The organism is Vibrio profundi (genome assembly GCF_005281835.1).
GTDB classification, from domain to species: Bacteria; Pseudomonadota; Gammaproteobacteria; order Enterobacterales; family Vibrionaceae; genus Vibrio; species Vibrio profundi.
Genome location: NZ_RZIS01000001.1, coordinates 288357 through 346027 on the forward strand (window position 1 = coordinate 288357; position 57671 = coordinate 346027).

Consider the following 57671-nt stretch of genomic DNA (forward strand, 5'->3'; position numbering starts at 1 on the left):
AATAGACATAACTTTCCAATATTTAAGGGGCTTATCGTTAAGCCCCTTATAGTAACGTACTCGCCTGTGAGTTGAAATAAAGTGACGGTTAGGAATTATCTAACCGACATTTTCTCACTCGATTATTTGGCGATTTTGTAGCAAGGTACGTAATCCGTTCCACCCGGTAACTTCATACGCTGCTGATCGACAAAATCATTGAGTAGCTTATCCATTTTTTTCATTAGCTCGGCGTCGCCATCAATTAAGAATGGGCCGTGACGTTCGATTTCTAGGATACCCTCTGCTTTCACATTACCTGCCACAATGCCGGAGAAAGCTTGGCGTAAGCTTGCTGCTAAGTTTTCAGGTTGCTGGTTCATGTGTAAATCCAAATTCGCCATGCTCTCGTGCGTTGGATCAAATGGAAGCTGGAACTCAGGCGCAATCTTCAATGACCAGTTATAGCTGTATGCATCGCCAGTTTCCTTACGGTGAGCACGAACTTCTGGCATCGCTTGGCTCATGATCTGCGCAGCCTTCGCAGGATCATCAATCACGATCTGATAATGCTTCTGAGCTTCAGGGCCTAACGTGTCGGCAATGAATTTATCAATTGAACGGAAGTAGGCTTCACTTTCTTTAGGGCCAGTTAACACAATCGGTAAAGGCTGAGATGCGTTATCTGGGTGCATCATGATACCAAGAATGTAGAGTAGTTCTTCTGCAGTACCAGGGCCGCCAGGGAAGATGATAATGCCGTGAGCCATTCGCACGAATGCTTCCAGGCGTTTTTCAATATCCGGCATGATGACCAGTTCATTAACGATAGGGTTAGGCGGCTCAGCTGCGATAATCGATGGTTCTGTTAAGCCTAAGTAGCGATGGTCTGTGTAACGCTGTTTAGCGTGACCAATTGCAGCCCCTTTCATTGGTCCTTCCATTGCACCTGGCCCACAACCAGTACAAATGTTGAGTTCGCGAAGTCCCATCTCATGGCCCACTTCACGAGTGTATTGGTATTCAATTGGGTTGATGGAGTGTCCACCCCAACAGACGACTAAATTTGGCTCAATCCCGGGCGTTAGTGCCCCTGCATTACGCAGAATACCGAAAACGAGGTTGGTGATATGGGTAGCGTTAGTCAGGTTAAGGCGTTGGTTATCTGCTAGGTGCATGTTGACGTAAACAATGTCACGCAACACTGAGAATAAGTGTTCTTGAATCCCTTTAATTATTTCACCGTCGACAAATGCGTGTTCAGGTGGGTTGCTCAGTTCAAGTTTGATACCACGTTCACGACGGACAACATTGACATCAAAAGATTGATAACGGTCGAGCAGCTCTTTGGAGTTGTCGGTATGGCTGCCAGAGTTGAGCACCGCAAGCGTACAGTTGCGGTAGAGTTGGTAGAGTTCACTTGAAGCAGTTTTTTTAAGGCGCTCAACTTCGAGTTGAGAGAGCAAATCCATGCTGCCAGCTGGGCTAATATGAGTGATCATAGTGCCTCCTTTTACTGTGGTAAGGAAAGCTAATTATCGATTGACGAAATTTTCCACTTTATAGATATAAACAGAGAATTTAGGAAATGGACGATAATTTAGCAAACTGTTAACAGTTAGCTTAGCAAAGATTGGAGGTTTTGCGATGTGATAAGTATTTGAAAAAGTGAAGTAAATTAATAAATAGCAGGCAGTTTAGTGCCAAACAAGCTGGTTAGAGCCCATCTTTTTCGCTTTATTTAGTGTCTTATTCAAACGCTCTAGCACAACTTCAGGTGTATCAGACTCATGGAATTGAGTGCTGGCTGCACATAGTGTTATGGTGATTTGTTGATCGCGGAACTTGAAAGGTAAGCGACTGACTTGCGCCTGGATATTTTTAATCACTTGGTGGCAGTAGTCATCATTTTGTTCTGGAAGAAGTAATACGAACTCTTCACCAGAGAAACGAGCAACGGTGTCGGTGCTGCTTAGTTCTTTCGAAATAGTGCGTGCAATGATCTTCAGCGCTTTATCACCGGCGGTATAACCAAAGCTATCATTGATCGCTTTGAAATTATCGATATCTAACAGTACTACTCGCAGTGAATGTTGAGAGCGAATCCAGCGACGGTATTCTAGCTCTAGCCTGTCAGTTAATGCAGTACGGTTATACACTTTCGTCAGTGGGTCGAGCAACATACGATGCGCTTGATCTTCTAGACGGCGGCGGTAATCCTGAGTGACTTCGAATAAGGCATCGAGTTGCCCTTTTCCGTAATTCATTCGTTCGATCAGCGCTTGCTCTTTTTCTTCTGCGTGGCTTAAACGCTCAGATAAAGAAGCAATTTGAGTCAACAAAGGGTTGATGGACTCTTTTAGCGAATCAATTTCTTTGGCTTCTCTTACTGATATTTGGCTTTTATTAACTAACTCGCTCAGTTCACTGTTCAAACCGTGGCGGTGCTCGAAATAGCTTTGGCTTTGATCGGTATTTTGATCGGCGGTCTTTATCGTAGAAGAGAGAGATGCGTTAAGCTGTTGGATAAATTGCTCTGAGGTTTTGCGTTCTAAATTGGTGCCTTCAATGACGAGCTTAAGCACCTGCAAAGTTAATTCGAACAAGGTTTGAGTAGACACACCGAGTAGCAGTTTTGCACGAATATCAATTAAGATTTCGCCAGATTCACCTTCAAAGTCGAGTTCTGTGATTAGGTGCTGCAGTTCATCGGCAAGGCTTGAAAGAAGTTCTTGTTCTGGGGAGTAGTCGCTATCAGAAAAGTTTGCTCGTGAGTTGGTGGCCATGATCTTGATGGCACGTTCGTAGATGCTCAGAAGCTTCATCGCATGATCAACCTTTTGGCTGCCATTGCTTTCAGAGAAGCTTAGCAAATTACGCAAATCACGTTTTAGCTGCGCTGGAAGGCCAGTGATTCTCTGTAGAGTTTCACCACTGTGCTTAATGCTTTCGTCCAGATATCCGTTCTGTTTTTCCATAGCCAATGATTTTTGCTTGAGCATCCTTTCTAATACAGCAAGTCGAGGAATAAGCGAGCTAATGTCTTTTTGTTTTTCTAACTCTTCCTTTAATGCAATAAGGCTCTCATCTAGGCGTTGGTTGCTGCCAACACATGCACCACTGAGCGATGCAACTATACGCTTAAGAACCTTTTGCTCTCGTTTAAATTTGAATGAAGTATCTCGTTGTGTCAAACGCACTTGTTCCAACTGAGACTTCAGTTGATGCAGCTGAGCTTGAATATCTTGTTCGAGAATACCCATAGAAAAATAAACTTATACCACTGAGAGCTAAAGAGAGCGTATTTAATGAAACGCGAATCTATCGATAATAACAAAACTGAAAATAACGTCACTCGATTCGCGTATCAACTGCGGGATAATTACTCATCTTTTAGCATTTTTTTGAGGCTGTCCTCATTCTGGTAGGAAGATTGTATCTTTATTAATCCCTGACTAATGGCGTGTTTACAGGCTTCGCGGATGTTTCCTGTTGCAAGGCTCGCCGCTGGTGCGTTTTCGATAGCTTTCAAATATACCCATTGGCTATTACGTTCTTTGAGACTGATCTCACGGGCGAGGTTAGTCGACATTAATAGAAGGTCGAGCAATTCTTGATCATTGATGGCGGTATAAGCACGAGGTAAGAACGGGTAATCGGCAATGCCCATGCGTATGTTGCGGTTCATTTTACGCTCAGGCTCAAAATCTGAAATCCAAGATTGGATCTTGTTAAATACAGTTTCAGGCGACTGATTGCGATCTGTGCTTGGTTCGATATACAGCAAATTCGCGTCTGAGAAGTGGTAAATACGTGCTGGGTCATCCAATTTAGATTTAAGGAAGACACCAAATGCTTCTTCTAATTCAAGCCCAGCTTTGTAACCGTTTTGGATGTACATGTTGCGTAAGAACGGCAAATCGATCATGACAAAACGTAAGCGGTCGTTAAGCGGTTCATGGATCAGTTCCCCCATTTGCCACTGTTCGAACGTTTCGTTTGTGCGCTGTAAAGAGGTTGATAGCTTAGCATTGAGCATACGCAAGTTACGCAACTTAGACCGCGAGTGGGTGTAAAGATCTTTGCTTAAACCATCAATTTTCTTTGCTTGGCTTTGAATAATGTAGCCACGACGTAATACAAAGAAGAACAGAATGATGCTGAATAGGAATAGAGCAAAAGCGATCTTTTGGAATTTGCGGTGTTCCAATTTGTACTCTTCTAACTCGGCTTCTTGACCCGAGTAATGCAGAGAGCGCTCAGCAAATTCTTTTTGTTGGCGGAAAGCATCTTCACTCACTCGGTTTAAATTCTGCTGCTCTAAAGCGACAAGCGAGTTGTAGTGTTTGATGTTATCTAATGCGAGCTTAAATTCACCCGATTGTTCATAGCCTAAAGAGAGTAGGTAATAAGCTTGCTGCGTAACACGTGAGTTATTTAGGGTGTTGGCGATATCCAAGCCTCGCTGCGCATCTTCGATAACTTGGTCACTTTTTTGTAGGTGCAGCGCAAGGCCAGCAGACATGAGTGACGCCTTTGCTTCTAGCTCTGGAATATCCGCATACTCAAGCAGTTCTAACGCTCGAGATAAATACTGTTCAGACAAAGGATAGTTGTATAAACGCAAGTAGGTCGCTGCTAAGCTTAAGCGAATTTCAATCACTTGCGCGATGTTGCGGTCAGTACTTTCGTGATCCAACACGTTAAAGAAGTGCACCAAGGCTAAGTTGTATTTGCCTTGGAAGAAGTACACGTCACCCATTTTCTTCAGCACATTGGCTAAGATTGGCGAATCTTCATAGTTGTCGTAGAAATCGGCCGCTTGCGATAAATGATCGAGCGCTTTATCAAGCACCTGTCGCTCGAAGAAAAGTTGCGCCAGTAAGCGGTTTACTTTAGCGAGTCGCGCACTTAGGTTTTCTTCAACCGATTTCCAGTAGCCAAAAAGTAATTCCGTTAATGCACTGTTGTACTTCTTGTGAGTGAGGTAGAACTCACCAATGGCAATGTGGTAGTCAATTAGCGTTTTTTCGGAGTGACGGCGTTCTAGGTACTTTTTGGCTTGCTTGAATAACTGCTCAGCCTCGACAACTTGGTTATCGTAAGAAGCGATTTGCGCTTTGAGCATAGTCAGGCGATAAGCTACGCCTTCGGTCAGCTTTAGAGTTTGGCTGATAGACTGCATATCTTGCTCAATGTTAGTCAGTGACTGCTTAGCGATGAGCGATTTTCTATCGTTTAGCCACAGAAGTTCTGTTTTTAGGATTTGGATATCTAACGAGAGGTATGGCAGTTGATACTTTTTCGCCAGTTTCTCGGCCGCTGCTAATGTTTGAATTGCCGTTCGTGTATTGCCTAAATTGTATTCCGCCTGTGCAAGTATCTTGTAGGCGTCAATGCTGCCACTCGGAGTTCGAATAGAGTTGTCGGTTTCTTCACGGGAGATTGCAGTTGGGCTTTTCTCTCTCTGGTCGGAAAGCGTGCGTTGGTTTAAATAATTCGCAGCTATATGCTTCGAGCGATTTGGATCTATTTCGATCAACTTATTTGCTTCATTCAGCAAAGTCGATGAATAGACCGTTGCATTAACTGCTGCACTTAATGTGAGGTAAATTAAGCCAATCAGATGAAACCAACGCATTCTCATATCCCTTTAGTATTGTGTTTTCAAACAGAGCTTATTGACGAGCCATACGCATGTTGTGGCTTGGCTTATCTTGTTCTGTTGAGCGGTATGGGTTGATGTCTAACCCACCGCGACGTGTATAACGTGCATACACCGTCAGTGTACTCGGCTTACAGAAGGTCATGATGTCAGTGAAAATTCGTTCCACACACTGTTCGTGGAATTCATTGTGTTCGCGGAACGAAACTAGGTAACGCAGCAAGGCTTCACGGTTGATTTTCGGACCTTGGTAGTCTATTTCAACACTGCCCCAATCGGGTTGATTGGTAATCAAGCAGTTCGATTTAAGCAAGTGGCTGTGCAAAGACTCAGTGACGATCTTTTCGCTCGAAGCACCTTTAAGTAAAGCTGCATCAAACTCATAGCTATCGATGGTAATGTCTTGTTCGTCAATGCAATCGCCTTTCATGGTGACGATAGGTTGATTGGTGTAATCCGTTACTCGGTTGACGTTCACCAATACGGTTTCCCCTGCACATTGAGAGAGATCTTGAATCAGTCGTTCAGTTACATCATCCCAACTATTGAATTGCGTTTGGTTATAGCTATTGAGGTAAAGCTTGAAAGATTTTGATTCAATTAAATTTGGGCTAGTGGCTGGGATAAAGACTTCACCTACAGCGACTTGTGGCAAGCCGTTGCTGTTCAACCAAGAAAGCTCGTACATGGTCCAAATATCGTGACCAACAAAAGGTAGATCGCCGCTTAATGCAAGATCATCGCGGTTTAGACTACGTGGAACCGGCTGCAATAAACTTGCATCGTATTGGTTTGAGTACTCAGTTTTTTGGCCAAGAGTTAACCCTGCCAGTTCTTTGGCATCAGAATATTTGCTCATACTTTCGCTTCAAATTCGATTAGAATGGGGCCAATTTTACTGAATCCCTTTTACTGTGTCATTAAGTCATCGCTCGGTAGATGCAGAAAGGTGAAAGATTCCATTTAATATTATTGCGTTAGGAGATTTTCATGACTCAATGTGCCCAAGATGCACTGTTTTCTTTTAGTCAGCGTTACGTTGATATGTGGCAGGAACAGCACCAAACCCTACCGCGTAACGAGGAGTTGGTGGACGTTGTGTCACCATGCGTAGAAGAAAAAAGTGGTGATGCGGTGCTATGGAAGAGCTTCCCTCGTGAACAACACGCTGATTTTAGTAATGTTGAAACAGGCATTGAATTGACACTGCATGACGATATTAAAACGTTTTATGGTGTGCAATACAGCGCCGATATGAATGCAACTTATCAAGGCAATGAGCTGACTTTGCTTCAGATTTGGAGTGATGAAGACTTCGAATGCCTACAAGAAAACATTCTAGGCCACCTTGTGACGCAACGTCGCTTAAAGTTAAAGCCTACCGTTTTTATTGCAGCAACTGATGCTGAACTGGACGTGATCTCAATTTGTAATCTTACTGGTAACGTCATTTTAGAGCGCTTGGGTACTAGCAACCGCGATGTTCTGGCACCAACTTTGGCAGAGTTTCTTGAACAGTTAGAGCCAGCGGTATAAGCAAATGTACGTAGTAGAATTACAATTTGAATGTTTCGATAACACGACCGTTAGTGCGGTTGATAAAGCCGTTAATGGTTTGATGGATGCTTTACGTTACAACGGGCAAGTACTTGGTCGCGAGTTTCCGATTGTGATGGGAGAGGGCGAGTTTTTTGTTCGAGTCGTATGCCCTGAACAAGACAGCTTGCACCCAAGAAATCACTCGGATTTTGTTAACGTTTGTTTTGAGCGTTTGTCTGAAGCGAGCTTACTTGCGCCGAAAATGCGCATGCTTGGCAGAGATTTGAACTCAGAAGAAGTCGCGGAAGAGGAAACGCCAAGTTGGCAAGTTCTGTACACCACCTATGTTCATACGTGCTCTCCACTGCGAAGCGGAGAGACCTTGTTGCCGATCCCATTATACCGAAATGAGCCGACATCTAATGGCGATCATAAAGCGGTAGTGAAGTGGCAAACCGAGTGGCAAGCATGTGATGAAATTCAGATGGCTGGTGGCTGTCGTGCTGAACATGCAGCTCTGCATGAGATTTGCGATGCTGACAGTGTGCTTTTCAAACGCGGGTGGGATTTACGAGGTCGTATCGAATTTTTGTCTAAAGTGCCCACCTACTACTATCAGTATCGAGTAGGTGGTAAAAGCCTAGCTGATGAGCAGGCGCGTAAGTGCCCTAAATGCGGCGGTGAATGGCTTCTAGAAGAGCCTCTACACGATATCTTCCACTTTAAGTGTGATGATTGCCGAATCGTATCGAACATGTCTTGGGATCATATTAAGTAATTTAATATGGATTCTTATATCAGAGAGCACACTTTTCGGTGCTCTCTTTCACTGCACTATTTTTCAGTACTATCCCATTCAGAAACCTTTATCTTCGCTATAACTATTCAGCTAATTAATCCTACCTGCATCAAATTTAACCAGTACTAATAGTTATCCAGCTCACACTAATTTACTTACATTCTTCCAATTTATAATATTCACAATATAAATGGGATCGTTCCCATGGGAAGGTTCCCATCTTGGGGTGGATATGAATATTAGTCTGAAAGGAATGGATTATGAAATTGTTACCTACTGCTGCAGCTCTATCGACGGTGTTACTTTCATCTGGTGTATATGCCGAGACCGCACCTCTAGAATTTAATGGTTACATGCGTGGAGGCGTGGGGCTGAGCAATTATGGGGGTTCAAACAGTAAATGGGAGGTAAACAAAGTTGGCCGCCTAGGGAACGAGAACGATCTTTACGGAGAATTCGGATTCAAGAAAGAATTGTATGCAGATGAAGAAGCAACGTTTTTGATTGATTCCATGCTGGCATATTGGGAAGGTCAAGATGAACTTTCTAAAGACCGCAATGTGGACGTTGTGCAATTGAACATTCAGGCTACAGGGCTGTTTGATGATAAAGATGCGACGATATGGGCGGGGGAGCGTTACTATCAGCGTCACGATGTGCATATCATCGATAACTATTACTGGGATGTGAGTGGTATCGGTGGTGGCGTGGAGCATATCAATATGGGACCTGGAAAGTTATCAGTCGCATTGATTCAGGATACCGTCGCTGGTGATATTGACGATGGCCAAGAGACCACGGCAATGATTGCAGATATTCGATATGCAGGAATTGAACTTTGGAATAAAGCCGATTTGGAAGTGGGGATTGACGTAAACTTTGGCAAAGAAAAACAAGGTCAATCCATTGATGCTGACGATAGCGTATTGATGACAGCGAGTTTAAATCAAGGGCTTTCCAATGGTTTCAATAAAACGATTCTTCAACTCGCGAACTCTGGATACGCAGAACAAATGACCACGTATGGTACGGGTAAAGGGTTAGTGCGTAATGCGGATAACAATAATGCTGAAGGTTTCCGAGTGATAAACTGGGGTGTTGTATCGATTGGCGAAGATGTCGAGTTCGGCCACACAATTCGTTATGCCGTTGCCTCTGACGTGGGCTCAAATAATAGTAGCGACGAATCTTTTAGTGCCGTCATTCGCCCACTATATAAGTGGGATGAAAAAATGCGTACTGTAGTTGAAATCGGTGGCTTTGTTGAAAGCATCGATAATCAAGATGGCGCGGGTAGCAAATTCACGCTCGCTCAGGCTTGGGTACCAAAAGTTGGTTTTTGGGCACGTCCAGAGTTCAGAATATTTGCTTCTTATCTCAATGATGCCAAGAATAATGATGCGTTTGGCGAAGGCAAAGATAGCGAAGTAAGTGTTGGTATGCAGGTAGAAGCTTGGTGGTAATGTTCGGCTAATATAAATGAAAAAGGGCTGACACATTGTCAGCCCTTAATGGTTTGGTTAGAAAAGAGTTGGAATTACCAACCTTTTACTACGCCACCTTGGAAGATTTCTGAAGCAGCGTTGTACACTTCTTCAGTTTGGTATGCTTTAACGAAGTTTTGTACGTTTTCAGCATCTTTGTTGTCTTCACGTGCAACGATTAGGTTTACGTATGGAGACTCTTTGTCTTCAACGAAAATACCGTCTTTTTGTGGAGTAAGGTTAATTGAGCTTGCGTAAGTTGTGTTGATGATTGACAGAGCAACATCATCTAGAGAGCGAGGAAGTTGAGCCGCATCCAGTTCAACAATCGTGATGTTCTTAGGGTTACCAACGATGTCACGAACTGTTGCTAGAAGGTCAGCACCGTCACGAAGTTCAATGAGACCTTGTTGCTCAAGAAGAAGAAGTGAACGACCTAGGTTTGTTGGGTCATTTGGTACTGCAATGCGAGCGCCATCTTGGATTTCGTCAATAGATTTAACTTGCTTTGAGTAACCCGCGATAGGGTAAACAAACGTGTTGCCCGCGATCGTTAGCTTGTAGCCACGGTCTGCAACTTGTTGGTCTAAGTACGGCGCGTGTTGGAAAGCATTGATGTCGATAGAGCCATCGTCTAGTGCTGCGTTTGGCGTAACGTAGTCAGTGAAAGTCACTAGCTCAACGTCTAGGCCGTATTGTTCTTTCGCTACTTTTGCTGCAACTTCAGCAACTTGAGCTTCTGCGCCAGCCATAACGCCAACTTTAACTTTTGAAGTGTCTGCTTCTTTCTCACCGCAGCCAGCTAGAACTAGAGCAGATGCAGCCGCTGCGATAGTCAGTAAACCTTTAAGGTTAAATTTCATAACAATCTCCTTTTTATAAACTTATGTATTTGTTCAGATGCAATACGTTCGTAAGCGAATGGCTATCTGTGGTCTACTCGGCGCACGATTGCGTCACCGATAGACTGAATAATTTGTACAAGCACAATCAGCATCACTACAGTGACTGCCATGATTGTGACATCGTAGCGGTGGAAGCCGTAACGAATGGCTACATCACCTAAACCGCCGCCGCCAACAGTGCCTGCCATTGCTGAGTAACTTACTAAAGTCACAAGCGTGATCGTCACTGAGTTAACGATGGTAGGTAGTGCTTCAGGAAGCAGTACCTTATTGATAATTTGCGTTGGCGTTGCCCCCATTGATTGAGCTGCTTCTACAAGCCCGGTAGGTACTTCTAGCAATGCACTTTCAATTAAGCGAGCAACGAATGGGATAGCTCCAATTGTGAGTGGCACGATAGCCGCAGTTGTACCGATAAATGTGCCAATTAGCATTTTAGTTAATGGGATAATCGCCACCATTAACACTAGGAAGGGAACGGAACGACCCACGTTCACAACTGCACCTAGTATGCTGTTTACTTTGGTGTTTTCTAGCAGGCCACCCTTTTTAGTCGTGTGTAAAATCACGCCAAGTGGAATACCTACAGCAAAGCCAACGATGCCTGCTACCGCAACCATGTAAAGTGTTTCCCAAGTTGCACCTAGCAGTAGGTTACCGTTAAGGCTTAGCCACTCAGTGACTTCTTTGAAACTAAAGGACATAACCTAGTACCTCTACTTTTACATTGTGCTCGCGTAAGAATTCGATGGCTGCATTGTCGTCTTGCTCATTACCAAATAGCTCGGCCACCATCATGCCGAATTTCACGCCGCCGGCGTAATCAAGATCTGAGCTTAAGATGCTTACGTCGATATTGAATTTACGCGCAATTTGCGTCATCAGAGGTGCATCAACCGTCGCGCCTGTGAACTCTAGGCGGACGAGTGGATAACTGCCTTCAACTCGGGTTTCTTGCAAGCGAACTTGGTAATCTTCTGGAATCGATAGGTCTAATGTTGAACGAATGAATTCGTGCGCCAGTTCCGTTTTCGGGTGAGCAAAGATCTCGCCAACCGTTCCTTTTTCTACCAATTCACCACCACCAATGATCGCTACTTCATGACAGATGCTTTTTACGACATCCATTTCGTGAGTGATAAGCAACATAGTGATGTTTAGCTTGCGGTTGATTTCGCGTAGCAGTTCTAGGATTGATTGAGTGGTTGCTGGATCAAGAGCACTGGTTGCTTCATCACATAGTAGCACTTTCGGATCTGAAGCTAGTGCTCGCGCAATCGCAACACGTTGCTTTTGACCGCCACTTAAATTCGCTGGGTAGGTGTCGCGTTTGTCCGCTAATCCAACCAGTTTCAAAAGCTCTGATACCTTAGTTTCAATAGCAGATTTATCTTTGCCTGCTAGCTCTAGAGGTAGCGCTACATTGTGAAAAACTGTACGAGAAGACAACAAATTGAAGTGCTGAAAAATCATCCCGATGTTACGGCGAGCTTCACTTAGCTCTGATTTTGACAGCTTAGTGAGGTCGACACCGTCGACAATAACTTCACCATTTGTTGGTGCTTCTAACATGTTTACACAGCGAATCAGCGTGCTTTTCCCTGCACCTGAAGAGCCGATTACCCCAAAGATAGTGCCTTGCGGTATATGTAGGTTGATGTCTATTAAGGCATTGATTTCCTTAGTGCCTTGATAGAAAACCTTGTTTACTTGATTAACTTTAATCATGGAATTACCTGTGCAGGGAGAACAGAATAAAATGTCGAGTCATATCTCTATTTGCAGTTGATGCTATGGCGTTACGTGATCTAAGTCAATAGATATTTTTACGTCTAGACGTCTAAAAGGTAATTAGATAGTGATGAAGGAAATAAAGCGTGTAATAATTAATGATTATAGAAAGTTGACTGAGAATCGAATTTTGTCAAAACCGGCTGTTTTTTTGGATCGTGATGGCGTGATTAACGTCGATCATGGCTATGTTCACGATGAGCATGACTTTGAGTATATAGAGGGTGTTTTTGAAGCGGCTAAAGCTTTTAAAGACATGGGTTACTTACTGGTATTGGTAACCAATCAGTCTGGTATTGCTCGTGGTATGTTCAGTGAAGATCGCTTCCTATCGTTAACGCAGTGGATGGATTGGAACTTTGTCGATAATGGCGTGGAGTTAGACGGTATTTATTACTGCCCACACCATGCTGAACACGGTATCGGTGATTACAAACAAGACTGTGAATGCCGTAAACCTAAACCAGGTATGTTCATTTCCGCTCGTGACTTTCTGAAAATTGATATGGCTAACTCTGTCATGATCGGCGATAAAGCTGAAGATATGATGGCAGCAGAAGCCGCTGGAGTTGGTACCAAAGTATTGGTGAGAACGGGTAAACCGGTCACTGAGAAAGGTGAAGCACTAGCAAGTGTTGTTTTAGACAGCATTAAAGACGTACCAGCGTATTTGAAAGCATAAACTGGCTATTCGCTAAATAGAGTTTTAAAGAAACATTAGGAGCAGAGTATGAAAATGACTTGGTTGTTTGCTTCTTTAGGTTCATTGTTAGTAATGGGGTGCTCCCAATCTGCAAGTGTTGGTGATTCTATTCCCGACGGCAAATTTACTCGCTATCAGTGTGAATCTAATAGTTCTTTTGAAGTAGCATATCTTAATGACGGTAAAGCGGTGCTTCGCTTACCTCAACATGAATACCGCTTGGTTCAGGTTGCAGCTGGCTCAGGCACTAAATACATTTTGGATGATGGAACGGCAGAGTTGCTTAACAGCGTGACACTGCATACCAAAGGTGAAAAAGCTCGTTTAGAGCTAGGTCGCGTGATTTACAAGAATTGCCACCTGTAACCTTGATGATCGTACCCATTTTTGTTGTTATTCTAAGTGAGGGTTTCATACCCTCACTTTTTTATTTCCTTTTCAGACTATTCAGGCCTTTATGAGCAAAAAACTCACTATTCTTGATATCGCAAAATTGTCGGGCGTTGGTAAATCAACGGTATCCCGAGTTTTGACCAATGATCCTAAAGTCAAACCAGCGACACGTGAGAAAGTAGAGCGAGTCATACAAGAATCTGGGTATGTGCCATCAAAGTCTGCGCAGTCGATGCGTGGTGGCAGTCAAAAAGTTATCGGTGTGATCATTTCGCGTTTGGACTCTCCTTCGGAGAACAAAGCAGTGGGTACCATGCTTAATCAATTGTATGCCGCTGGCTACGATGTGGTGATCATGGAGAGCCAATTTGATCGCGATAAAACCAACGATCACTTACAAGTTTTGAAAAAACGTAATGTAGATGGCGTGATTGTATTTGGCTTTACCGATTGTGACATTGCAAGTATAGAGACGTGGCAACATAAAGCGGTAGTAGTTGCGCTGGATACAGAAAATGTCACCTCGATCAATTATGACAACGAGGGTGTGATTGCGAATGCGCTTCATTACCTCACAGAACAAGACCTTTCCAATATTGCCTTTATTGGCGTTGACCCTAGCGATAAATCTACTGGTGAGTTGCGTTTGAGCTCTTATCTGAAGTGGTGTGAGCAGGTGAATCAAGAGCCGAACTACCAAACTGGGCAGCTACACCATGAAAGTGCTTATCAGTTAGTTGATAAAGTGATCACTGAAGATACTCAAGCGATTGTTTGCGCGAGTGATACATTAGCGCTTGGGGTGATTAAGCGTTTGCAAGAACTTCAGCGCGAAGATATTGCGGTAACCGGCGTCGGAGGCAACGACTTATTGTCTTTCCTATTTCCGAAAATTTATAGCATAGATCCAGGTTACCAAGCTGCTGGTGAGCTGGCTGCTAACTTATTGATCTCCCAGCTTTCTGGTCAGTGTGGCGTGACGCATCATACTCAAAATCCAATCTTATAAAACCTGAAACTTAACTCATTAATTACAAAGTGAATTAAAATTAGACTGTGATCTCTTTCAATTAATGGGACTGTTCCCATTTTAATTTAATTATCACTTAGGCAATATAACAACCAACTTATGGGAATGTTCCCATTTATATTTGATGAAAATCCGGATGGCATAGATCTGGGTGGTAAGATTAATTAAGAACCAGGGTGGGGAAAGTATGAGTAAGATTGCGAAGCAAGACGTTGCGCGTCTTATAGAGCTAGTCGGCGGTAGTGAAAACATCGCAAGCGTGAGTCACTGTTTGACTCGTTTGCGTTTTGTTCTTAATGATACCGATCAAGCGAATACCGGTGAGCTAGAAAAGCTCAGCTTAGTGAAAGGCTGTTTTACAAACGCTGGTCAATTTCAAGTGGTGGTTGGTACTGAAGTTGATGAAGTATACAAGGTCCTTATTGAGCTGACGGGTAAGCAAGAATCATCGAAAGATGAGGCGAAGTTGGCTGCTCGCCAAAACATGAATATCCTTGAGCGCGGCATCTCCCATTTAGCCGAAATTTTTGTACCGCTGCTCCCTGCAATCATCACTGGTGGTTTGATTCTAGGTTTCCGTAATGTGATTGGTGACATTCGCATGTTCGATGGAAAAACCTTAGTCGAAATCAGCCAGTTTTGGGCGACGGTTCACTCTTTTCTTTGGTTGATTGGTGAAGCGATCTTCTTCTTCCTGCCTGTCGGCGTTTGTTGGGCAACCGTGAAAAAACTGGGTGGTACCCCAATTTTAGGTATCACTTTAGGTGTGACTCTGGTTTCTCCGCAGTTAATGAATGCCTACATGATAGGTAAAGCTGCCCCTGAAGTATGGGACTTTGGCTTCTTTGTTATCGAGAAAGTTGGGTATCAAGCTCAAGTGATTCCAGCCATGCTGGCAGGTGTTGCACTCGCGTTTATTGAAACGAACTTGAAGCGAATCGTTCCTGCTTACTTGTACTTAGTTGTCGTGCCATTTGTTTCTATCATTCTGTCAGTGATTCTTGCTCACGCTTTTATTGGCCCATTTGGCCGTGTACTAGGCGATGGCGTTGCGTTCGCAGCGAAAGCGGCAATGACAGGTGATTTCGCAATTATTGGTTCAATGCTGTTTGGTTTCCTATACGCACCACTGGTTATTACGGGTATTCACCACACAACTAATGCTGTGGATCTGCAGTTGATGCAAGAGCTAGGCGGTACGCCAATCTGGCCACTTATTGCATTGTCTAATATCGCTCAGGCATCCGCAGTTGTCGGCATTATCATTCTGAGCAAACGCGAAGGTGAACGTGATATCTCAGTTCCTGCAGCGATTTCTGCCTACCTAGGCGTCACAGAGCCAGCGATGTACGGCATTAACTTGAAATACAAATTCCCAATGTTAAGCGCAATGATCGGTAGTGCAGTTGCGGCGGCAATCTGTGGCGGTGCTGGAGTTATGGCAAATGGTATCGGTGTAGGTGGCCTACCAGGCATCTTATCGATTCAGCCTCAATATTGGTCTATTTACCTGATTGCTATGTTAGTTGCGATTGTTCTTCCCGCAGTACTGACGCTGTTCTTCTACAAGCGCGCACAAGCAAAGGGTGAATTAACGGCAGTAAGTGCTAACTAACGGTTAGTTGTACACCTAAATAAAAACATAACTTTTGGAGTGGTGGCTTTCGCCACTCCGCTTTGATTTTAGTAAGAGTAAGTAGACATGACGATTCAAGAGAAAGATGCATTGTGGTGGAAAACGGCCACGATTTACCAAATCTACCCAAAGAGCTTTTGTGATAGCGGCTCGCAAGGCTCTGGTGATATTAAAGGCATTATTTCTAAGCTGGATTATTTAAAGACTTTAGGCGTAGACGCGATTTGGCTGACCCCTGTTTATCAATCGCCAATGATCGATAACGGCTATGATATTTCGGACTACTACGCGATTAACCCAGAATTCGGTACCATGGCCGATTTCGACTTATTGTTAGCAGAGGCGCATCAGCGTGGTATCCGCATTGTGATGGATATCGTGGTGAACCACACTTCGACTCAACATGAGTGGTTCCAATCTGCATTGGGTGATAAACAAAGCCCTTACCGTGATTACTATATTTGGAAAGATCCTGTTGATGGAGACGCTCCAACCAACTGGCAATCAAAGTTTGGCGGAAATGCATGGGAGTTGGATCAAGCCACTGGTCAGTATTACTTGCACCTTTTTGCTAAAGAACAAGCCGATCTGAATTGGGAAAACCCGAAAGTTCGCGATGAAGTGAAAGAGATCATCAGCTACTGGGCAGAAAAAGGCGTTGATGGATTCCGTTTAGATGTAATTAACCTCATTTCTAAACAACAAGATTATGCTAATGATGATATCGGTGACGGGCGTCGTTTTTACACCGACGGCCCACGCGTACATGAGTACTTGCAGGAAATTAGCGAAGCTGTTTTTCAGAAATATGGCAGCGTGACCGTAGGCGAAATGTCTTCCACGACACTTGAACATTGCCAGCAATATTCCAACTTGGATAATTCTGAGTTATCGATGGTCTTCAACTTTCATCACCTTAAAGTGGATTATACCAATGGTGAGAAATGGACAAATGCACCTTTTGACTTCCTACAACTCAAGTCCATCTTTAACCATTGGCAAACTGGGTTGAATGGTAAAGGGTGGGGTGCCTTGTTCTGGTGTAATCATGACCAACCAAGAGTGGTGAGTCGTCTCGGTGATGACAAACAATACCGTGTGGAGTCAGCGAAAATGCTAGCGGCTTCGGTGCATATGATGCAAGGCACACCTTACATTTATCAAGGTGAAGAGATTGGCATGACTAATCCTGGCTACACTAACATTGAGCAATATCGTGACGTTGAAAGCACCAATATGTACCAACTTATGGTGAACGAGCAAGGTACAAGCCACCAAGAGATGATGGATATTTTGTCTCAGAAATCTCGTGATAACTCTCGTACTCCAATGCAGTGGAACAGTTCTGCATTTGCCGGATTCTCAAAAGAGCAGCCTTGGTTGGATGTGGCGGCAAATTATAAAGAGATAAACGCAGAACAAGCGGTGCAAGATGATGATTCTGTTTTTCATTTTTACAAGCGTCTAATAGAGCTGAGAAAGGAAGTCGCGGTGATCACTGATGGTGATTACACTGATTTGTTGCCTGAGCATGAAGCGGTATTTGCATACCAAAGACAAACGGCGACTCAAACGCTGATTTGTTTGAATAACTACTACGCGGATGAGTGCAGTGTTGAGCTACCAGCAGGTATTAATTTGATTCGAGCTAAACTGCTCTTGGGAAATTATGCTGAAAGTGAAATGCCTGTATCAACCCAAATCACTCTACGACCGTACGAAACTAAGATTCTCTTGATAGAGTAATACTCGCCCCCCTATGCGAGTAAAGCTTTGAACCTGAGGCTAAGGCTGACGGTTCAAAGCTTATTTTTTTAGTCCGTTGAGACTTGCTGCAACAGATCCAGTTCCTGCTCAGTGAGTAACCCGTCATAAGAAAACTCATTGAGCTTATCTTCTTCACGTTTTACTGCGTGCAAAAGTGCCTTCAACCGCGCTTGGGAAAGCGGCTTGATAACATCTTTTAAGGCTTGGAACTCGTCGTCTGTCATTATCCTATCCGTTGTTAAAAGTAAATGAATGTAGTGACATTACTTCTTCATGGAGTTGGATGTTATTTTTCTCAGTAAGTTCAATTTGTTTCACAAGACCAAAGCTTGGGTTAAACCAAATCTCGGTATTGAGTTTGAAATCTGTAGTGCCATAGTCACCGCAGCTAACGTTGTAGTAATTTTCGACACCTAGATAAGCCGTTTCGATGCTTTTTCCCTGAATGGACACGGAGACTCGTTGGCCGTTTTCTTTGATTTGTTGGCTCCAGACAAGGCGACATTGCGTATCTTCTGGGCCAAGGTCATCAACACCATTAGGATAAAAAACATCAAGTAGATCGGCTAATTGCCCTGCGCTGGTATTAAGCTCTCTTTGTATTGAGTTGTGACTAATATCGAGGTTCGGGTCCTTTTGTTTTACTGCGGTGCCCGAGTGTTTGAATAAAGGGTTAGTAACAAATAAGTCTTTATTGTGTTCTTTGCTCACTTCGATGCTGCTGTCGACGAGATGCGTGAAGTCATCTCCACCTTGATACAAAACACTGAACTCTGGGTCTTCACCAAACACATATGTATCGAGACCGAAAAAGTGCTCTGAACCTTGGTTTTGTTTGTCTTCCACCCAGCGTTTGAGCTTAGTTATATCAGTGGCTTCTTCAGAGCCGTTGATCTGCGCTTGGTCGAGTTCATCTTGGAGGCGAGTTAGTAGATCTGTTGTGCTTATCGATGAATAAGCGAAACGTATTTCCTCGTTTTCTTCACCATCTTGGTAAGTCTTGTAAGAGAGAAAAGACAGTTTTTCTGGCGAAAAATTAGAGCCTTTTATAGGGAAATCGAAACTGTTGGAACCAGACGATTTATCGGTATCAATACCTGTTGAAGATCCACTGTCGCCCCCACAACCATGGAGGGCGATAACTGAAGTAGCGACGATAGCAAGAGCTTTATTCATGTAAACATTCCTGACGAGTGAATGGCGTGAGTGCCAGATTTGGATTGCCAGGAATGTTAGGTTTTTGCTGGAGAATAGGGCAAAGAATGAAATTAAATAAAAGTTTAATTTATATTTAGGTCTTTGTTTTTAAATAAATTTTATCTCTAATTTAAAACGTACTGCTGCTTGGTTTCGAAATTTGAAGTCCAACGGAATGACAGTAATCGAGCATTAAATTTTCCCATTGTTTGAGGATGATTGGATCCTTCACACTGAGTTTTAGACTTTGCCAAGGCTGTAAACAAGTCGCTTCAGATTCTGGTTGAGAGAGCCTATCAAAGAGTGCTTCTGATGGAACGACACGTAACAGTGCGACCAGTGACTCCATGTAATTCAGTCTGAATTTATCCATGTTTCCTTGTTTATAGGCAATATGGGAAATCACCATATAGACCAGCGCGTTTTCTATTCGAGAGTTACCAGCAGGGGTAGTCAGAAATTCACGAGCGGATGTGAGATCTCGGACCTTAAAACTGATCATGCCGAGCCATAGGGTGAGTTCATCGGGAGTACGAGAAAAGTGCGCCTGAATTCTGTTGGTGAATTGGATGAGTTTCTGTTTATCGGTTTCAAATAACACCAAGTGTCGAGCCAGTAACGTAGCGGTCATTTCATCCAAAGGAATGCTATCAATGTCGAGTGACTGTTGAGCTAACAAAGGCATCACTTTCGATGTGTTTGCAGACCATGCTGTTTCGCTTGGCTCTGGCAAAGTGAAATAGTGAGCCAGATCTTTATTGATGGCCATCAGGCTATCTGCAATGTCACTGACGTCTATCGAGTAAATTCCACGGAAAGCGAGTTTGCCTGAACTTGGGTAAAGCAAACTGATTTTTGCTGAAAGGCGACTGTCGACTTCTCGGTCTTTCAATTGAATATTGACGAGGTAATCACTGGTTCGCATATTCTTAGCGCCAGGGAAGAAAGGGGAGCTGTCGATTGGATCTAGAAAGTAACTCGGCGCATCTTGATTCGCGATATCGGTAAAAGCGTATTCAATTTGCTGCTGCAAGAGTACAGCTTTGACGATACTGCGGTGCTTACGTGCATTTTCCCCGATTGCGTCGACTCGGTTTAATAGGAGTTCGACTTTTGGGATCAAGCGTTGTTCATCCATAAGCGATGCGGTGTTGCTTGAAGAGGTCCAATACAGGTAGCTGACGATGGCGGTACACGTGAGTGAAATAGCCAATAGGGCACAGAGCACCAGATTTGCTTTTGAAGGTGTGCTAGGAACAGGGGCGCTTTCTGGTGACGGTGATTCTTGGTGGTTATCCAAACTGACAGAGCTTGCATTGAAGTAATAGCCTTTACGCGGGTACGTAACGAGTATTTTGGTGGCATCAGAATCGGGCAGAGATTTCTGTATGATTGAGCGTAACGTGCTGATGCGGTTGGTCAGGACATTTTTTGAGATAAAGTTACTTTGCCAAACCGACTCAATGATGGTGTCGGCAGAGAGAGGCTCTCCAACACTCGTCAGGAAGAGTTCTAGTAACTCAACTGAGCGTGGTTCTAGGTCGATTACTTGCCCATTATGACTCAAGGTGCGAGTTTCTGGGTTGAACTCTAACCCTTCAATGTTAATGGAGGTATGAGCGTGTTTGGCGGCAGACAGGTAATCTTTCATAGAAAGGACTATAGCTTATAAAAGCGGGATTCTAGCTGTTTTACCCATCAAAAACAGCTAGAAATTGTTGAAAGCGAGTTATGAGTTAAGATGTATAGCTTACTGAATATCGCGTTGGCTTGTGATTCATCGCGAGTACAATGTTGAGTGCGACTGTCCCAAGGATAGATACCGCAATAATCCAAGGCGATACGAAGAAGAAGGACGCAAATAGAATGCAGCAGTCGATCGCCATTTGGGTTTTGCCTACCGAGATACCGTAGCGGTCTTGGATGAACAGACACAGTACATTAAAGCCGCCTAGGCTAGAACGATGTCTAAACAGTATTAACATGCCTAACCCCATTAATAACCCGCCAGCAATCGCACAGTAAATCTCGTTAATTGCATCAAGCGAAATCACTAGATATAGATGATCGGCAAAGATAGAGACTAAAGCGCCGGAAATGGCACTGTTGAATGCAAATCGACGGCCAAAGCGTTTCCATGCCAATAAATAGAAAGGGCAATTAGCAAGAAAATAGAGCACACCAAAGGATAATGGCGTAAATTGGCTAAATAATAATGCCAAGCCCGTAGTGCCGCCTGTCAGCAGATCGGCAGACTGTAAAAAGAAGACACCTTGAGCCACTAGAAAGGTTCCAGTAAGAATTGCCATCCAATCTTCTTTACGTGAGTGTTTTTCCATCGATTTAATAATTAACTAGCCAATAATGGCGAGCATAGTAGAGAAAAGTTGATGTTTTCGGTAGCTAGAGGCATAAAATTAAGGTAAATCTATGTAATCTGCGTTTTACAGGGTGTAAAGCGTAAAATTGACAGTAAGGTTTTCCATCAATGCGACAAGTCGCACAACCATGACAAACCTTATTAGTCATTATGAAAAAACTGCATGAGAAAATTGCAATTAGCTCTTTATGACCAAGATCAAATTATGTAGAATGCGTCACATCAAAACGGTGACGAAAACGTTTGCTTTCGGTCGTTGTGTGGTTTTTTTGAAACTTTCAGTACAATCTGAGTCAGGAGATACAGATGCTTAAGCGTGACATGAACATTGCTGATTACGATGCGGATCTATTCGCAGCTATCCAAGAAGAAACTCTTCGTCAGGAAGAGCACATCGAACTTATCGCTTCAGAAAACTACACTAGCCCACGTGTAATGGAAGCTCAAGGTTCTCAGCTTACTAACAAGTATGCTGAAGGTTACCCAGGTAAGCGTTACTACGGTGGTTGTGAGTACGTAGACAAAGTTGAAACTCTAGCAATTGAACGTGCATGTGAACTATTTGGCGCGGAATACGCTAACGTACAGCCTCACTCAGGTTCTCAAGCGAACAATGCTGTATACATGGCACTTCTTAACGCTGGCGATACAGTTTTAGGTATGAGCCTTGCACACGGTGGTCACTTGACTCACGGTTCACCAGTAAACTTCTCTGGTAAACTGTACAACATCATTCCTTACGGTATCGACGAGAAAGGTCAAATCGATTACGAAGAGATGGAAGCGCTAGCTGTAGAACATAAGCCTAAGATGATCATCGGTGGTTTCTCTGCTTACTCTCAAGTTTGTGATTGGGCACGCATGCGTGAAATCGCTGACAAAGTAGGTGCTTACTTCTTCGTAGATATGGCACACGTTGCGGGTCTAATCGCTGCAGGCGTATACCCGAACCCAGTTCCACACGCTCACGTAGTAACAACGACTACACACAAAACGCTAGCAGGTCCACGTGGTGGCCTTATCCTTTCTAACGAAGGTGAAGACCTATACAAGAAGCTGAACTCAGCAGTATTCCCTGGCGGCCAAGGTGGTCCTCTAATGCACGTTATCGCTGGTAAGGCAGTAGCGTTCAAAGAAGCACTAGAGCCAGAGTTCAAAGAATACCAAGCACGCGTAGTTGCTAATGCAAAGGCAATGGTTGCTGAATTCCTTGAGCGTGGTTACAACATCGTTTCAGGTTCTACAGAGAACCACCTGTTCCTAGTTGACCTAATCAACAAAGACATCACAGGTAAAGAAGCAGATGCAGCACTAGGTGCGGCAAACATCACAGTAAACAAGAACTCAGTACCAAACGACCCACGCAGCCCGTTTGTAACGTCAGGTATCCGTATCGGTTCTCCTTCTATCACTCGTCGCGGTTTCTCGGAAGCAGACGCGAAAGAGCTAGCAGGTTGGATCTGTGACATCCTAGATAACATGGGCGATGAGTCTGTTATCGAAGCAACAAAAGCAAAAGTATTAGAAATCTGTAAGCGTCTACCGGTTTATGCTTAATTTTTTCTGCGTAGAGTGAACGAATTTCTGTGTCGCACATACTCATTTGCTAACGCAAACTCCGTGTGAGCTCCGTGAACTTCGCTCATCCACTTTGAAAAAAGAATTAAAAAGGTCCCTTTTGGGGCCTTTCTTATTGGCCGGTATTATCCAGATAGTGAACGAATTTCTGTGTGGCACATACTCGTTTGTTAGCGTAAATTTAGTGTGAGTTTCTGAACTCCGTTCATCTACTTTGAAAAAACTTTAAAGGGAGCTCCGTGAGTCCTTTTCTGTTTTAGTGGAAGGCGAAAACAAAAAGGCCAGCACTAAGCTGACCTTGAAATATCTGTGGTTGTTTGGAAATTATCTAAATTGCTTGGCTTCTGGAAGAAACTCAAAACCAGCCGATTTTAGCTTAGCGAGCAATGCTGCTTTGTCTATATCGTAGAAGTTCACGACGCGATCTAAATCGCCACCAAAATCATCCCGCAATTTCATGTTAACGATACTCATCAGCATCACAGGATCCATTTTCTCAAAGTTAGCTAGGTTCATTGGTTAGTCCTCAAAGTCAGAAATCAGCAGGTTGGCTGCAGCAAAAGCGGCACGTTCTCGAGCGTCTTTTGGTAACGCTTCGTCGGCTGCGATGTCATTGAAGGTTTTTACTGCGCAGGTGATGGCTTGAGGAATGTAGCCTTGATCGCCGCTGCCTATCTTCGAATACAGTTCACGGACAAGCTCACAACAGTCGTATACTTTCATGGTTATACCCTAACTAAATGATAACTGCTCTCAATATACACATTGAGAAAAACAAAGACAAAGCTGTTCTGTTTAATTACAGAGTTTGTTTGTCTTTGCTCAATAAGTGAGAGGATTTATCTGAGTTATCCGGCGACTTGTTGCTCCAGTTGATAGGTAACTTCTTCTGCGAGGTTGAGTTGCTTCGCTAATTCTTTCAAGTAAGCCTTTTCCATGAAGTTCTGCTCATCGGCCACAATTAAAGAGGCTAAGTAGATCTCGCTGGCTTGTTGAGGCGATGTCGCGAGCTGAGCGATTTCGCTAGGATCGAGCGGTTTGTGCAGCTCTTCAGAGACTAGTTTGGTTAGTTGATAGTCCGCACCCATGTTCTCGACAGCTTGTTCTATCTTTGCCATTTCTTCTTCATCCACATGACCATCCGCTTTTGAAGCTGCAATCATCGAACGTAGAATGAGTAAGTTATGGTTTGAATCTTGTTCATCAAAGGTGGCTTGTGGAGAAGAGTCCGGCGTGCCTTGTTTAGCTTGGTAATCGTTATATACCTTGTATGCCAACGCGCCTAGTGCTGCTGCCCCACCAATGCCCACGGCTTTCTTGCCAATCTTCTTGGTTTTCTTTGAGCCCATTAGAGCTCCCAGCAATCCGCCACCAACTGCTCCTGCACCTAATGCGCCAAGTGTACTTTTACTGCTGCCTTTATTGCCTTGTGCAAGACTGCTTAGGCCAGATGAGCTTTGTGAGAGTTTCTGAGTACCTTGTTTAACAAGGTCTGACTTAAGTGCTTGGTTAAGTAGGCTTTTGATATCCATCGATACCTCCACTGGTAAACGCGTCGAATAAGTTGATGAAACTAATATACGGCTTGAAAGATGAACCGAGGATTAACTGACGTTGATTTACATTTGGTTTGGAAAGATAGGAGATATAAAAAAGGCCGCCAGATGGCAGCCTTTTTATCACTTGCTTTGCAAGAGCTCGTACATTACAGAGTTTGCTTATTTAGCAAATTGAGAAGTCACGTGCTCAACGATTGAATCGATCGCAACCGCTTCTTTAGTACCAGCACGACGGTTCTTGTACTCGAAGTTACCTTCTTTCATTGAGCGGTCGCCGATCACGATAGTGTGAGGGATACCAATTAGCTCGATGTCAGAGAACATTACGCCTGGACGCTCTTTACGGTCATCGAATAGTACTTCGATACCCATAGCTGTTAGTTCAGCGTATAGCTTTTCAGCCGCTGCTTTAACTTCTTCAGACTTGTGCATGTTCATAGGAACGATAGCCACTTGGAAAGGTGCTAGTGCGTCTGGCCAGATGATGCCGTATTTGTCATGGTTCTGCTCGATTGCAGAAGCAACAACACGTGATACACCGATACCGTAACAACCCATCTCAAGGATAACGTTCTTACCGTCAGGACCAAGCACGCCACAGTTCATCGCTTGTGAGTAAACGTTACCTAGTTGGAAGATGTGACCAACTTCGATACCACGTTTAAGCTGAAGTGTACCTTGACCACATGGGCTTAGGTCGCCTTCGATTACGTTACGTAGGTCTTCTACTTGAGCAAGCTCAACGTCACGACCCCAGTTGATACCGAAGTAGTGCTTACCGTCTACGTTTGCACCAGCGCCAAAGTCGCTCATTACAGCAACAGAGCGGTCAACGATGAATGGTAGCTCTAGGCCTACAGGACCAAGTGAACCTGGGCCAGCGCCAACTAGTGCACGAATTTCTTCTTCAGAAGCCATCTCTAGTGGAGCAGCAACTTGTGGAAGGTTTTCCGCTTTCACTTCGTTCAGTTCGTGGTCGCCACGGATGATTAGAGCAATGATGTCTGCATCTACTTCATCAGAAGCTTTAACGAATAGAGTCTTAACTGTTTTCTCGATTGCTAGACCGTGTTGCTCTACCAATTCTGCGATAGTTTTCGCGTTTGGTGTATCAACCAGCTCCATCTCTTGAGTTGGTGCAGCAGCTTCTTCAGTTGGAGCTAGTGCTTCAGCTTTCTCGATGTTTGCTGCGTATTCAGATTCTGTAGAGAATGCGATTAGGTCTTCGCCGCTTTCAGCTAGTACGTGGAACTCTTGAGAACCACTACCACCGATAGCGCCTGAGTCAGCCAGTACTGGACGGTACTCAAGACCCATGCGGTCGAATGCATTACAGTAAGCATCGTGCATCGCTTGGTAAGACTTTTCTAGACCTGCTTTGTCGATGTCGAAGCTGTACGCATCCATCATAGAGAATTCACGTGCACGCATAACGCCGAAACGTGGACGACGCTCATCACGGAATTTAGTTTGGATTTGGTAGAGGTTTAGCGGTAGTTGCTTGTACGAGTTTACTTCGTTGCGAACTAGGCTAGTGATCACTTCTTCAGCTGTTGGGCTAAGAACAAACGGACGAGAATGGCGATCAGTAAAGCGCAGTAGTTCTGGGCCCATTTTTTCGCTACGACCAGTCTCTTCCCATAGCTCAAACGGCTGCACTACGGGCATTAAAGTCTCAACTGCACCTGCATTATCGATCTCTTGGCGAACGATGTTTTCGACTTTACGCAGTACACGCAGACCGGTAGGTAGCCAAGTGTATAAACCTGAAGCTAGCTTACGGATCATACCTGCACGTAGCATCAGCTGGTGGCTGATAACTTCTGCGTCGTTTGGAGTCTCTTTCAGAGTAGAAAGAAGATAGTTACTGGTACGCATTCTATGGTATCCGTTTCATCATTAATAAAAGTAAACTTACTGCGGCTATTGGCGGCAGTAAATCCGATATAGCCGCATATAATATCAGCCTATTTGGGATCTCAAAAGCGCTCAATGTCAGTTACATTGATGAAAAGCGGCTCAACTACGAATTTCACGTTAAGATCGAACAAATTTACCGCATATTCCTTATTGTCGGGCTTGCCTTTCTTATAAGCGGGGCGGGGATCTTGCGCTAACACTTCTTTAATAACTTGAATTACTTGGTGAGCAGTTGGGTGGTTGTTCAGTTTCTTGATGGCTAGCTCACTGAAATTAACGTCTAAGGTTTTGGGCTCTTCATTGGCAAAACCACCAATCGCATCCGGGATTGAATCTGAGTAAGGGATGTATGGTTTGATGTCTATGATAGGTGTGCCATCGACCAGATCGGCACTGCCTAACTCTAGCCATGTTTGATTGCCCTTCTGTGAAACGCCTTTCAGCTCTACGGCCGACATGCCAATAGCATTTGGCCTAAAGGTTGCCCTTGAAGCAAATACACCAATGCGCTCGTTTCCGCCTAGGCGAGGAGGGCGAACTGTCGGTTTCCAGCCTGCTTCGATATTTTGATCAAAGAGAAATAATAGCCATAAGTGACTGAATTGCTCGATTCCACGTATAGCCTCTGGAGAATTGCTGTTGCCTAACAGTTGAATACGAGAAGTGGCGCTTGGAGTTAGCCTTGGCTGCCTTGGTACGGCGAATTTTTCTTTAAATGGGCTTTGAATATGCCCAATTGGTTCTATTGAATACATTAGAAAAGGCGCTGTTTAACGAGATTGGACCAAAGGTAGCACATTTTACGTCTTTACTTTTAATTGATAATGGTTATCATTTGTTATGTTATAACGTTTCACAAATTAATGAGGACATTATGAAAGACGGAATTCACCCTGAATATCGCCCAGTTGTATTTCATGACACAAGCGTCGACGAATACTTTGTTATTGGCTCAACATTAAAGACGGATAGAACAATAGAGTGGAAAGATGGAAAAACTTATCCGTACTTCACGCTCGATGTGTCTTCTGAGTCGCATCCGTTTTATACAGGTAAACAGCGAGTGGTAAGTAAAGAAGGTCGTATGGCTAACTTTACTCGCCGATTTGGAAAAATGGTCAAATAGGGGATAACAATGAAAGTATTAAGCTCACTAAAAAGCGCAAAAAACCGTCATCGTGACTGTCAGATAGTCAAACGAAGAGGGCGACTGTATGTCATCTGTAAGTCCAACCCACGCTTCAAAGCGGTACAACGTTAACGTTCTGATATTTATCTACCGAATGTTATTTTGTTGTTAATTATTCTGAGTTATTGTTCATATGTGAATGATAACTCTATAAAAATATCAATAATTGGCTAAAAATACCGCAGTTGGTAAATGTTTGTTACATGTTTGACTTTTCTTTGTTCTTTTTCTCGAGTACTCTGCGCCCGTTTTGTGACAGTTTTGTCACATATACGCAGGAATAACTACAAGGAGGGAACAGATGAGTTCATCTGCTTCGATTAAACAAAACTCGCCGAAGAAACCAATCTTTACTCGCTTTCTAGACGCGGTTGAATATTTGGGGAACCTTTTACCCCACCCAATTACTCTTTTCGCCATCTTCTGTGTGGCAATCCTAGTTTCATCAGGTATTGCTGGTTACTTTGAAGTATCTGTAATGGATCCTCGCCCAGAAGGTGCAAACGGTCGTGCTGCGGATGGTATGATCCACGTCGTAAGCTTACTGAATGCAGAAGGCTTACAACTAATCGTTACTAACCTAGTGAAAAACTTTGTTGGCTTTGCTCCTTTAGGCACCGTACTGGTTGCTATGTTAGGTGTAGCGATTGCTGAACACTCTGGTTTACTGTCTGCTGCTATGCGCGGCATGGTAATGGGTGCTTCTCAGCGCATGGTTACGGTAACCGTAGTATTTGCTGGTATTATCTCTAATACAGCATCTGAGCTAGGTTACGTAGTACTAATCCCACTAGCTGCAATGCTATTCCACTCATTAGGTCGTCACCCACTAGCTGGTCTGGCTGCTGCATTTGCTGGTGTATCTGGTGGTTATTCTGCAAACCTTCTAATCGGTACAGTTGATCCGCTACTTTCTGGTATTACAGAAACAGCTGCTCAAATGATCGATCCAAGCTACACAGTTGGTCCTGAATCAAACTGGTACTTCATGTTTGTTTCGACTTTCTTCATCGCAATTACGGGTGCATTCGTAACTGAGAAGATTGTTGAGCCTAAGTTAGGCAAATACAACGATGAAGAGGCGTCTGAAGACCTATCTAACGACTCTATGGGCAAACTAACTGCTGTAGAGAAGAAAGGTTTAAAACTGGCTGGTCTTGCTGTTCTAGCTGTAAGCGCACTTCTAGCATGGACTATCGTTCCTGAAGATGGCGTATTACGTTCAGCTGCTGGTACCGTTTCAGGTTCTCCATTCCTTAAGAGTATCGTAGCGTTCATCTTTGTGTTCTTCGCTGTACCGGGTTTTGTTTACGGTAAAGTGGTTGGCACAATGAAGACTGATCGCGATGTGATTGATGCAATGTCGAAGTCTATGTCTTCAATGGGCATGTACATCGTACTTGTATTCTTCGCTGCTCAGTTCGTTGCGTTCTTTAAGTGGACTAACTTCGGTCAAGTATTCGCAGTTGCGGGCGCAAGCTTCCTGCAAGAGATCGGTCTGACTGGTCCTATGCTGTTCTTCGCTTTCATCGTAATGTGTGGCTTCATCAACTTAATGATCGGTTCTGCATCGGCACAGTGGGCTGTTACAGCGCCTATCTTCGTTCCAATGCTAATGCTAGTAGGTTACGCTCCTGAAACGATTCAAGCGGCTTACCGTATCGGTGACTCAACAACGAACATCATTACCCCTATGATGAGCTACTTCGGCTTGATCTTAGCGGTAGCGACTCGTTACATGAAGAACTTAGGTATTGGTACTTTGATTGCGACAATGCTTCCTTACTCAATCGTATTTATGGTTGGTTGGAGTATCTTGTTCTACGCTTGGGTATTTGTATTTGGTCTACCTGTAGGTCCTGGTGCGGCGACGTACTACACGCCTTAGTCACTGACCAAGTAGCAATAAAAAAGCCTGCATTTGCAGGCTTTTTTGCGTTTTGGTTTTTAACAAGGTACAGAGGCTTGCTATAACCCCGCAAATCGATAGGTAATTCCGGCTTCTAGTGACCACCCCAAACTATTTTGTATTAACGGGCTGTCACTATTGTGGTGGGTGAAGTCTGTACGGAAAATACCTATCCACGTTGGTGTGAATTCATACAAACCAATTAACCCTGTTTGATAAACGAAACTGGAATCCGCATTAAATTGGTTTAAAGTCGAAGCTGTCGCTTCTCCACTGGATACGCTATATAGGTGATCAGAAAGCTTACGATCGCGATAATCGATTTCGAGGTAGGGGGTGATAGTAAAAGCTGAATCCCAAGTCGCCAGAGTTCGTCCTAGGTGCATTTGAATTTCGTACCCACTATGTACGGATGTCACGTCGTGTAAGTAGGTGAGCCTTGCGCCTACTGTCCCAATTGTAATTCCAAGTTCACCATTTCCCTCACGGTCGTTAATTCCATTTGGTAGCTCGGTGATTGAGCCTGATACTTCCTCGAAACGCCAATTCCCTGATAAGCCAACAAATGGTAAAAGCTGCCAATTCGCTAAACTGCCATCGATAAAGCCTGCTGGGCCTGAATAAAAGAGGTTTGGCGTAACGCTAACAGAAGGGCCATTTTTAGAAGAAAAAACGCTTTCCCCATAAGTGACACTGCCTCCAATAATGCCGTACTGTTCGGTGTCGGCTGTAGCGGAAAAGGTGAAAAAGGCGGGGGATAAAAGTAGCAGTTTGCGCAATTCCATAATGAAAGCTCCAGTTCTATGTCGTTAGATAAGAAAGGAGCCAAGCATTATTTATTTCACTTTTGATTAACTCAGTGACATTTTGCTAGAAAAGTCTTAGCGCTTGGCCAAGATTCTGTCGAGGTGGTTGGCAAACTCGCGGCGATCGGTTTGCGAAAGTGAACTTGGGCCACCCGTTTGAATCCCACTTGAGCGCATCGTGTCCATAAAATCGCGAATGTTGAGTCGAGCCTTGATGGTCTCTTTTGTGTACAGTTCACCACGGGAGCTAAGCGCTAGCGCTCCTTTTGTAATGACTTCGTCCGCTAACGGAATGTCTGAAGTTATGACTAAATCGCCTTGCTCTGTGCGCTTGACGATTTCGTTGTCAGCAATGTCAAAGCCACTTGGTACTTGAATAGAATGTATGTTTGCACGCTTGGGTACAGGAACTACGTGGTTGGCGATAAAAGTGCACTCCACGCCAGTACGCTCAGCGGCGCGTACGATGGTTTCACGAATGACTTTCGGACAAGCGTCGGCATCAACCCATATCTTCATTATGATGATTTCTCGTTTAATTTGGCTTCTAATTCGCTCACTCGGGCAGTGAGCGCGACAATTTGTTGTTCTAGTTGTGTAAGGCGATCTGGGCTTTCTTGTGAACTATCCGCCACTTCGATTTTGGGTACTTTGTTGGCGTTTTTCCAACTGCGAATCGCAGCGATGAGGGCTGGCATAGGGACAGGTGTGCCCATGCGAGATTTGACCAATGCAACCGTGGGTTCTTTTCCTTGAGATTGAAGAGACTTCATTACTGATTCCAGCTCTTCTGAAACGTCTTTGGTGAGCATACGTGCCTCCTTTTTCTGTAATACTGGCATATTACTCGTTCAGCCCGATTTTAGCGAATATCTAAAGTGGAAACAGCGTGTGAGAGATCTCTTACAAACACTGTAGGAAATAGCGATTCTGGCAGTGAGAAATTAGGATGATTCAACCTATCCTGTTGATTTTATTAGGTTAGTCTATTTTGGTGTTTTAGCTATGATTAAAATGTGATGCGAGTCTATTGTCCAGAATCTGAAATCGCGTAAATTAAACCTTGTCGGAGGGATTCTGACACGGAACAGGAAAGCACCAAGGACTTGGTTATCTTCAGGATGAAGATTTGATTACTTAGGAAGAGTGGTCAAGCAAGGAGCGAAAGGACATTGTAAGGACACAACAGTTAATAGGATGTTAGCTGCAACGGAATGACAATGGACACCTTTAGGATAGAGGTTTGGAACAACATCAGGATGATGTAAAGGACACCGCTCACGGAACAAGTGATGTGCGCTAACTAGGATTGTTAGCTTTCAGGATGATTGGACACCGCTAGGACGGCGAAGTTAAGGAAAGAGCTGAAGGATTACAGCCACTATTATGGATGATGCATGGAGCATTAATTAGTAGCCGGACTGCTGCGAGTAAGACTATAGCCCTGACACTTCGGTGTCGGGGCTTTTCTTTTTTACTTACCCTTCAATCGTAAGCACAAGGAATGTGATATGACGATAGCCACCTCAAGAACACTCATTGTTCCTTACACCGAACAGTTGGAGCATGATTTTATTCTTCTCAATTGTTGCGCGACCAATCGTGCAGAGATGAATGGTCCTCATTCAATTTCCAGTGCTAAACGCCTATTTCAGGAATTGTTAGTTGGCGAAAAGCATTTTGCTCGTGCTGTGATAGATAACAGCACCCGAGAGTTTATTGGTCATTTGGCTATATCGAACTACGAAGGTGAATTCGAGTTGTGTTTTTTGATCGATAAAGCGCATTGGGGGAAAGGGATCGCGACTGAAGTTCTGCGACCTTTCTTTAGTATGGCATGTTTCGAGTTGGAAATTGGAGATGTCTTTGCGACGGTGAATACTCACCATGAAGCATCCATTAAGTTACTAGAAAAGTTAGGCTTTAATTATCAAGAAACCAAGCAAGATAGCTTCGGGCCTTATTACCACTATCAATTCTTAACGGTCGCTGAATCTACATCCTATGCGGCTGTAGCTCAAAGTGCATAGGTCTAAATCCAACCATAATCAGCTCACCTTTATAGCAATCGTCACCAAGTGAAGAAAACTCGAATTGGTAAACGGTGTGCCATCTCCAGACATGCGTTAGCTCATGACGCATCTTAAACTTGTGACCACTGAACGCGACACTTAATAGCTGTAAGTCGAGTTGCTTGCACTTTCTGGCAACTGCAGCTTTTGCCAATTCTGACTGTCTACGTTGCTGCCAGAAGATAAAGCAGCAGAAGCACAGCAATAAAATAGCCAGTAAATCTCCAATCATTGTTCTGTGCCTCCCTGTATAATCGTGTGGCTAAGCTTTGGTTGCTTGCTGAAGTTTGATAAGTGCGCCTGCTAGCTCTTCTGAAGGGCTAGAGTTCAACAATGGTAAGAACACCATTCTTAATGTCGGAATCATCACTAGGTCAGCAAATAGTTGGTTAAATAGGGTTTGGTTACCTGTTTGTGCTAATCGCAATAAAAACTGCTCTGCAATCGTAGGATCCTGTAGAGATTGCCAGCTTCTTCCTGCCAAGCCAATCAGTACTTCTTGGTGGCTAAGACGTGGGCTAGCCAGAATGGCTTTAATTACCGACGTGTTAATCGTGTTCGGAGCTCCTGACAGGGCACGAACTAATGCTGACAATAAGAATAAGTCAGGTTCAGCACTTGAGATTTCTTGCTCTGCCAATTCTTGAATTCGTTCGGCTAACTTTTCTGGAAGTTGAGTATGTTCAAGTGCACCTAGTGTGGCATATAAAGGTTCACTCGGTAGCTTTTTCAGTGCCTTACGAATCGCAACACCATTTTGGTTGTGATCCAAACGTGCACACATATCGGTGATCCCTTGCAAGCCTACGGTTTGCCAATTATCCCAGCCAAGATCTCCGGTAAAGAAGTGCTGGGCATGTTCGTAATATTGGCTAGTCGGAAGCTCCAAGCCTGCGCGGACTTGGCTATGGAATACCGCCATTTTGTCTTCAGAAGGCTTGAAAGTGTATGGGTTATTAGACAGCTTTTGTTGCTGCTCTTCACTCATTTCTCCATTTAGGCGAGTACCCATCGCTTCAATGACGAACTTCAAAAAGTTACCGACCTCTGCCTGAAGCAGCAAACCACGTTCATCGAGCTTAAATTTCAAAAACCAGATCCACGGCTGTTTCTCTTCATTCCAATACGCGATCGCTAAATGGGCCTGTCTTTGTAATGGGAAAGGGTAAGGTTGTTTTCCCTGTTCGACATTTGAGAATAGGTCGTTATCAATTTTTTGAATGCGACGGCCTAAATCGTAGATGTCATATTGGCAGCCACTGTTTTTAAGCAATTGGGTAAGGGTATGAATAGTATCCATGAGTATTAAGGTCCTAACTTTCTTTCCTCAATAGATGGTACTCTATGCCCCAATTTCAAGGTCACTAGATAAATAACTTGGTGAAAAATGACAGCAGCCGCAAAGTTACCCCAATTATTGAGTTTATTAGAACAACACTTGCAAGCTGAGGAGTTGTGGGACCAGGTTCCTCCTTCTCAAGAAGCACTAGCAAGTACTCAGCCTTTTGCTATTGATACGCTGCAGCCGGAGCAATGGCTACAGTGGATATTTATTGTGAAAATTCAGGCTATGCTCGAGTTAGGGCAAGCGATGCCACAAGGTTTTTCTATTCATCCGTATTTTAGTGAAGTGTGGAAAGGGCAGCCGGAAAAGGCTGTGATCTTAGATGTGATTCAAAGCATTGATGAGGCGTGCGCGTAATGCTAGAGATTATTTTTCAAGATGAGTATTTTGTCGCGGTGAATAAGCCCGCAGGAATGTTGGTTCATCGTTCATGGCTCGACAAGCACGAGACTCTATTTGTGATGCAAACGCTACGTGATCAGATTGGTCAGCACGTATTTCCATTGCATCGCCTTGATAGACCAACATCCGGCGTATTAGTGTTTGCGCTTTCAAGTGAAGTTGCCTCTGAAGTCATGCCGATGTTTGCTAACCATGAAATGCAGAAAAAGTATCATGCGATTGTTCGCGGTTGGATAGAAGAAGGTGACACTTTAGATTACGCCTTGAAAGTGGAACTCGATAAAATTGCTGATAAATTCGCTAAGGAAGACAAAGAAGCACAAGAAGCTATCACGGTGTACGAGCCACTTGCAAAAGTTGAAGTGCCGTACTCGACGGGCCGCTTCCCAACGAGTCGCTATTGCTTAGTGGAAATGTTTCCTAAAACCGGACGCAAGCATCAACTACGCAGACACATGGCGCACTTGAGGCACCCAATTGTCGGAGATACGTCTCATGGCGATGGCAAGCATAACCGTTTGTTCAGAGAAAACTTGGACTCGCACCGATTGTTGCTGCATGCATCAGAGCTCAAATTTGTCCACCCGTTTACTCAGAATGAAGTCGTGCTGAAGGCGAGCGTCGATGAAACATGGGAAAGTTTGTTTGAACAGTTTGAGTGGGATTTAAGTCTTATAGAAGCTAGAAGCTAGAAATACGAAAGGGCTGGTAATTAATACCAGCCCTTTTTTATTTTGGATCTATTTTAATTTTTCGAGATCCGCTTCGATCTCTGCGATCTTGCTTGAAACCACTTTTTCTAAGTGGCGAAGATCGGTAAGAATTTTCTGCTTAACATCGACATCAGCCACTTTCGCAGGCTTAGTGATTTTATTCAGTTCATCAATGACTAGAGTCAGGTTGCGATTTATTTCAGTCACTTCTTTGTATTGATGGCTTCCGCTATCAACCAGTACATTTTTGACTTGGCGCGGGTATTTAAACTTAACGCTTTTTGCGAAAAGCTCGCCTTTTTGCTTATGGAAATAAATCTTTAGGATGTCTTTGTGTGCTTCTTGGCGAAGGGAGTAACGTTCAATCTGCTTAGGATCATGGATACCTAAAGCTGTGAGGTTTGGATACATAGGCTACCTCTAGTTCTGAGTGTGATACATCAATGTTATTATTGCGACAGAAATAATGTAGCAGCCTAATGATGAGCTAGATAGTTGATATGCTAGAAAAGAGTTTAAGTTGTGGGCAAGATCGCTCAAATGTGACCCGCCCACATGATTATCTATTTTGAGGGTTAGTTGGGGGCGAGCTCACTAATATTCTCGATGAGTTTTGCTCGGAGTGCATCTTGCTCTTCCTCGCTGAGTCGCCCACCAGACTCACTAGTCAGAATAAATAAATCCTCTGCACGCTCACCTATGGTCGTAATCTTAGCTCCGTGTAGATTCACTTTCAGATCAGCAAAGGTCGCGCCTACTTTCGCTAGTAAGCCAGGAGTATCAAGTGCAACAAACTCCATTAATGTCCGCTTCTTACTTTTCATTGGTAAAAAGTCAACGCTGGTTTTGACTTTAAAATGCTGTAAGTTACGCGGAGTTCGGCGCGTCTTGATCTTGGTTGGGCGGCCATCTTGTAGAACATGGCAGATGTGCTTGATAACTGCTTTATGTCTACTTTCATCGATAGCTTCACCATACTGATCTAACACCATGAAGGTATCCAGAACATGGCCATCCTTACTCACCATTACCTGAGCGTCGTGCACATTAAAGTTACGTCTATCAAGCTCAGCAACAACGGTAGCGAATAATGCGGGTTGGTCTTTAGAGTAAACAAATACTTCTGTACCGCCGCGAGTGGCCTTTTTGCTGATGAGTACCAGCGGTTTTTCTGGGTCATCTTGACGTAGTAAATGTTCACAGTGCCAAGCGATCTGCTTATGAGTATGGCGCAAGAAATAGTCTGCTTTAAATCGCTGCCACAGCACTTCGATTTCTCGTGCTGTAAAACCTTCTTTGCGAAGTTGGGCTGAAGCCATTTGCTGGTTGTGGCGAATTCGATCGCGAACATCAACCGGGTTTTCTAAACCACGACGAAGTGCCCGCTGGGTTGAGTGAAATAGCTCGGCTAACAAGGTTCGCTTCCAGCTGTTCCAAAGTTCTGGGTTAGTGGCGCAGATATCAGCGACAGTTAAACATACTAGAAACTCTAAATATTCTTCATCACGTACTTTTTTAGCAAATTCAGCAATGACATCGGGATCGTAAATGTCGCGACGTTGAGCGGTAACAGACATCAAAAGGTGGTTTTGTACTAGCCAGGAGACGAGTTTGGCTTCTGGCTTAGATAGACCGTGTTCCATACAAAAAGAGTAAGCTTCTACAGCGCCAATCTCGGAGTGGTCTCCTCCTCGGCCTTTTCCTATATCATGGAAAATTGCCGCGATGATCAGCAGCTCTTTTTTCTGGATTCGTGGGTATACTTCACAGCAAATAGGGTGTCGGTCGCGATTCTTCGCATAACTGAAACGGTTAATATGTTTGAGTAAGCGAATACTGTGCTCATCAACGGTGTAAACATGGAATAGATCAAATTGCATTTGCCCAACGATCTGACTCCACTGTGGAAGGTAAGCTGCCAGTACACCTAGCTTATGCATGAGGCTAAAAGCTTTGTGCAGAGCATTAGGGTGACGTACTAAATCCATGAATTTTTCGCGAGCGGCTGGAATAGTGTGGAGGAACTTATTTAATCGACGCCGAGCGGTACGCAGTTGGCGCAACGTCGGTGGGCTAACGCCTTCAATGCTGGAGTCATTCGCAATATGAATAAACATATCGAGAATGGTCTCAGGGCGAGCTTGGAATAGAGCTGGCTTACGTGCTTCGATGAGTTTTCCACGACGCTGGAAATCTTCATCAATAATTTCAGCTTCTAGTGTCTCTCCGCCATTAATGATGGCTTGGTCAAATAGCTTAAGCAGCATTTTGTTGAGTTCAGCTACTCGACGTAAAGTCCGATAGAATTCTTTCATCATCATCTCTACGCCGCGATTACCCTCACCAGAATAACCAAGGTGCTCAGCAACTTGTGCTTGATGCGCGAATGTTAGTCGGTTGTCGTAGCGTCTGAGCTCAATATGCAGAGCAAAACGGACTCGCCATAAGAAGTCTTGGCACTCTACCAGCTCACGGTATTCAGCATCGGTCAGAAAGCCGTACTTGCTCATTTCTAAAAGTGAGGTAGCGCCAAAGTGACGACGAGCCACCCAACTTAGGGTATGAATATCGCGAAGGCCTCCAGGAGTCGACTTGATATCAGGCTCTAAGTTGTATGTGGTGTCGTGATAGCGAGCATGGCGATCTTTCTGTTCTTTAATTTTTGCTTCGTAGAAGACTTCACTAGGCCAAAAAGAGTCGGCATGAATGGCGAGTTTCAATTTTTGGAAGGTATCTTCACTACCACATAGTAAGCGGGATTCCTGCAAGTTGGTTGCTACAGTTAAGTCGTCTTCACCAATTTCAATACACTGTTCAATCGTTCGAACTGCATGGCCAACTTCTAAACGCAAATCCCACAGTAATGTTATAAACTCACTGACTTTTTCACCGAGCGCTGGTGGCAATGTTTTCATTGAAACCACAAGAATGTCGATGTCTGACAATGGGTGTAGTTCTCCGCGGCCGTAACCTCCCACGGCGACTAAACTGATATGAGGCAGTTCGTTAAACCCGTAGTAACGCCATAAGCGATTGAGTAGAAGATCCATATATTCAGAGCGAGTCAGAACCAGATCGGTCACTGGGTGGTGATTGAGAAACTCGTCTTTTTGGTGTTGAGTGAAAGCCTCAAGCTGTTGCTTAAGTTCTTGAACTGTAATCTGTTCGTCAGTGAAGGTGAGAGGGGATTGGTACGACATAGTCTGCTATCCATGCAAGCAAGTGTGATTAGAGTTAATCTACCAGAATATAAGCAGATAAAAAAATATCCTCGGCAGTGCGAGGATATTTTTATCGACTAGAAACTAAGTGCCTACTTAGTTTTTCATGATTCGAGGAATGCTTTCATCGCTTCGTAGTGTTAGTACTTCACAGCCTGTATCTGTAACTAGAAGAGTGTGTTCCCATTGCGCAGAATTTTTGTTGTCACCCGTGTAAACGGTCCAGTTATCTTCATCGTCTAAGCGACAACCAAATTTACCAGCGTTGATCATTGGTTCAATCGTGAAACACATACCTGCTTTCAATACCGTGCGGTCGCTGTTTTTATAATGAACGACTTGTGGATCCTCGTGGAATTCACTGCCAATGCCGTGGCCGCAATAGTCTTTAACAATAGAGAACTTAGCGCGAGGGTTGTTCTTGTTGTTAGTTTTGATGTATTTCTCGATTGTAGTACCGATTTCACCAAGCTGAACGCCAGGTTTTACTTTTTTCATTGCCGCGTACAGGCTTTCTTGTGCGACTAGGCAAAGACGACGGTCTGCTGCAGAAACGTCACCGATTAGGAACATTTTTGAGGTATCGCCGTGGTAGCCATTTTTGATCACTGTGATATCGATGTTAACAATGTCACCATCTTTTAAAACACCAGGGCGAGAAATCGGGCCAAACTGCTCATCTTGCGCGCTTGGAATACCGTGACAAACGACGTGGTTGATCGAAGTACAGATAGATTTAGGGAAGCCATGATAATTTAGTGGAGCTGGAATAGCACCTTGCACTTCAGTGATGTGTTTATGACAAATTTGATCTAGCTCTTCAGTTGTCACTCCCGCTTTCACATGTGGGCCAATCATTTCTAGCACTTCAGCAGCAAGCTTGCCAGCAATGCGCATTTTTTCGATTTCTTCAGCTGTTTTAATTTTTACGGACATCGACTTTCTCTATTAATTCGGTTGCACGAAGATGTGCATATGGCGGCTATTTTAGCAGTGGATGCAATTAGCGCAAGACTACCTTGGCCTTAGGTTTAATATGGATAAGTTTAGCGGGTAGAAACTTTGTGATTATTAACACTGAAGTATGGGGTTCGGTGATGAAGGTTTTTCGAACTGAAAACCAATTTTTTCTAGCCACAGATGGTCAAAATATGGTATAAAGCGCGCCGGACTCAAGGACTGTTATCTCCAACAGGCGAAGCAGGCTTTTAGTCTAAACTTAATTATCTTTAAATCACACACATTCCGACACATGTTCCGGGGTGCCTCAACAGTAAAACTGCCTGTGCTAAAACAGGTAGATGTTAGGGGTCGGATTCATGGGGGATGTGGAGGCCTAACCCCATAGAGGATTTTAAAATGGCAACTGTATCAATGCGCGATATGCTAAAAGCTGGTGTTCACTTCGGTCACCAAACTCGTTACTGGAACCCAAAAATGAAGCCATTCATCTTTGGTGCTCGTAACAAGGTTCATATCATCAACCTAGAAAAAACTGTACCAATGTTCAACGAAGCTCTAGCTGAAATTGCTAAAGTTGGCGAGAAGAAAGGTAAAGTTCTTTTTGTTGGTACTAAGCGCGCTGCATCTGAAGCTGTTAAAGAAGCTGCTGTAAACAGCAACCAATTTTACGTTAACAACCGCTGGTTAGGCGGTATGCTAACGAACTACAAAACTGTTCGTCAGTCTATCAAGCGTCTGAAAGATCTTGAAGCTCAAGCTCAAGACGGTACTTTCGACAAGCTAACTAAGAAAGAAGCTCTAATGCGTACTCGCGAAATGGAGAAGCTAGAGAAATCTCTTGGTGGTATCAAGAACATGGGCGGCCTACCAGACGCTCTATTCGTAATCGATGCTGATCACGAACACATCGCAGTTAAAGAAGCTAACAACCTAGGTATCCCAGTTTACGCTGTAGTTGATACTAACTCTAACCCAGACGGCGTTGACTTCGTTATCCCAGGTAACGACGACGCAATCCGTGCAGTACAGCTTTACCTAAACGCTGCTGCAGACGCGGTTAAAGAAGGTCGTAACAAAGATGTTGCTGCTGTAGCTGCTGAAAAAGATGGTTTTGTAGAAGCTGAATAATAGCGACTCTGAATCACACTTAGTTTTCGTGAAACGTAGTTTAAACATAAACTAAGTTATAGTTAGCATCAGGGGCCCAAATTGGCCCCTGATTTTTACCTTATTTCGAATCAACCGAGGAATAGAGAATGGCAACTGTAACTGCTGCTCTAGTTAAAGAACTTCGCGAGCGCACTGGCGCTGGCATGATGGAATGTAAGAAAGCGCTTGTAGAAGCAAACGCTGACATCGAACTAGCAATTGAAAACATGCGTAAATCTGGCGCAGCGAAAGCAGCTAAAAAAGCTGGTAACGTTGCTGCTGAAGGCGCAATCATCATTAAAGAAGAGAACGGCGTAGCTGCTCTTCTTGAAGTTAACTGCCAAACTGACTTCGTAGCTAAAGATGCTAGCTTCACTGCTTTCGCAGAAGAAGTTGCAGCTGCTGCAGTAGCTTCTCAAGCTACAGCTGAAGAACTACAAGCTCAGTTCGAAGAAACTCGCGTTGCTCTAGTTGCAAAAATCGGCGAAAACATCAACATCCGTCGCGTACAGTACGTTAAAGGTGCTGCACTAGCTTCTTACCGTCACGGTGAGAAAATCGGTGTTGTTGTTGCTGGTGAAGGCGAAGCTGAAACTCTTAAGCACGTTGCAATGCACGTTGCTGCATCTCGTCCTGAGTTCGTTAACCCAGAAGACGTACCTGCAGACGTAGTTGAGAAAGAAAAAGCTGTTCAAGTTGAAATCGCTATGAACGAAGGCAAACCAGCTGAAATCGCTGAGAAGATGGTTGTTGGCCGTATGAAGAAATTCACGGGCGAAATCTCTCTAACTGGTCAAGCTTTCATCATGGAACCTAAGAAATCTGTTGGCGAAATTCTTAAAGAGAAAGGCGCTTCAGTATCTAACTTCGTACGCCTAGAAGTTGGTGAAGGTATCGAGAAAGCTGCTGAAATGAGCTTCGCAGACGAAGTAGCAGCGGTACAAAAAGGTTAATCCTTAGCGTATTGTTTGAAAAAAGACCGTGGCCTATGCTGCGGTCTTTTTATGACTGAAGTACTATTTTTTCAGCTAAAGTTAAGTTTGAAAAATTTTGTATTAATCGTTTTGAATGAAAATTGTGTATTCGAGTTTTCATTCATGACTGTTAATCATCAACTCTTTGGAAGGTAAACTCCATGACTACGAACCCTAAACCAGCGTATCAACGTATTCTGTTAAAACTTAGCGGTGAAGCGCTACAAGGCGAAGAAGGTTTTGGTATTGACCCAACGATCCTTGATCGTATGGCTCAAGAAGTAAAAGAATTGGTTGAACTAGGCGTTCAAGTTGGTGTTGTTATCGGTGGCGGTAACCTGTTCCGTGGTGCTGGTCTTGCTGAAGCTGGCATGAACCGCGTTGTTGGTGATCACATGGGTATGCTTGCAACGGTAATGAACGGCCTTGCAATGCGTGACGCTCTTCACCGTGCTTACGTAAATGCACGTGTAATGTCTGCAATCCCTCTAAAAGGCGTGTGTGACGACTACAACTGGGCAGATGCAATTAGCCAACTGCGTCAAGGTCGCGTGGTAATTTTCTCTGCAGGTACTGGTAACCCATTCTTTACGACTGACTCTGCGGCTTGTCTACGTGGCATCGAAATCGAAGCTGACGTAGTTCTAAAAGCGACAAAAGTAGATGGCGTATTTACTGCTGACCCAGTAGCAAACCCAGACGCAGAGCTGTATGATACTTTGTCTTACAACACAGTTCTTGAGAAAGAGCTTAAAGTAATGGACTTGGCTGCATTTACGCTAGCACGTGATCACAAAATGCCAATCCGTGTATTTAACATGAACAAGCCAGGCGCACTACGCCGCGTGGTTATGGGTGAAACTGAAGGTACATTAATCAGCGACGCTGACTAATTTTTCGGGCTTACTGAAGTACATACTTTGGTAAGCTTTATCCTTATCACTCCAAATAAAAAGCTTTCTTGAAGAAAGAACATAATCAAGGTGAAATTGTGATTAACGAAATCAAAAAAGACGCTCAAGAGCGCATGGAAAAAAGTGTTGATGCACTAAAAAACAACCTGCAAAAAATTCGTACAGGTCGTGCACACCCAAGCCTACTTTCTGGTATCTCAGTAGAGTACTACGGTGCACCAACGCCTTTGACTCAAGTTGCTAACGTTATTGCAGAAGATGCTCGTACTCTAGCGATCACTGTATTTGACAAAACACTAGCGCCTCTTGTTGAAAAAGCGATCATGACTTCAGACCTAGGTCTAAACCCTATGTCAGCTGGTACGGTTATTCGTGTTCCACTTCCACCGCTAACAGAAGAGCGTCGTAAGGACCTAGTTAAAATCGTTCGTGGTGAAGCTGAAGGTGGTCGTGTTGCTATCCGTAATATTCGTCGTGACGCGAATGGCGATCTAAAAGCACTTCTTAAAGATAAAGAAATCTCTGAAGACGAAGATCGTAAAGCACAAGACGAAATTCAGAAACTAACTGATGCTGCAGTTAAAAATGTAGATGAAGTTCTAGCTGCAAAAGAAAAAGAGTTAATGGAAGTATAATTCCGTCACACTCTGTTAGCTTGAAAAACGCTGTACTCACAGTTCAGCGTTTTTTTATGCTACTCTGTTCAACTGTTAGAATCTAATTACCCCTTTTATGCATACTTCTCAAGCTTTCACAGATTCCCTTCCCAAACATATTGCAATCATCATGGACGGCAATGGGCGTTGGGCTAAAGCTCAAGGCAAACCAAGAGTTTTTGGCCATAAAAATGGTGTTCAAGCCGTAAGAAAAACAATTTCATCAGCCGCTAAACTAGGTATTCAAGCTGTTTCTCTTTTTGCTTTTAGTAGCGAAAATTGGCGCCGCCCTGAAGAAGAAGTTGGGGTTTTAATGGAATTGTTTATTACCGTGCTTTCTAACGAAGTAAAAAAGCTGCACAAGAATAATCTTCGCTTAAGAGTTATCGGTGATAAGACCCGTTTTAGCCAACGTTTGCAAAAGAAAATTGCAGAAGCAGAAGCGCTAACACATGATAATACAGGCATGGTTATTAACATTGCGGCTAACTATGGTGGTAAGTGGGATATTCAGGAAGCTGTGAAAAAAATTGCTCTTGATGTTCAGCAAGGTAAGTTATCTATTGATGACATCGATGAACCTTTGATTACCCAAAATCTGACTATGTCAGATATCCCTGAAGTTGATTTGCTTATCCGTACTAGCGGCGAATGCCGAATTAGTAATTTTATGCTGTGGCAATTGGCTTACGCAGAAATTTATTTTACTGAACAATTTTGGCCTGATTTTAATGAAGACAGCTTAGTTGAAGCTGTGACTTGGTTTATTAACCGCGAAAGACGCTTTGGCTGTACTGGCGAACAAGTAAAAGCCCTGATGGAAACCCAATAAGGATTATTTAGTTTGAAACAGCGAATCATAACAGCGTTGATTTTGGCTCCCCTAGTCATCCTAGGCATTTTTGAGTTATCTCTCCCTTTATTCATTATTGCGTTAGCTGCAGTTACCTTTTTAGGTTTCTGGGAGTGGACGCAATTTGTTGAACACAAATCCCGTTATTTAGCTTTGATTCCTACCGTCGCTGTAAGTGCCATTAGTTTGGCTGTCGTGCCATTTGACGTACTTAGCTTAAATGATGTGACTCCATTACATTACATAATTTTAACTGTTGGTTTTATATGGTGGTTATTAGCGAGTGGGCTTGCGATTAGTTACCCTAGGTCGATGCCAAGTTGGCAGCACTCATCGGTATTACGTCATTCTTTCGGGGTTCTAACCTTGCTTCCTTTCTTTTGGAGTGTCGTGATTCTACGTGCTTCAAACATAGATATTGACCCTTATTACGGTGCTAAACTGGTTATGTTTGTCTGCTTTTTAGTGTGGGCTGCAGATAGCGGCGCTTACTTTACGGGCAAAAGTATTGGTAAGCGCAAGATGGCCCCGGCTGTTAGCCCAAATAAAACCGTTGAAGGCTTAGTTGGCGGTATCATTACTGCTCTAGTTGTTGCGTGGATTTTTGCTGACCTATTCGACCTTCAGTTTTCTAGCCCTATCCATATGATTGTTATTACTTTAGTCACCGTGGTGATATCAGTACTCGGAGATTTGGTTGAAAGTATGTTTAAGCGTGTGTCAGGTATCAAGGACAGTAGTAACTTGATACCGGGTCATGGTGGAGTCCTTGATCGAATTGATAGCTTAACCGCTGCATTCCCTGTCTTTGCTCTTCTATATCTAGCATTCTAATTTTTAGGGCAGTAACACTGCCCTGATTTTTCTTCGATGGTCAATATGTGATGCGAAATCTAACTATTCTCGGCGCAACGGGTTCTATCGGTGCAAGCACATTAAAAGTGGTTGAACAAAACCCAGAGAAATTCTCTATTGTGGCACTAGCTGCAGGCTCTAATGTGCCTAAGATGCTTCAACTTGTCTCTAAGTGGCAACCTAAGTACGCGGTTATGGCGTGTGATAAAGCAGCAACTGAATTGGAAGCGAAAATCAAGTCGGCGAATATAGAAACTCAAGTGCTTTCTGGAACTGAAGGTATGTGTATGGTGTCTTCGAGTGATGACGTGGACACTGTTATGGCCGCGATAGTGGGTGCTGCCGGCTTGGTTCCAACGATGGCTGCAGTGACCTCAGGAAAACGTGTTTTGCTGGCAAATAAAGAAGCCTTGGTTATGTCAGGGCAGCTCTTTATTGATGCCGTTGAAAAGCACGGAGCAGAATTATTGCCAGTCGATAGTGAACATAATGCTATCTTCCAGTGTCTATCTAAAGATGTACAAGAGAAGCTAGGCCATTGTGACTTGAACGGAAGTGGTATTGAGCATATTTTGCTGACAGGTTCCGGTGGCCCGTTTCGATACACAGAAGTAGACGAATTAGAGTCTGTGACACCGGAGCAAGCGATAGCGCACCCTAATTGGTCTATGGGGCCGAAGATTTCAGTAGACTCTGCCACTATGATGAACAAAGGGTTAGAGTATATCGAAGCAAAGTGGTTATTTAATGCCTCGCGTGAGCAGCTAAAAGTGATCATCCACCCACAATCTGTAATTCATTCTATGGTGCAGTATCGAGATGGCTCAGTCCTAGCTCAAATGGGTGAGCCAGATATGGCAACGCCAATCGCATTAACTATGTCTTATCCTGAAAGGGTTAATGCGGGTGTAAAACCATTAGATTTCACTAAAGTGGGCGAGCTGACTTTTTTAGAACCAGACTTTGCACGCTACCCATGTTTGAAGTTGGCTATTGACGCGTGTTATCTCGGTCAACATGCGACAACAGCATTAAATGCAGCAAATGAAATGGCTGTGGCTGCGTTTTTAGATTCAAAGCTGAGATTTACAGAAATAGCGGTTATCAATAAGCTAGTGATGGAGCGAGTATGCCAAGAGCATAACTCCGAAACTTTGGATAGCTTGGAAAGCTTGTTGGAGCTAGATAAAATAGCCCGAGATCTGGCTTCAGAATTTATTAGAGAGCGTATGTTATGACAGGCGTGTTATGGAATTTAGTTTCTTTTATCGTCGCACTTGGCGTACTCGTAGCTGTCCATGAATATGGTCACTTCTGGGTTGCTCGTAAGTGTGGAGTAAAAGTAGAGAAATTTTCTATCGGCTTCGGTAAGTCTCTGTGGAGTAAAGTTGGCAAAGATGGCACTGAGTATAGCATCGCAATGATCCCGCTTGGTGGTTACGTCAAGATGCTTGATGGCCGTGTGGATGATGTACCTGACGATCAGCAACAATACGCTTTTGATAAAAAGCCGCTGTGGAAAAGAACCTCTATTGTCGCGGCTGGCCCTGTATTTAACTTCTTGTTCGCTATTGTTGCTTATTGGTTAGTTTTTGTAATGGGTGTGCCTGCCGTAAAACCAGTTGTTGGGGAAGTAACACCTTATTCAATTGCGGCAGATGCAGGTTTTCAACCTGGAATGGAACTTAAAGCGGTTTCAGGAATCAAAACCGCAGATTGGGAATCGGTTAATATGGGATTGATCTCCCGTATCGGCGATGACAGCATGACGATTACCGTCTCTTCACCTGACAATATTGGTATTGAACAGCAATTACATCTGGATATTCGTGAATGGAAGTTTAACCCTGAAGTTGAGTCAGCCATGACAGCCTTAGGTTTTACTCCTTTTACACCGGAAGTATCAACAGTACTCGTTAATATCGTAGAAGGTGGCGCAGGCGCTAAAGCGGGTTTTGAAGCCAACGACAAAATTGTTGCGATTAACAATCAAGATATCAATAACTGGCCTCAAGTGGTTGAAGCTATTCGCAATCATCCGAATGCACCGATGGCAGTTACTGTTATTCGTCTCAACGAAGAAATTAAACTGACATTGACACCTGACAGTCGTGATATTGGAAAGGGTCAAACGATTGGCTTTGCTGGTATTGCACCAGAAGTCGCAGATTGGCCTGAAAATTATCGCTTCGACCTTCAATATGGTGTATTTGAATCTGTTGGTAAGGCCATTGATAAAACAGGCCAGGTCATTAGCTTAACAGCAAGTATGATTAAAAAACTGATTGTCGGTGATGTTGGGCTGAATAACCTTAGTGGTCCAATATCGATCGCGAAAGGCGCCGGCACAACAGCAGATTACGGTCTGGTTTATTTTTTAAGTTTCATGGCGTTGATTAGTGTGAATCTAGGCATTATTAACCTAGTTCCACTACCGATGCTAGATGGTGGACATTTACTGTTTTTCGCCATTGAAGCCATCACCCGAAAGCCAGTGCCTGAAAGAGTACAGGAAATTGGGTATAGAGTGGGCAGTGCGATTATTTTCTCTTTAATGGCTCTAGCAATATTTAATGATTTTACTCGTCTGTGATTGGTTCATCACAGAATTCTGTAGTAGCAAGGAATAATTAGAATAATTATGGCGATTAAGCAAATTCTATTCGCAAGTCTATTAGCCACAAGTGTGGCAGCGAATGGAGCACAAAACTTCGTAGTTCAAGATATCAAAATTGAAGGCTTACAGCGTGTTGCATTAGGTGCGGCGTTGCTGAAAATGCCGGTTCGTATTGGTGATGAAGTAGACCAGCAAGATGTAGCTGAAATTATTCGTGCACTTTATGCTTCTGGTAACTTCGAAGACGTAAAAGTACTTCGAGATGAAGGTGTTCTGGTTGTCCAAGTAAAAGAGCGTCCTACGATCGCGAGCATTTCCTTTTCAGGTAATAAAGCGATCAAAGAAGAACAGCTGCAACAGAACTTGGATGCTTCAGGGATCCGAGAAGGCGAAGCTCTTGACCGTACTACTTTAAGTAATATTGAAAAGGGTTTAGAAGATTTTTACTACAGTGTTGGTAAATACAATGCCACAGTAAAAGCGGTTGTGACGCCACTTCCTAGAAATCGTTCTGATTTAAAGTTTGTATTTACTGAAGGTGTATCTGCAAAAATTCAACAGATTAACTTCATTGGTAACAAAGTGTTCTCTGATGAAGAATTACTGAGTCGTTTTAACTTAAACGTAGATGTGGCTTGGTGGAACTTTTTAGCGGATGAAAAGTATCAAAAACAAGTGCTGGCTGGCGATATAGAAGGCCTCAAATCTTACTACTTAGATCGCGGTTACTTAAAGTTCAAAGTCGATTCAACGCAAGTAGCAATTTCACCGGATAAGAAAGGCGTGTATATCACTCTCGGCTTAGATGAAGGTGAAGCCTACACGGTTAAAGATGTGAATTTCCGTGGTGAGCTTATTGGCAAAAAAGAACAATTTGAGTCAATGGTTCCTTTTGAAGAAGGCGATACTTACAACGGCTCCCAAGTAACAAGCTTAGAAGAAAACGTTAAACGCGTCTTAGGCGAGTCTGGCTATGCTTACCCGCAAGTGCGTACTATTCCAGAATTTGACGACGAAACGAAAGAAGTTTCCCTTGTCATTAACGTAGAGGCGGGCAGTCGAATTTATGTTCGCGATATCCGATTCACGGGTAACAACTCAACTAAAGACGAAGTATTGCGTCGAGACATGTTACAAATGGAAGGGAGCTGGCTGAACTCTAAGTCCATTGAATTAAGTAAAAATCGCTTAAATCGTTTAGGCTTCTTTGAAACTGTTGATGTTCAAACTGTGCGGGTTCCTGGCAGTGACGACCAAGTTGATTTGGTTTACAACGTCAAAGAAGCGAACTCAGGTAGCATCAACTTTGGTGTAGGCTACGGTACTGAATCCGGTGTGAGCTTTCAGGTTGGTCTTCAACAAGATAACTTTGCAGGTTCTGGTAACCGTGTTGGTATCAGTGCAATGATGAACGATTACCAAAAGAATGTAAGCCTAGATTATCGTGACCCGTATTGGACTCTTGATGGCGTGAGCCTTGGCGGTAAGATCTTCTACAACACGTTCGAAGCATCTGAAGCGGGTATTGTTGACTACACCAACGAAAGTTACGGTACTAGCTTAACTTGGGGTTTCCCTGTTGATGAACTGAATCGTATTGAGTTAGGTGTAGGTTATACGCACAACAAGATTTCTAACTTAGACTCGTACGTTCAGATTGACCAGTTCTTATGTAGCTTGAACGAATGTGGCACTGACACCCTTGCGGTGAATGACTTTGATGTAAATATTTCGTGGACACGTAATAACTTAAACCGAGGTTTCTTCCCTACGGAAGGTAACCACCAACGTGCTTTCTACAAAATGACGGTTCCTGGCTCAGACGTTAAGTACTTTAAAGCTCAGTACGATGTTAGACATTACATTCCTCTGACGAAAAAGCATGAATTTACTTTATTGATGCGTGGTCGTTTGGGTTACGGTAATGGTTATGGTCAAACGGATGGTAATGATAACTTATTCCCATTCTACGAGAACTATTACGCAGGTGGTTTTACGACCTTACGTGGCTTCGGTTCTAACTCTGCCGGCCCTAAAGCGGTTTATAGTGAGAACGTAGGTAACAACCCTAATCACACAACGGCTACGGATGATTCTGTAGGTGGTAACGCAGTCGCATTAGCAAGCGTTGAGTTGATTGTACCAACACCGTTTGCTTCGGATGAAGCTCGTAGTCAAATACGCACGAGTATTTTCTTTGATATGGCAAGTGTTTGGGATACCGAATTCGTATATCAAGGAGATGGGGCCGTAGATTCCGGTAGTAACTATTACTACGACTACTCGGACCCAACGAACTATCGTGCTTCTTACGGTGCGGCACTTCAGTGGATGTCTCCGATGGGGCCTTTGGTATTCTCAGTAGCTAAACCAACGAAAATTTACGATGGTGATGATGAAGAATTCTTCACATTCACAATCGGTAGAACCTTCTAACTTTAAAGGACAATATTTTGAAAAAAATGATCAAAGCAGCAGGCCTTGGCCTTGTAGTACTAAGCTCTTCTTTCTTCGCTCATGCTGCTGAAGCTGCGCAAAAAGTAGGTTTTGTGAATACTGCGCAAGTATTCCAAGCTTTACCACAGCGTGAAGTTGTTCTACAAAAAATGCAGGAAGAATTCAAAGACAAGGCAGCCGAGCTGCAAACAATTCAAGCCGAAGCGAAAACTAAGATTGAAAAGCTGAAGCGTGATGGTGAGCTTCTAGGCCAAGAAGAAGTTGAAAAACTACGTATTGAAATTGGCCAGCTAGACAGTAAGTACAAGATCAAAGCACAAGCTCTTGAGAAAGCGAGCCAACGTCGTGAAGCGCAAGAAAAGCAGAAGCTATTCAAAGTTATTCAAGATGCAGTACAAAAAGTAGCTGAGAAAGAAGGCTATGACGTAATTGTAGATATTCAAGCAATGCAATATGGTAAGCCTGAATACAACATTTCTGAGCAAGTAATTAAATCACTAAAATAATTCATTTATGACAAAACTGACTTTAGCCGAATTGGCATCAATAACTGGGGGCGAGTTACACGGTGATGGTGAATTAATCATTACTGCGGTGGCTCCGATGGATAAAGCGACTGAAGGCGATATTACTTTTCTTTCGAATGTTAAATACAGTAAGCACTTAGCTGATTGTAAGGCTTCGGCAGTCATGGTTAAGGAAAGCGAGCGTGAGTTGTGTACAACAAACGTATTGGTTGTCGCTGACCCGTATGTCGCTTTTGCGAAAGTTGCACAAGCACTTGATACCACACCAGCGCCTGCATCTGACATTGCTCCTTCTGCGGTTATTGCAGAAGACGTAAAATTAGGCAATAACGTCTCTATCGGCGCGAACGCAACGATTGAGTTGGGTGTAGTGATTGGTGATAACGCAGTTATTGGAGCTGGGTGTTTTATTGGTAAGAATGCTCAAATAGGCTCTGATACCAAGCTTTGGGCTAATGTCAGTATTTATCATGAAGTTGTGATTGGTCATTCGTGTTTGGTGCAAGCCAATACTGTGATTGGATCTGATGGCTTTGGTTATGCGAACGAGAAAGGCGAGTGGATAAAGATCCCACAAGTTGGAACGGTTCGTATTGGTAACCGAGTAGAAATTGGCGCATGTACTACGATTGATCGCGGTGCATTAGATGATACGATCATTGAAGACAATGTGATTCTAGATAACCAGATGCAGATCGCACACAATGTGCACATCGGATATGGTAGCGCACTAGCGGGTGGTACTATTATTGCGGGCAGCACTACTATTGGTAAGTACTGTATTATTGGCGGTGGCAGCGTTATCAATGGTCATATTGAAATCGCTGATGGCGTTACGATAACGGGTATGGGTATGGTGATGCGTAGTATTTCTGAAAAAGGAATGTACTCATCTGGTATCCCGCTGCAACCAAACAAAGAGTGGCGTAAGACTGCGACTCGAGTTCACCGCATTGACGATATGAATAAGCGTCTAAAAGCAGTTGAAAAGCTAATCGAGAAGAATGAGGAATCTTAATTCCATATTTCTAGGAAAGGCTCGCGAATTGCGAGTCTTTTTCGTTTATAATTCTCACCAATCTGATTAAAGAATACATATAGGAATACGACTTTGACTACTGAACAGAAAACGATGAATATTACTGAAATTCAGGAACTGTTACCTCATCGCTACCCATTCTTGATGATCGATCGTGTGACTAACTTCGAAGAAGCGAAGAACCTTACAGCGATTAAGAATGTCTCTGTTAACGAGCCTCAATTCACAGGTCACTTTCCTCAACTGCCAGTTTTCCCTGGTGTTTTGATTTTGGAAGCAATGGCTCAGGCTACAGGCCTTTTGGCATTTAAATCGTTTGGCGCACCTTCTGAAAATGAACTGTACTACTTTGCAAGTGTAGATAAAGCTAAGTTCCGTAAGCCAGTGGTTCCTGGTGATCAACTTGTTATCGAAGTGGAATTTCTAAAAGAGCGCCGCGGCATTGCATCATTCAACGGTGTTGCAAAAGTAGATGGTGAAGTAGTGTGTTCTGCTGAACTTAAGTGTGCTCGTAGAGAGTTTTAATATGATTCATGAAACAGCAAAGATTCATCCTGCGGCAGTAATCGAAGGTGATGTGACTATCGGTGCTAATGTTTCTGTTGGCCCTTTCACATACATCTCAGGTAATGTGACGATTGGCGATGATACTGAAGTAATGTCGCATGTTGTGATCAAAGGTCACACAACGATAGGTAAAGAAAACCGTATTTTCCCTCACGCTGTGATTGGTGAAGAAAACCAAGACAAAAAGTACGGTGGTGAAGATACGACTGTTGTCATTGGTGACCGTAATGTTATTCGTGAAGCTGTACAGATCCATCGCGGAACGGTACAAGATAAAGCGACGACAGTCATTGGTGATGACAACTTACTGTGTGTCAATGCGCACGTTGCTCACGACGTGATCGTTGGAAACCACACTCATATTGGTAACAATGCGATTCTAGGTGGACATGTAACAGTCGGTGATTACGCTGGTGTTATGGCATTATCGGCTATCCACCCGTTCTGTTCGATTGGTGCTTACGCATACATCGGTGGGTGTTCAGCGGTGGTTCAAGATGTTCTTCCTTATGTGCTAGCGCAAGGTAACCACGCAGCACCATTTGGCCTCAATTTAGTTGGCCTGAAGCGAAACGGTTTTGAGAAGCCTGAAATCCGCGCATTGCAAAAAGCGTATAAAGAGATTTATCGCTCGGGTAAGACTTTAGAAGAAGCAAAGCCGGTTTTAGTTGAAATGGCACAAGAGTATGCATCAATTACTCTTATGTTAGATATGCTAGAAAGCTCAGAGCGTGGCATCATTCGCTAACGAATGCGATGTGAACAACAAAAAGATCGCTAAATGGAGCGATCTTTTTTGTTTTAAGTAGGTATGAAAATTAGGTAGTCATATGTCAATAGAACAAGTCCCGCAAGAACCGAAATTCCATTCTGAACAACCTTTACGAATCGGTATCGTCGCCGGTGAATTATCCGGAGATACACTAGGAGAAGGCTTCATTCGCTCGATAAAAGCGCAGTATCCTAATGCGGAATTTGTGGGAATTGGCGGGCCAAAGATGATTGCTCAAGGCTGTGAATCTCTTTTTGATATGGAAGAGTTAGCGGTAATGGGCTTAGTGGAAGTGTTGGGCCGACTACCAAGGTTACTCAATGTAAAAAAAGAGCTTGTACGTTACTTTACCCAAAATCCACCTGATGTGTTTATTGGTATAGATGCACCTGACTTTAATCTACGTTTAGAGAAAACGTTGAAAGATGCGGGCATCAAAACGGTTCACTACGTAAGCCCTTCCGTATGGGCATGGCGACCAAAACGTATTTTTAAAATTGATGCCGCTACCGACCTTGTGTTGGCTTTCTTACCTTTTGAAAAAGCCTTTTATGACAAATATAACGTCGCATGCGAATTCATAGGGCATACACTTGCTGACTCCATTCCTATGCAAAGCGATCAAACAGCTGCCCGTGAATTATTGGGGTTAGAGAAAGAGCGAAAATGGTTAGCTGTTTTGCCGGGTAGTCGTGGAGGCGAAGTCGCTCTGATTGCCAAGCCGTTTATTGAAACTTGTCAGCGAATCCATGCCAAGCATCCAGATATGGGCTTTGTGGTAGCTGCAGTTAATAAGAAGCGCAGAGAACAATTTGAAGCGATTTGGAAAGAAACAGCTCCCGAACTCGAATTCATTATTATCGAAGATACAGCAAGAAATGTCATGAGCGCCTCTGATGCAGTGTTGTTAGCATCGGGTACGGTGGCACTTGAATGTATGTTAGTGAAGCGCCCGATGGTAGTTGGTTATCAAGTGAATAAGCTGACTGGCTGGATTGCGAAAAAATTGTCGATTACCGAGTTTGTATCGTTACCGAACGTTTTAGCCGGGAAAGAGCTAGTTAAAGAATTCATTCAAGAAGAATGTCACCCTGATTTCTTATACCCTGCATTGGAAAATGTATTAGCGTCAGATAACGCAGAACTCATTGAAAAATTTACTGAAATGCATCAGTGGATCAAAAAAGATGCTGATCAGCAGGCAGCAAACGCCGTGTTAAAGTTAATTGGAAAATAGTATGGCTGTAAAAGAAAAGAAAGAATTACCACCATTTGATTACCCTGTTGGCTATCAATTGGTTGCCGGGGTAGATGAAGTGGGGCGTGGGCCTCTTGTTGGAGATGTAGTGACTGCGGCAGTTATTCTAGATCCCAATAACCCGATTGAAGGCCTGAACGATTCTAAAAAGCTATCAGAAAAGAAGCGGTTAGCTTTACTTCCTGAAATTAAAGAAAAAGCTTTGGCTTGGTCAGTCGGACGCTGTAGCCCAGAAGAAATAGATGAATTAAATATTTTGCAGGCAACTATGGTTGCGATGCAACGAGCGATCGCAGGGTTATCAACTCAACCTGATTTGGCACTGATCGATGGTAATCGAGTTCCTAATTTACCAATGGATGGGCTAGCTGTAGTCAAGGGCGATCTACGAGTCGCAGAGATCAGTGCTGCATCGATCATAGCCAAAGTTGTTCGTGACCAAGAGATGGAAGAGCTCGACAAGCTTCACCCAGAATATGGTTTTGCCAAACACAAAGGCTATCCAACCAAAGCACACTTTGAAGCTATCGAAAAACACGGTGTTATTGAGCAATACCGTAAAAGTTTCAAGCCAGTTAAGCGGGTATTGGGCCTAGAATAGCTTTTACCTTATGTACTATTTGTCTTTCAACGTTAAAATATCCGTCAAGCAGTAAACCTAGGTCACTTACCTAGAATTCAGGAACAATGAATGTCAGAACCAAAATTTATTCACTTACGTGTCCATAGTGATTTCTCTATGGTGGACGGCTTATCAAAGGTGCCGCCACTGGTTAAGAAAGTCGCTGAAATGGGAATGCCCGCTGTGGCGTTGACCGATTTCACTAACTTGTGTGGACTCGTTAAATTTTATGGCACTGCACATAACTGTGGTGTTAAGCCGATTATTGGCGCTGACTTCTTAATGCAATCTCCAGAGTTTGGAGAAGAGCTTACTAAACTCACCGTTCTTGCCACTGATAACAAAGGCTATAACAACCTTACGCTTTTAATTTCAGAAGCGTATCTTCGCGGCCACGTTCAACACCAGCCTGTAATTGATAAAGAGTGGCTCGCTAAATACAACGAAGGCTTAATCGTTTTATCTGGCGCGAAAAGTGGCGAAATCGGTAAAGCGTTGCTGAAAGGCAATCAGCCTTTGGTTGAAGAGTGTGTCTCGTTTTACCAAACTCACTTTCCAGATCGTTTTTACTTAGAGTTAATTCGTACCGGCCGACCTGATGAAGAATCTTACCTACACTTTGCATTAGAGCTTGCAGAGCAAGCCGATTTACCTGTGGTTGCTACCAACGAAGTGGTGTTTCTTTCTGAAGACTTTTTCGATGCTCACGAAATTCGCGTAGCCATTCACGATGGTTTCACCTTAGAAGACCCGCGCAGGCCTAAAAACTATAGTGCTCAGCAGTATTTGCGAACTGAAGAAGAAATGTGTGAGTTGTTCGCTGATATTCCTGAAGCATTAGAAAACAGTGTCGAAATTGCTAAGCGTTGTAACGTAACGGTTCGTCTCGGCGAATACTTCCTACCGAATTTCCCAACAGAAGGTCTCGCGATTGAAGACTTTCTGATTAAGAAATCTGAAGAAGGTTTAGAGCGTCGTTTAGCGTTCTTATTTCCTGATGAAGCAGTGCGTGCTGAAAGAAGGCCTGAATACGACGAGCGATTGAAAATCGAGTTGGAAGTAATCAATAACATGGGTTTCCCCGGTTACTTCTTGATTGTAATGGAGTTTATCCAGTGGTCGAAAGATAACGATGTTCCTGTAGGTCCAGGTCGTGGTTCCGGTGCCGGTTCTTTGGTTGCTTACGCGTTGGATATCACCGATCTTGATCCACTTGAATACGATCTACTCTTTGAACGTTTTTTGAACCCTGAACGTGTATCCATGCCCGATTTCGATATCGATTTCTGCATGGATAAGCGTGACCAAGTAATTGACCACGTAGCCGAGATGTATGGCCGTGATGCGGTATCTCAGATCATCACTTTTGGTACCATGGCGGCAAAAGCCGTTATTCGCGATGTAGGCCGTGTACTTGGCCACCCGTTTGGTTTCGTTGATCGTATTTCCAAGCTCGTGCCGCCTGATCCTGGTATGACGCTTGAAAAAGCATTTAAGGCCGAACCTGCATTACCAGAACTTTATGATGGTGATGAAGAAGTACGTGAACTGATCGATAAATGTCGCATTCTCGAAGGTTGTACTCGAAATGCCGGTAAACACGCAGGTGGTGTTGTAATTTCACCGACCACCATCACTGATTTCGCGCCAATTTATGCGGATGCGGAAGGTAACTTCCCAGTAACGCAATTTGATAAGAATGATGTTGAAACAGCTGGCCTCGTTAAATTCGATTTCTTGGGTCTACGTACACTAACCATCATTGATTGGGCGTTAGGTTTAGTAAACCCACGCTTGAAGAAAGAAGGCAAAGAGCCTGTTCGTATTGAGTCCATCCCTCTGGATGATCAGGCGTCGTTTAACCTTTTACAAAACTCTGAAACCACAGCGGTATTCCAGTTAGAATCGCGTGGTATGAAAGACTTGATCAAACGTCTTCAGCCCGACTGTTTCGAAGATATTATCGCATTGGTAGCTCTGTTCCGTCCGGGCCCGCTGCAATCAGGCATGGTAGATAACTTTATCGACCGTAAACACGGCCGTGAAGCGATCTCTTACCCAGATGAAACTTGGCAACACGAGTCACTTAAAGAAACGTTAGACCCGACTTACGGCATCATTCTTTATCAAGAACAGGTAATGCAAATTGCCCAAATCTTAGCGGGTTATACGCTAGGCGGCGCGGACATGCTCCGTCGAGCGATGGGTAAGAAAAAGCCAGAAGAAATGGCTAAGCAACGTGGTACCTTTAAAGAGGGGGCGATTGCTAATGGCGTAGATGGCGAACTGTCGATGAAAATCTTCGACTTGGTAGAAAAGTTCGCTGGCTATGGTTTTAACAAATCTCACTCTGCGGCTTACGCGCTGGTTTCTTACCAGACCTTATGGCTAAAAACGCACTATCCGGCGGAATTTATGGCAGCGGTAATGACCGCCGATATGGATAACACCGAGAAAGTTATCGGCCTGGTTGATGAGTGTCTGCGTATGAAGCTAAAGCTTCTGCCGCCAGATATTAACTCTGGCTTGTACCGCTTCAATGTTGATGAAGAAGGCGCAATCGTTTATGGCATTGGCGCGATTAAAGGGGTAGGTGAAGGCCCTATCGAAGCCATTATTGAAGCGCGTGAAAAAGGTGGTTACTTTAAAGACCTGTTTGATTTCTGTGCTCGCATTGATCTTAAGAAGGTCAATAAACGAGTGATTGAGAAATTAATCTACTCAGGTGCTTTGGATAGGTTAGGCCCGCACCGTGCGGCAATGATGGCGTCCCTTAACGATGCAGTAAAAGCAGCGAGCCAACATCACCATGCGGAATCCTTCGGTCAGTCTGATATGTTTGGCGTTTTGACGGATGCACCAGAAGAAGTCGAGCAGAAATATACACAAGTACCTAAGTGGCCTGAGAAAGTATGGCTGGAAGGGGAAAGAGAAACTTTAGGCTTATATTTAACCGGTCACCCAGTTAATGCGTATATTAAGGAACTTGCCAAGTATACGAGTTGTCGATTAAATGAGGCGACACCAACTCGTCGCGATCAGTCACTTACTGTTGCTGGTTTAGTGATAGCAGCACGGGTGATGACGACCAAGCGCGGCACTCGTATTGGCTTGATGACTTTGGATGATCGTTCTGGTCGAATGGAAGTCATGTTGTTCTCAGATGCACTCGAACGGTATGCAGAACTGCTCGAAAAAGATAAAATTGTGGTCGTTTCTGGACAGGTCAGCTTTGATGACTTCAACGGTGGCCTTAAAATGTCCGCGCGCGAGGTCATGGATCTCGGAAGCGCCCGCGAAAAATATGCACGTGGATTATCAGTTTCGATTGATGAATCACAAATTGATGGCCAATTTTTTGAACGATTTAGTCAAATCTTAGAGCCGCATAGAGCCGGAACAGTACCAGTCAATGTATACTACCAGCGTGCCGACGCGAGAGCGCGGTTAACTTTGGGCACCGAAT

General features: G+C 43.7%; 56 protein-coding genes (2 of these 56 cut by a window edge). 31 read left to right on the forward strand and 25 right to left on the reverse strand.

The annotated features are described in order from the left end of the window. The 5 genes from xni to queF form a co-directional block, all read right to left on the reverse strand. Positions 1–9: the start of a flap endonuclease Xni gene (gene xni / locus ELZ11_RS01295; RefSeq protein WP_137355563.1), read on the reverse strand. 768 nt of this gene lie to the left of the window's left edge; 9 of the gene's 777 nt are visible here — the first part of the coding sequence; the start codon lies at positions 7–9; the stop codon falls past the left edge of the window. Between the two features lie 113 nt (positions 10–122). Next, positions 123–1481 (reverse strand): nucleotide 5'-monophosphate nucleosidase PpnN, encoded by a 1359-nt coding sequence (gene ppnN, locus ELZ11_RS01300; RefSeq protein ID WP_137355564.1) that lies wholly within the window; start codon positions 1479–1481, stop codon positions 123–125. Positions 1482–1676: 195 nt separating this feature from the next. Continuing rightward, a complete protein-coding gene (locus tag ELZ11_RS01305) occupies positions 1677–3242 on the reverse strand; it encodes a diguanylate cyclase domain-containing protein (RefSeq protein ID WP_137355565.1) in 1566 nt (521 codons plus the stop codon). Positions 3243–3361: 119 nt separating this feature from the next. Next, complete coding sequence (locus ELZ11_RS01310; protein WP_137355566.1) at positions 3362–5620, reverse strand: tetratricopeptide repeat protein; 2259 nt, start codon at positions 5618–5620, stop codon at positions 3362–3364. A gap of 37 nt (positions 5621–5657) precedes the next feature. After that, positions 5658–6503, reverse strand: a complete 846-nt coding sequence (gene queF, locus ELZ11_RS01315) for an NADPH-dependent 7-cyano-7-deazaguanine reductase QueF (protein ID WP_137355567.1) — start codon at positions 6501–6503, stop codon at positions 5658–5660. A gap of 131 nt (positions 6504–6634) precedes the next feature. Here queF and syd point away from each other — a divergent pair, with 131 nt between their 5' ends. The 3 genes from syd (at position 6635) to ELZ11_RS01330 (ending at position 9445) form a co-directional block, all read left to right on the forward strand. After that, positions 6635–7180, forward strand: a complete 546-nt coding sequence (gene syd / locus ELZ11_RS01320; protein WP_137355568.1) for a SecY-interacting protein — start codon at positions 6635–6637, stop codon at positions 7178–7180. A 4-nt stretch (positions 7181–7184) separates the two neighbouring features. Then, a complete protein-coding gene (locus ELZ11_RS01325; protein ID WP_137355569.1) occupies positions 7185–7961 on the forward strand; it encodes a Zn-ribbon-containing protein in 777 nt (258 codons plus the stop codon). Positions 7962–8242: 281 nt separating this feature from the next. Next, the gene (locus ELZ11_RS01330) at positions 8243–9445 is read left to right on the forward strand and encodes a carbohydrate porin (protein ID WP_137355570.1); all 1203 of its coding nucleotides are present in this window, start codon (positions 8243–8245) and stop codon (positions 9443–9445) included. Between the two features lie 74 nt (positions 9446–9519). On the opposite strand, the gene ELZ11_RS01335 is transcribed toward ELZ11_RS01330, so the two are convergent. The 3 genes from ELZ11_RS01335 to metN form a co-directional block, all read right to left on the reverse strand. Further along, positions 9520–10329 carry a MetQ/NlpA family lipoprotein gene (locus tag ELZ11_RS01335; RefSeq protein ID WP_137355571.1) on the reverse strand — a complete coding sequence of 270 codons (810 nt, stop codon included), beginning with the start codon at positions 10327–10329 and terminating at the stop codon, positions 9520–9522. 62 nt (positions 10330–10391) lie between these two features. Further along, positions 10392–11075, reverse strand: coding sequence for a methionine ABC transporter permease (locus tag ELZ11_RS01340; protein WP_137355572.1), 684 nt, complete (start codon positions 11073–11075; stop codon positions 10392–10394). Next, positions 11065–12099, reverse strand: a complete 1035-nt coding sequence (gene metN / locus ELZ11_RS01345; RefSeq protein ID WP_137355573.1) for a methionine ABC transporter ATP-binding protein MetN — start codon at positions 12097–12099, stop codon at positions 11065–11067. The genes ELZ11_RS01340 and metN overlap by 11 nt, the downstream gene beginning before the upstream one ends. Positions 12100–12292: 193 nt before the next feature. Here metN and gmhB point away from each other — a divergent pair, with 193 nt between their 5' ends. The 5 genes from gmhB to treC all read left to right on the forward strand — a co-directional run bounded on the left by gmhB (position 12293) and on the right by treC (position 17670). Further along, positions 12293–12844 carry a D-glycero-beta-D-manno-heptose 1,7-bisphosphate 7-phosphatase gene (gene gmhB, locus ELZ11_RS01350; protein WP_137355574.1) on the forward strand — a complete coding sequence of 184 codons (552 nt, stop codon included), beginning with the start codon at positions 12293–12295 and terminating at the stop codon, positions 12842–12844. Between the two features lie 48 nt (positions 12845–12892). Beyond that, on the forward strand, positions 12893–13231 hold the full coding sequence (locus ELZ11_RS01355) for an MliC family protein (RefSeq protein WP_137355575.1): 339 nt from the start codon (positions 12893–12895) through the stop codon (positions 13229–13231). Positions 13232–13322: 91 nt separating this feature from the next. Further along, entirely contained in the window at positions 13323–14267 is a 945-nt protein-coding gene (gene treR / locus ELZ11_RS01360; RefSeq protein WP_137355576.1) for a trehalose operon repressor TreR, read from the forward strand. 208 nt (positions 14268–14475) lie between these two features. Continuing rightward, complete coding sequence (treB, locus tag ELZ11_RS01365) at positions 14476–15903, forward strand: PTS trehalose transporter subunit IIBC (RefSeq protein WP_137355577.1); 1428 nt, start codon at positions 14476–14478, stop codon at positions 15901–15903. A gap of 87 nt (positions 15904–15990) precedes the next feature. Then, the gene (gene treC / locus ELZ11_RS01370) at positions 15991–17670 is read left to right on the forward strand and encodes an alpha,alpha-phosphotrehalase (protein ID WP_137355578.1); all 1680 of its coding nucleotides are present in this window, start codon (positions 15991–15993) and stop codon (positions 17668–17670) included. A 68-nt stretch (positions 17671–17738) separates the two neighbouring features. Here the strand turns inward: treC and ELZ11_RS23715 are convergent, their stop codons facing one another. From ELZ11_RS23715 to ELZ11_RS01385, 4 genes are all read right to left on the reverse strand, one after another. Beyond that, complete coding sequence (locus ELZ11_RS23715) at positions 17739–17915, reverse strand: hypothetical protein (RefSeq protein WP_167494610.1); 177 nt, start codon at positions 17913–17915, stop codon at positions 17739–17741. Between the two features lie 4 nt (positions 17916–17919). Continuing rightward, positions 17920–18867: a hypothetical protein gene (locus ELZ11_RS01375; RefSeq protein ID WP_137355579.1), complete on the reverse strand. Its 948-nt coding sequence runs from the start codon at positions 18865–18867 to the stop codon at positions 17920–17922. 151 nt (positions 18868–19018) lie between these two features. Continuing rightward, entirely contained in the window at positions 19019–20539 is a 1521-nt protein-coding gene (locus ELZ11_RS01380) for a winged helix-turn-helix domain-containing protein (RefSeq protein WP_137355580.1), read from the reverse strand. Between the two features lie 85 nt (positions 20540–20624). Beyond that, positions 20625–21227, reverse strand: coding sequence for a YitT family protein (locus ELZ11_RS01385; RefSeq protein WP_137355581.1), 603 nt, complete (start codon positions 21225–21227; stop codon positions 20625–20627). 347 nt (positions 21228–21574) lie between these two features. On the opposite strand from ELZ11_RS01385, the gene glyA reads away from it, so the two are divergent. After that, positions 21575–22825 carry a serine hydroxymethyltransferase gene (glyA, locus tag ELZ11_RS01390; protein WP_137355582.1) on the forward strand — a complete coding sequence of 417 codons (1251 nt, stop codon included), beginning with the start codon at positions 21575–21577 and terminating at the stop codon, positions 22823–22825. A 345-nt stretch (positions 22826–23170) separates the two neighbouring features. Here the strand turns inward: glyA and ELZ11_RS01395 are convergent, their stop codons facing one another. The 5 genes from ELZ11_RS01395 to tsaA form a co-directional block, all read right to left on the reverse strand. Next, the gene (locus ELZ11_RS01395; RefSeq protein ID WP_137355583.1) at positions 23171–23362 is read right to left on the reverse strand and encodes a DUF4250 domain-containing protein; all 192 of its coding nucleotides are present in this window, start codon (positions 23360–23362) and stop codon (positions 23171–23173) included. 3 nt (positions 23363–23365) lie between these two features. Further along, positions 23366–23569 (reverse strand): YaeP family protein, encoded by a 204-nt coding sequence (locus ELZ11_RS01400; RefSeq protein ID WP_137355584.1) that lies wholly within the window; start codon positions 23567–23569, stop codon positions 23366–23368. 125 nt (positions 23570–23694) lie between these two features. Next, the gene (locus ELZ11_RS01405) at positions 23695–24378 is read right to left on the reverse strand and encodes a tellurite resistance TerB family protein (protein WP_137355585.1); all 684 of its coding nucleotides are present in this window, start codon (positions 24376–24378) and stop codon (positions 23695–23697) included. A 186-nt stretch (positions 24379–24564) separates the two neighbouring features. Then, positions 24565–26283 carry a proline--tRNA ligase gene (locus ELZ11_RS01410; protein WP_137355586.1) on the reverse strand — a complete coding sequence of 573 codons (1719 nt, stop codon included), beginning with the start codon at positions 26281–26283 and terminating at the stop codon, positions 24565–24567. Positions 26284–26384: 101 nt separating this feature from the next. Then, a complete protein-coding gene (gene tsaA, locus ELZ11_RS01415; RefSeq protein ID WP_137355587.1) occupies positions 26385–27080 on the reverse strand; it encodes a tRNA (N6-threonylcarbamoyladenosine(37)-N6)-methyltransferase TrmO in 696 nt (231 codons plus the stop codon). Between the two features lie 119 nt (positions 27081–27199). Between tsaA and ELZ11_RS01420 the strand changes: the two genes are divergently transcribed. The 3 genes from ELZ11_RS01420 (at position 27200) to ELZ11_RS01430 (ending at position 29402) form a co-directional block, all read left to right on the forward strand. Continuing rightward, the gene (locus ELZ11_RS01420; RefSeq protein ID WP_137355588.1) at positions 27200–27451 is read left to right on the forward strand and encodes a type B 50S ribosomal protein L31; all 252 of its coding nucleotides are present in this window, start codon (positions 27200–27202) and stop codon (positions 27449–27451) included. Between the two features lie 9 nt (positions 27452–27460). Further along, complete coding sequence (gene ykgO / locus ELZ11_RS01425; protein WP_137355589.1) at positions 27461–27586, forward strand: type B 50S ribosomal protein L36; 126 nt, start codon at positions 27461–27463, stop codon at positions 27584–27586. A 229-nt stretch (positions 27587–27815) separates the two neighbouring features. Then, entirely contained in the window at positions 27816–29402 is a 1587-nt protein-coding gene (locus ELZ11_RS01430; RefSeq protein ID WP_137355590.1) for an AbgT family transporter, read from the forward strand. An 80-nt stretch (positions 29403–29482) separates the two neighbouring features. Here ELZ11_RS01430 and ELZ11_RS01435 read toward each other — a convergent pair whose 3' ends face one another. From ELZ11_RS01435 to ELZ11_RS01445, 3 genes are all read right to left on the reverse strand, one after another. Further along, positions 29483–30208, reverse strand: a complete 726-nt coding sequence (locus ELZ11_RS01435) for a MipA/OmpV family protein (protein WP_137355591.1) — start codon at positions 30206–30208, stop codon at positions 29483–29485. Between the two features lie 96 nt (positions 30209–30304). Next, complete coding sequence (locus tag ELZ11_RS01440) at positions 30305–30748, reverse strand: YaiI/YqxD family protein (protein ID WP_137355592.1); 444 nt, start codon at positions 30746–30748, stop codon at positions 30305–30307. Beyond that, on the reverse strand, positions 30748–31041 hold the full coding sequence (locus ELZ11_RS01445; protein ID WP_137355593.1) for a hypothetical protein: 294 nt from the start codon (positions 31039–31041) through the stop codon (positions 30748–30750). The genes ELZ11_RS01440 and ELZ11_RS01445 overlap by 1 nt, the downstream gene beginning before the upstream one ends. 699 nt (positions 31042–31740) lie before the next feature. On the opposite strand from ELZ11_RS01445, the gene ELZ11_RS01450 reads away from it, so the two are divergent. Then, positions 31741–32259 (forward strand): GNAT family N-acetyltransferase, encoded by a 519-nt coding sequence (locus ELZ11_RS01450; RefSeq protein WP_137355594.1) that lies wholly within the window; start codon positions 31741–31743, stop codon positions 32257–32259. Here the strand turns inward: ELZ11_RS01450 and ELZ11_RS01455 are convergent. Both ELZ11_RS01455 and ELZ11_RS01460 read right to left on the reverse strand, forming a co-directional pair. Continuing rightward, positions 32225–32533 (reverse strand): DUF3301 domain-containing protein, encoded by a 309-nt coding sequence (locus ELZ11_RS01455; protein ID WP_137355595.1) that lies wholly within the window; start codon positions 32531–32533, stop codon positions 32225–32227. The two genes, ELZ11_RS01450 and ELZ11_RS01455, sit on opposite strands and share 35 nt — an antisense overlap. Positions 32534–32563: 30 nt before the next feature. After that, on the reverse strand, positions 32564–33601 hold the full coding sequence (locus tag ELZ11_RS01460; protein ID WP_137355596.1) for a DUF3549 family protein: 1038 nt from the start codon (positions 33599–33601) through the stop codon (positions 32564–32566). An 87-nt stretch (positions 33602–33688) separates the two neighbouring features. Between ELZ11_RS01460 and ELZ11_RS01465 the strand changes: the two genes are divergently transcribed. Both ELZ11_RS01465 and truC read left to right on the forward strand, forming a co-directional pair. Beyond that, a complete protein-coding gene (locus tag ELZ11_RS01465; RefSeq protein WP_137355597.1) occupies positions 33689–34003 on the forward strand; it encodes a YqcC family protein in 315 nt (104 codons plus the stop codon). Next, entirely contained in the window at positions 33994–34740 is a 747-nt protein-coding gene (gene truC, locus ELZ11_RS01470; RefSeq protein WP_137355598.1) for a tRNA pseudouridine(65) synthase TruC, read from the forward strand. The genes ELZ11_RS01465 and truC overlap by 10 nt, the downstream gene beginning before the upstream one ends. Before the next feature lie 48 nt (positions 34741–34788). Here truC and ELZ11_RS01475 read toward each other — a convergent pair whose 3' ends face one another. The 3 genes from ELZ11_RS01475 to map form a co-directional block, all read right to left on the reverse strand. After that, positions 34789–35172, reverse strand: coding sequence for a DUF3461 family protein (locus tag ELZ11_RS01475; protein WP_137355599.1), 384 nt, complete (start codon positions 35170–35172; stop codon positions 34789–34791). Between the two features lie 164 nt (positions 35173–35336). Then, the gene (gene glnD / locus ELZ11_RS01480; protein ID WP_137355600.1) at positions 35337–37961 is read right to left on the reverse strand and encodes a bifunctional uridylyltransferase/uridylyl-removing protein GlnD; all 2625 of its coding nucleotides are present in this window, start codon (positions 37959–37961) and stop codon (positions 35337–35339) included. A 117-nt stretch (positions 37962–38078) separates the two neighbouring features. Next, the gene (gene map / locus ELZ11_RS01485; RefSeq protein WP_137355601.1) at positions 38079–38918 is read right to left on the reverse strand and encodes a type I methionyl aminopeptidase; all 840 of its coding nucleotides are present in this window, start codon (positions 38916–38918) and stop codon (positions 38079–38081) included. A gap of 423 nt (positions 38919–39341) precedes the next feature. Here map and rpsB point away from each other — a divergent pair, with 423 nt between their 5' ends. The 16 genes from rpsB to dnaE form a co-directional block, all read left to right on the forward strand. Further along, entirely contained in the window at positions 39342–40073 is a 732-nt protein-coding gene (rpsB, locus tag ELZ11_RS01490) for a 30S ribosomal protein S2 (protein WP_137355602.1), read from the forward strand. A gap of 128 nt (positions 40074–40201) precedes the next feature. Then, a complete protein-coding gene (tsf, locus tag ELZ11_RS01495; protein ID WP_137355603.1) occupies positions 40202–41047 on the forward strand; it encodes a translation elongation factor Ts in 846 nt (281 codons plus the stop codon). A 182-nt stretch (positions 41048–41229) separates the two neighbouring features. Then, the gene (gene pyrH / locus ELZ11_RS01500; protein WP_004738586.1) at positions 41230–41961 is read left to right on the forward strand and encodes a UMP kinase; all 732 of its coding nucleotides are present in this window, start codon (positions 41230–41232) and stop codon (positions 41959–41961) included. Between the two features lie 98 nt (positions 41962–42059). Then, positions 42060–42617 carry a ribosome recycling factor gene (frr, locus tag ELZ11_RS01505; RefSeq protein WP_137355604.1) on the forward strand — a complete coding sequence of 186 codons (558 nt, stop codon included), beginning with the start codon at positions 42060–42062 and terminating at the stop codon, positions 42615–42617. A gap of 97 nt (positions 42618–42714) precedes the next feature. After that, positions 42715–43470 (forward strand): isoprenyl transferase, encoded by a 756-nt coding sequence (locus ELZ11_RS01510; protein ID WP_137355605.1) that lies wholly within the window; start codon positions 42715–42717, stop codon positions 43468–43470. A 12-nt stretch (positions 43471–43482) separates the two neighbouring features. Further along, on the forward strand, positions 43483–44325 hold the full coding sequence (locus ELZ11_RS01515) for a phosphatidate cytidylyltransferase (protein ID WP_137355606.1): 843 nt from the start codon (positions 43483–43485) through the stop codon (positions 44323–44325). Between the two features lie 50 nt (positions 44326–44375). After that, positions 44376–45584, forward strand: coding sequence for a 1-deoxy-D-xylulose-5-phosphate reductoisomerase (gene ispC / locus ELZ11_RS01520; protein WP_137355607.1), 1209 nt, complete (start codon positions 44376–44378; stop codon positions 45582–45584). Beyond that, complete coding sequence (gene rseP / locus ELZ11_RS01525; RefSeq protein ID WP_137355608.1) at positions 45581–46939, forward strand: sigma E protease regulator RseP; 1359 nt, start codon at positions 45581–45583, stop codon at positions 46937–46939. Before ispC ends, rseP begins: the two co-directional genes overlap by 4 nt. A gap of 48 nt (positions 46940–46987) precedes the next feature. Continuing rightward, a complete protein-coding gene (gene bamA / locus ELZ11_RS01530; protein ID WP_137355609.1) occupies positions 46988–49399 on the forward strand; it encodes an outer membrane protein assembly factor BamA in 2412 nt (803 codons plus the stop codon). Positions 49400–49425: 26 nt separating this feature from the next. Then, positions 49426–49926 (forward strand): OmpH family outer membrane protein, encoded by a 501-nt coding sequence (locus ELZ11_RS01535; protein WP_208746683.1) that lies wholly within the window; start codon positions 49426–49428, stop codon positions 49924–49926. Between the two features lie 7 nt (positions 49927–49933). After that, on the forward strand, positions 49934–50965 hold the full coding sequence (lpxD, locus tag ELZ11_RS01540; RefSeq protein WP_137355611.1) for a UDP-3-O-(3-hydroxymyristoyl)glucosamine N-acyltransferase: 1032 nt from the start codon (positions 49934–49936) through the stop codon (positions 50963–50965). A gap of 93 nt (positions 50966–51058) precedes the next feature. Then, a complete protein-coding gene (gene fabZ, locus ELZ11_RS01545) occupies positions 51059–51511 on the forward strand; it encodes a 3-hydroxyacyl-ACP dehydratase FabZ (protein ID WP_137355612.1) in 453 nt (150 codons plus the stop codon). A 1-nt stretch (position 51512) separates the two neighbouring features. Next, complete coding sequence (gene lpxA / locus ELZ11_RS01550) at positions 51513–52301, forward strand: acyl-ACP--UDP-N-acetylglucosamine O-acyltransferase (RefSeq protein WP_137355613.1); 789 nt, start codon at positions 51513–51515, stop codon at positions 52299–52301. Positions 52302–52383: 82 nt separating this feature from the next. Then, complete coding sequence (lpxB, locus tag ELZ11_RS01555) at positions 52384–53562, forward strand: lipid-A-disaccharide synthase (protein ID WP_137355614.1); 1179 nt, start codon at positions 52384–52386, stop codon at positions 53560–53562. 1 nt (position 53563) lies between these two features. Further along, a complete protein-coding gene (rnhB, locus tag ELZ11_RS01560; RefSeq protein WP_137355615.1) occupies positions 53564–54184 on the forward strand; it encodes a ribonuclease HII in 621 nt (206 codons plus the stop codon). Between the two features lie 90 nt (positions 54185–54274). After that, positions 54275–57671, forward strand: the 5' portion of a protein-coding gene (dnaE, locus tag ELZ11_RS01565; protein ID WP_137355616.1) for a DNA polymerase III subunit alpha. It continues 83 nt past the right edge of the window; only the first 3397 of its 3480 coding nucleotides appear in the window; the start codon lies at positions 54275–54277; its stop codon lies off the right edge, out of view.

Bases quoted from the DNA above. Each gene is read 5' to 3' on its own strand.
- ppnN (WP_137355564.1), bottom strand. From the start codon at position 1,481: ATGATCACTCATATTAGCCCAGCTGGCAGCATGGATTTGCTCTCTCAA.
- ELZ11_RS01305 (WP_137355565.1), bottom strand. From the start codon at position 3,242: ATGGGTATTCTCGAACAAGATATTCAAGCTCAGCTGCATCAACTGAAG.
- ELZ11_RS01310 (WP_137355566.1), bottom strand. From the start codon at position 5,620: ATGCGTTGGTTTCATCTGATTGGCTTAATTTACCTCACATTAAGTGCA.
- queF (WP_137355567.1), bottom strand. From the start codon at position 6,503: ATGAGCAAATATTCTGATGCCAAAGAACTGGCAGGGTTAACTCTTGGC.
- syd (WP_137355568.1), top strand. From the start codon at position 6,635: ATGACTCAATGTGCCCAAGATGCACTGTTTTCTTTTAGTCAGCGTTAC.
- ELZ11_RS01325 (WP_137355569.1), top strand. From the start codon at position 7,185: ATGTACGTAGTAGAATTACAATTTGAATGTTTCGATAACACGACCGTT.
- ELZ11_RS01330 (WP_137355570.1), top strand. From the start codon at position 8,243: ATGAAATTGTTACCTACTGCTGCAGCTCTATCGACGGTGTTACTTTCA.
- ELZ11_RS01335 (WP_137355571.1), bottom strand. From the start codon at position 10,329: ATGAAATTTAACCTTAAAGGTTTACTGACTATCGCAGCGGCTGCATCT.
- ELZ11_RS01340 (WP_137355572.1), bottom strand. From the start codon at position 11,075: ATGTCCTTTAGTTTCAAAGAAGTCACTGAGTGGCTAAGCCTTAACGGT.
- metN (WP_137355573.1), bottom strand. From the start codon at position 12,099: ATGATTAAAGTTAATCAAGTAAACAAGGTTTTCTATCAAGGCACTAAG.
- ELZ11_RS01355 (WP_137355575.1), top strand. From the start codon at position 12,893: ATGAAAATGACTTGGTTGTTTGCTTCTTTAGGTTCATTGTTAGTAATG.
- treR (WP_137355576.1), top strand. From the start codon at position 13,323: ATGAGCAAAAAACTCACTATTCTTGATATCGCAAAATTGTCGGGCGTT.
- treB (WP_137355577.1), top strand. From the start codon at position 14,476: ATGAGTAAGATTGCGAAGCAAGACGTTGCGCGTCTTATAGAGCTAGTC.
- treC (WP_137355578.1), top strand. From the start codon at position 15,991: ATGACGATTCAAGAGAAAGATGCATTGTGGTGGAAAACGGCCACGATT.
- ELZ11_RS23715 (WP_167494610.1), bottom strand. From the start codon at position 17,915: ATGACAGACGACGAGTTCCAAGCCTTAAAAGATGTTATCAAGCCGCTT.
- ELZ11_RS01375 (WP_137355579.1), bottom strand. From the start codon at position 18,867: ATGAATAAAGCTCTTGCTATCGTCGCTACTTCAGTTATCGCCCTCCAT.
- ELZ11_RS01380 (WP_137355580.1), bottom strand. From the start codon at position 20,539: ATGAAAGATTACCTGTCTGCCGCCAAACACGCTCATACCTCCATTAAC.
- ELZ11_RS01385 (WP_137355581.1), bottom strand. From the start codon at position 21,227: ATGGAAAAACACTCACGTAAAGAAGATTGGATGGCAATTCTTACTGGA.
- glyA (WP_137355582.1), top strand. From the start codon at position 21,575: ATGCTTAAGCGTGACATGAACATTGCTGATTACGATGCGGATCTATTC.
- ELZ11_RS01395 (WP_137355583.1), bottom strand. From the start codon at position 23,362: ATGAACCTAGCTAACTTTGAGAAAATGGATCCTGTGATGCTGATGAGT.
- ELZ11_RS01400 (WP_137355584.1), bottom strand. From the start codon at position 23,569: ATGAAAGTATACGACTGTTGTGAGCTTGTCCGTGAACTGTATTCGAAG.
- ELZ11_RS01405 (WP_137355585.1), bottom strand. From the start codon at position 24,378: ATGGATATCAAAAGCCTACTTAACCAAGCACTTAAGTCAGACCTTGTT.
- ELZ11_RS01410 (WP_137355586.1), bottom strand. From the start codon at position 26,283: ATGCGTACCAGTAACTATCTTCTTTCTACTCTGAAAGAGACTCCAAAC.
- tsaA (WP_137355587.1), bottom strand. From the start codon at position 27,080: ATGTATTCAATAGAACCAATTGGGCATATTCAAAGCCCATTTAAAGAA.
- ELZ11_RS01420 (WP_137355588.1), top strand. From the start codon at position 27,200: ATGAAAGACGGAATTCACCCTGAATATCGCCCAGTTGTATTTCATGAC.
- ykgO (WP_137355589.1), top strand. From the start codon at position 27,461: ATGAAAGTATTAAGCTCACTAAAAAGCGCAAAAAACCGTCATCGTGAC.
- ELZ11_RS01430 (WP_137355590.1), top strand. From the start codon at position 27,816: ATGAGTTCATCTGCTTCGATTAAACAAAACTCGCCGAAGAAACCAATC.
- ELZ11_RS01435 (WP_137355591.1), bottom strand. From the start codon at position 30,208: ATGGAATTGCGCAAACTGCTACTTTTATCCCCCGCCTTTTTCACCTTT.
- ELZ11_RS01440 (WP_137355592.1), bottom strand. From the start codon at position 30,748: ATGAAGATATGGGTTGATGCCGACGCTTGTCCGAAAGTCATTCGTGAA.
- ELZ11_RS01445 (WP_137355593.1), bottom strand. From the start codon at position 31,041: ATGCTCACCAAAGACGTTTCAGAAGAGCTGGAATCAGTAATGAAGTCT.
- ELZ11_RS01450 (WP_137355594.1), top strand. From the start codon at position 31,741: ATGACGATAGCCACCTCAAGAACACTCATTGTTCCTTACACCGAACAG.
- ELZ11_RS01455 (WP_137355595.1), bottom strand. From the start codon at position 32,533: ATGATTGGAGATTTACTGGCTATTTTATTGCTGTGCTTCTGCTGCTTT.
- ELZ11_RS01460 (WP_137355596.1), bottom strand. From the start codon at position 33,601: ATGGATACTATTCATACCCTTACCCAATTGCTTAAAAACAGTGGCTGC.
- ELZ11_RS01465 (WP_137355597.1), top strand. From the start codon at position 33,689: ATGACAGCAGCCGCAAAGTTACCCCAATTATTGAGTTTATTAGAACAA.
- ELZ11_RS01475 (WP_137355599.1), bottom strand. From the start codon at position 35,172: ATGTATCCAAACCTCACAGCTTTAGGTATCCATGATCCTAAGCAGATT.
- glnD (WP_137355600.1), bottom strand. From the start codon at position 37,961: ATGTCGTACCAATCCCCTCTCACCTTCACTGACGAACAGATTACAGTT.
- map (WP_137355601.1), bottom strand. From the start codon at position 38,918: ATGTCCGTAAAAATTAAAACAGCTGAAGAAATCGAAAAAATGCGCATT.
- rpsB (WP_137355602.1), top strand. From the start codon at position 39,342: ATGGCAACTGTATCAATGCGCGATATGCTAAAAGCTGGTGTTCACTTC.
- tsf (WP_137355603.1), top strand. From the start codon at position 40,202: ATGGCAACTGTAACTGCTGCTCTAGTTAAAGAACTTCGCGAGCGCACT.
- pyrH (WP_004738586.1), top strand. From the start codon at position 41,230: ATGACTACGAACCCTAAACCAGCGTATCAACGTATTCTGTTAAAACTT.
- ELZ11_RS01510 (WP_137355605.1), top strand. From the start codon at position 42,715: ATGCATACTTCTCAAGCTTTCACAGATTCCCTTCCCAAACATATTGCA.
- ispC (WP_137355607.1), top strand. From the start codon at position 44,376: ATGCGAAATCTAACTATTCTCGGCGCAACGGGTTCTATCGGTGCAAGC.
- rseP (WP_137355608.1), top strand. From the start codon at position 45,581: ATGACAGGCGTGTTATGGAATTTAGTTTCTTTTATCGTCGCACTTGGC.
- bamA (WP_137355609.1), top strand. From the start codon at position 46,988: ATGGCGATTAAGCAAATTCTATTCGCAAGTCTATTAGCCACAAGTGTG.
- ELZ11_RS01535 (WP_208746683.1), top strand. From the start codon at position 49,426: ATGATCAAAGCAGCAGGCCTTGGCCTTGTAGTACTAAGCTCTTCTTTC.
- lpxD (WP_137355611.1), top strand. From the start codon at position 49,934: ATGACAAAACTGACTTTAGCCGAATTGGCATCAATAACTGGGGGCGAG.
- lpxA (WP_137355613.1), top strand. From the start codon at position 51,513: ATGATTCATGAAACAGCAAAGATTCATCCTGCGGCAGTAATCGAAGGT.
- lpxB (WP_137355614.1), top strand. From the start codon at position 52,384: ATGTCAATAGAACAAGTCCCGCAAGAACCGAAATTCCATTCTGAACAA.
- rnhB (WP_137355615.1), top strand. From the start codon at position 53,564: ATGGCTGTAAAAGAAAAGAAAGAATTACCACCATTTGATTACCCTGTT.